The following is a 57,671-nucleotide window of genomic DNA, read 5'->3' as shown; positions in this document are numbered from 1 at the left end:
TATAATTTTCAGGTTTTGATAGCTAAAGATGGTATCGAGGGAATTTCTTTGTACGCTGTCCATAAACATGAAATTTCTGCAGTCTTAATTGATATGATGATGCCTTTGATGGATGGACCGACAGCAATTCGCACCTTGAAGCGAATGAATCCACACGTGAAAATTATTGCCATGAGTGGGTTAGCATCGATGGAAAGTCTCACACAAACTGCAGGAAGCGGAACTCAACAATTTCTGGCAAAGCCTTTCACTGCACAGGAATTATTGAATTCTCTAACATCGCTCTTATAGGGTTTTTCAAAGAGTTAAGGTACGGTGAATATTTTTATTTCTTCTCTGTTTCCGTTCCCTTTTTCTTGGTCTTGCGACTCTTTTCCACCTTATACCAAATCCGATTTTTAAAACCCCTTTATATTTTTTGGGATTTCCCCCCACACTTCCCACACCTCCCACACTTCCCTCTCTCATTTTAAAAAGGGGTAATTACCGGACTTAGTATTAGAGGGTAGCTGCGCCGGATTGCAACTTGCGTTGTTGCGGATCTAAGCACTGTTCCCTGTTCCCCGTTCCCTAAATAAAAAATCAATTCTTACCCGATTGAGAATAGCTATCTGAAAATTTTGCAATGAATGGTGATATTCCCTCCACAAATTCAGTAGTTGATTCGTAGGGTAAAACATTTCGACCTGGAAGTTTTATTCCAGTACCTTGTGGTAGGACAGCTAAGTATTGTGCTAACCATTCATCTGCTTGAACTGTTTTTCCTTCTTTACTAATGCTTGATATTTCTTCACCTACCACAACCAATGTGGGCTGTTCTATGGAGGAAATTCCATGCAGATAATTTTTGCGCCAAAATCCAGCCAGAAAAGAAAATACAGCGTGACGAGTTGCGGGATTTTCTGAACCAGTTCGTAATGTATTTAACCATTCTGCATCCACAGCATCATCTGAGCCAAATAGCTGCTTGACTGAAAAATTTTGTAAAAACTTTTCACGACGTGCATAGCGATAAAAAGCACCGCCTAGAGGAGAATTTAACAAATTCCAAATTATTTTTTGCTGTTGATTTGAAGTTTCTTGTGTTATGACTTTCCAGTTGGGAGGACAAGCCAGAACGAGTCCACTAATTAAATTTGAATACTTTTGAGCTAATTCAATCGCTACGGGAAATAACGCACCTTGAACAATCAAAATAGCTGGCTTCTTGACTACTTTCTGTAAAAAACATCGTAATTGTTCTGCCCAATCTTCAGGGTAATAAGCAACACGGGGTTTATCACTTTCTCCACATCCAAGCAAATCGGGATTATAAATTTGATTTGGTTTGTCTTGCTGATACCATTCTTGACAAAATCGGTGCCAAAATTTTCTGGACAGACCTACACCTATTGGATGTAATAAAACTATGGGAGTTACATCTGAATTAGAAGCATTAGGTTGATTATTTGGTTGGTAAACTTCGTAAGCACAGCGATAATTATTCCAGTTGTAAAACTGTATGCTAGAAGTTATTGTATTTAAGTTCATAATTAATTGAAATAAGTCATAAACTGTTAACTGATCACTCTAGCCCGTAAGGGCGTGGCGTTAGCCATAAACTGTTAACTGATAACTGAATAGATCAAAAAATAATCTGTGGATGAATTAACTTATAACCAGCAGCCTTTAATTTTTGATTGGAAACTCTAGCGTTAGAAGAACGACTACTTTCTAATGAGGAATCCCATTTAATTTTTTCTAAATTGTGCTCTGCACAAACTTTTTCTATAACTTCACGTCTAGTTAAATTTGCATCATCAACTACATTATAGATTCCTGCCAATCTACGACGGCTAGCAAAATCTATTGCTCCAACAATATCATCAAGATGAATCCAGTTTGCAGGTTCTTTTCCTCCTCCGGGAAGGGTTTTTCCTGCAAATCGACTATATATTTTTCTAATTTCTCTATTTGGTCCGTAAATTCCTGCCAGTCTTAAGACACAAATACTCAGTTCTTTATTGGAGGCTGAAAGTAAAATCTGTTCGGTTTCCCTCAAAGTTTTGCCAGATTCGGAAGTGGGTTGAATCTGTGTTTCTTCATCTACTATATTACCCCCAAAATTACCATACACAGAAGAGCTAGATGTATATATAATTTGTTTAACAGTAGGGTTATCTTTGACAGCCCGAACTAAGTTTTTTGCAGTTTGTAAATAAGTTTCTTGATAAGTACTACTACCAATTCTGGCAATACTCAGCAGAACTGTATCTTGATTTTGTAAGGCAGATTTCAGCCCTTCTACATCTTCACCTTTCAGAACAAGTGCTTGTTGAGCAACTTTTTGCAATTTAGATATTTTTTGCGGTGTTGTTGTTGTAGCTGTAACCACACAGGTTTTTTTCTGCTGTAAGTGTTCTGCTAAGGCATAACCGACATAGCCACAACCAATAATAATAAAATTCATGAAGAGTTGGGGGTTAATTGGTAATTGGAGATGGGTAATTCTAAAATTACTACTCAATAGGTACTAATCTATCTTTAATCGTGGACTGTACCATCTGGCATGATGGCTCCTTCCAAGTTAGCGCCAATTAATTTTACCAATAGGCGTTCCCCAGACCTAACTCTTGCACCTCTTAAATCAGCACCTCTCAAATCAGCACCACTTAAATCAGCTCCGATTAGGTTGCTCGAACGTAAATTCGCTTCCCGAAGATCTGCTAGGAGCAAATTAGCTCTAAATAAATTGGCTCCTGATAAATTCGCACCTCTGAGTACAACTTTATGCATAAAAGTATCGCTGAGATTTGCCCCACTCAAATTGGCGTAACTAAGATTTCTTCCGGATAAATCTTTATTGCTTAAATTTGCACTGCTGAAGTCCTTACCACTCAAATCTGAGTTTACTTTGGGTGGTGAGGGTTGTTTGGGTGGTGAGGGTTGTTTGGGTGGTGAGGATTGATAAGGTGCGGAGTTATTAGACTGTTTCTGAGGTGAAGCAGGTGGTTTATATGAAGCAGATGGTTTGTAATAATTAGGTTGCTTTGGTGGAGTAGATGAATTATTCAGACTCCTATGCTTTTTAGTTTTTAAAGACCGTAGTTTGTCTCTGGCTTCATTAATTTCTTTTAACTTTTTCAGGGCTTTTTGTTGTAAGCGCTGGTTATTTTGCGGCAAACGATCCGGATGCCAAACAAAAGCCAGATCTTTATGTGCCTGGTTGACCTCTTCTAATGTTGCTCCAGGTTGTAATTCTAAAACCCTATAATACCGCTCCAGCTCTCTCATAAGACGTTGTGCTTACAAATTACATAAATTATGAGTGATGCCGCTTTTTATCAGCTTAATTATCAAAGCAAATTTTTTTAACTTTTGGGCAATTACTCTTAAAAGTCAAGTTATTCTGGCAACAATTATTAGCATTCGAGCTATTAGAACTTCGTTCGGGGCAGAAATTGACATCATTACAATATCTTAATTCTTAAGTATTTTTTTTAATTCATCTTTTTAAGTTCATTTAGGATGAGTTCTCAACTAAAATTTTGATTTTAGATCTGCTTATAACCAATAAATAGTGTATCAAATAAGGCCGTGACTTATATTTTGCGATTTCTGTGGGCGAGAACAATTTGGTTAATATTCCTTATTGGTTAATATTCCTGATTATGTGATTATGATTATTTCACTTCTTTACTATTAATTATTAACTAGATTAACCAGTTATGGATAACTGGCTATGGGTAAACAAAGGTTAAAGCCAAATGCAGTTATTTTTTTATAACTGCGATTTAGTCACCTTTCTCAATTAAGTGGCAAGGTATAACAACCTTAATTGGGATTTAGTAGTCGCTGTTGCATTGCCCTAAAGTAAGATGCTACAGGTATTTGGTATATTTCTACAAATAACCAAATAATTACAGAAGAGTGGGAAAGAAAGGTTAAAAAAGCCCAAATACAAGGTACCCATGTAAATGGTTGCTCTGGTTGAGGAGGCAGACAGTAAGCAATTATGCCTGTCAATGTTGTAGGTAAAGCAATAAAAGCTAAGGCTCCTACTGTGTAACCCCAACCTAATTCAACTCCTTCTAAACGTGGTTGTTTCCAATTCATTCCATCCCAACGCCAAGTAAGTGGGGGTTGTCTTGAAGGTAAGATTAATTCTTGTTTTTCCAGATCTACAGTAAAAATTTGTTGGCAAAAATTACAAGACATTGCTTCCATTAAAGTCATGTTAGAGATATCCCCCGCCCTACATAGAGGACAGGGGTAAACTCCTTGGTAGTCAACAGCTTTATTCAATAACTTTGAACTGAATTTTGAACTTGGCATGACATTTAGAGGCTCTTGTTTACAAAGAATGAAATGAATTGCAAGGTAAGTCAGCTAACAAAATCTGTTACTTTCTATTTACAAATTGGCAAAGGTATTGAATTTAAATTCACACTTAACAACTCATATTTAATTCCAATCTAACTTCAATTGCGCCGTACAGTGGGAGTCTAGCGCAAATGACCTCGCGGGTAATGCAACAATACTCATGAATATTAGATTATCTCTCTAGAGAGTCCTTTCTTGAATTTATCTATTTTCTTATTAGATTTAAAGAGGTATTTGAATTAACTCTTAACATCGTGGAAATAAAAAATTAACAGTTAGCATAAATATTCAAAAATCAACATATTGTTATTTTTAGTTGTTCCTGATTTCTAAGGCTGCTAATGAGAATAAAAAACTCTAGATTAATTAAGTTTTTTATACATGACTACTTCAATCAGTAAAATATAATTTTTGTAGGTGCTAAGAGGTACTCATAGGTTTTCTAAGTGTTTCCCCAGTAAAGATAAATATGGCCGGTTTTAACCCGTTTTTTAAGGAAATTAGGGGGAATTAAGATAAAAGTTGATCTTTCAAATTTCCTCTAAAAAAGTTTATACGAAGCAAAAAATAATCATTCCATTAATTTATTAGTTTTGTAACTTAATATTATGATGCATTTATTTTTTCCACTGTGATGTAATGTGGATTACGATATATCATCACCATGCTGTTTAAAATATTTTTTGAACGAAAAAAACCGAAAAGCGATCTTTTTAGATAGAAGTCAAGGTAAATCTTCACGTAGATGGTTGTATACATGTATTATACCTTGCAGTTGTAGTATCAGTTTCTAAGCACTATTGACGCTGCTAAAAGTCTTTGATATCTTTGCAAGTAGTCAAACAAAATGTATTCCATTATTAAGTTCTGCGATCTATTTGTGATTTAACTTTTATGGTTAAATTTTTTAGGTCAGTTCTTTAATTAGGAATATCTAGAATTTAGAGTATTTATACTTATTTTCAAAAATATTATGAGCAGAAATACAAATTACTTTTATTTTTGGTTTAAGGTGGTTCACCGGGAGTGAGTCTAATTTCCTGATGGAAATCGCCCGGTGAACCGCAGAGTAAAATCTGCGGTTTTTTTATTGGTTAATTTTCACTTTCATTTCTTAAGCAATTTTTTCTGTTTTCCTACTCAAGACAAAAATGAACAACTTCAGTCAGCACAAAGTTACTAATTGGTTTTATGGATTTTATTTTTGGTTCGGAACAAGTTCCGGGTAATTTTTTGATGCTGAACGAAAGCTCACTACCCGGAACTCAAAAAGTTCCGGGTTTTTATTATGGCTAAAACATTTTAGTTTTCAGTTCCAGTATTTGAGTCTCGTTTACAAATCTAATATTTCAGCACTTAACTTCAGTTTTCAAGCTTATCAAGAGTACAAATTCTTAGAGGACTTCACAATGAAAGACGCTAAACTCGCATCTAAATCTGATTCTAAATCTCAAACACTTGTAAACCTTTCCGAGCAAGTCGTTGTTGGTGGTAAAGAACTGGTAATAATTGGTGGACCTTGTTCGGTAGAAAGTTTAGAACAAATGGAAACAGTAACTCAAAAATTGTCTGTTTCATCAGTACAAGCATTAAGGGGAGGAGTCTACAAACCACGCACCTCCCCTTACGCTTTTCAGGGTATGGGTAAAGCTGGGTTAGAAATCTTATCAGAAATGCGATCGCAATATAACATTCCAGTTGTTACGGAAGTAATGACGGTTTCTCAAATTGAATTAGTAGCTAATCATGCTGATATGCTCCAAGTTGGAAGTCGTAATATGCATAACTTTGACCTACTCAAAGCTTTGGGTAAAGTCAAAAAACCAATATTGCTCAAACGCGGTTTAGCTGCAACCATAGAAGAATTCGTCATGGCTGCAGAATATATTCTCAGTCATGGTAATCCCAATGTAGTTTTATGCGAACGGGGTATTCGTAGTTTTGATAACTACACCCGCAATGTTTTGGATTTGGGCGCGATCGCAGCACTCAAACAAATCACCCATTTACCGGCGATCGTAGATCCTTCCCATGCGGTAGGTAAACGGGAATTGATTGCACCTCTAGCTAAAGCAGCGATTGCTTGTGGTGCAGATGGTTTAATTATTGAGTGTCATCCCGAGCCGGAAAAATCAGTATCGGATGCTCGTCAAGCATTATCTTTAGAAGCGATGGCAGAACTAGTAAATAGCTTAAAACCGGTAGCTGCATCTGTAGGAAGAAGTATATCGGAAAACACAGGGGTAGGTTCAAAGCCTACCCCTTTCCATTGTTCATCTCAATTAAACGTGGCTTAAATTCAAGCTTATGAGGTAGGTGTGTTAGGCGCACGACAATAATATTGTTGTAGAGCAAAATTAATTTGCGCCAACCACCATCCAATTAATTACACCAATAGAGGTATTAGGCTGAACTCTAATATTTAATATTTACAGTGAAAATAAAAAATACCTAATTTCCAATCTCAATCGCCTCTTTACTTGACTTACTTTAATCACCCATAGAATTCTTATTACTAATTACTTAGTATTTTTAGGTGATTTAAATGACAAATACATCTAACATTAAAATCATGATTTCTTGGTCGGAAGATGGCTTAGAGGATAAAGAATTACAAGCACAAACTCAGAAGTTAATACCTGAAATCAAAGAAGTTGATGGGGTAGAAACAGTCAATTTGGTGACTGTAGCAGAAGCTCCCCTTGGTTCTAAAGTATTTGGACCTTTCTCTCTTGGAAGGTTAAAAACAATGGTTGATCCAGCCAAAATCAAAGTTTTATTTGAGTTTGTTGGCGATCGCATGAATGGAAAAGCTATCGAGTTGGATGTGGAAGCTAACTATAAAAAGCTTAAGCTCAAAGTTGAGAACGAAGAAGAATTGGTGACAGCAATTGAGACAGCACAGAAATTTATTGGTGAATAGTAGCAAATTATTTAGTTAGGGAAGGATAGTTTAAGTAAGTAGGCAAGAAAAAAGTAAACTATGTAAAGAAATATAAAATACTCGTATTTGGCTCGTAGTAGCGCTTTAGCGCTAAAGCGCTATTACAAACAAGTTATGATTTTTCTTACTAAACTACTTGGTAGTCAAAAAATTATCTAAGGAATAGGAATTAAGTGTAAATACTTTTTACTCCTAACTCCTGACTTCTGACTCCTGACTTCTGACTCCTGACTCCTGACTTCTGACTCCTGACTTCTGACTCCTGACTCCTGACTCCTGACTTCTGACTCCTGACTCCTGACTTTTACATTCTGACCCCTGAGTTCTTAATTCTGCTATTCTTAACTCCCAGTTTGATTTTGACTGCGAGATGGAAATTTACACTTCACTTCTATCTCTAAATTGCTTTGTGCTGTACCTTTCGTGATGTAAGGTATACCAGCCTTACCGCCAATTTTCATCCCAAACTTCAGGGTGACTTCCTCCACATTTGCAAACTTAAAGTCTTTATAAGCACCAAGTACATATACTACGTAGTCCTTATGCTGTTTTTCAAAATCCACAAACTGAAATAGAAAAACAAGCCTGCGAAATATGTCGTAAGTGGGTTTGGGAAAAATAAAATTCGATTTTAAAAAACTTACTTTTTGATTCAGTCTTCTAAGTCAATAATTCCAACAACAAATAAGTCATTTTTACGAGCAATTATTTCTATGAATAATTAGAAAAACTCTTCATGGTATTATGAATAGTTACTAAAATAATATTTGTAGCTGTTTTAAGATAATAAATAATTTGATATTCAGCATTTTTACCATTTTGAATGTCGCTATTTTTAACCCTCAGCTTAAAAATTGTATACCCAACTCCAGGAACGAGATATCCTGGTAAATCTCCTGACTCTAACTGTTTAATAACTGGCTCAATGTCGTTACGAATATTACGATTTTTATTTGCCAAAATACGTATATTACGTTGGAATTTAGTGGTTGCTTCCACATGAATGAAGGATGATTTATTCTGCATGGATTTCTTCCCAATCAATTCCTTCCCAATCAATCCCTTCCCATAATTGAGAAACAGGTATTGTGTTGCCGACGATCGCATCGTACCACCCCTGACGGAAACTTTCGCTGACAGTTTCGGATAGTTCCTCATCTCCGGAATAATGATTTGGAACGAGTACGATTACTCTAACGCGGCTACGATTGTTTAAGGTCAACGGTTTATCTAGAAAAAGTTGACCAAATTCATTGACAGTTGCCTTAACTTCAATAGCTTCCATTTTTGTTAATTTAAATACTAAGATAATTGTATGAAACAAAATTAGCTTACTAAAAATGATGTCTCTTTCTCAAGACAGGCTTAGACAATAATCAAGAATCCAGACATATTTTTTATATGTTTTCTGAGCGTTTTAATGTATTTAATATAAAGCAACCGTAAAACATTTCCAAATAACTCTCAGAATCACCTATGCAACTCTGGATACCTAATCAAAAATTACAAAATAGTAAATTCACAGTGCAAAAAGTCTTGGGTGGTGAAGGTGTACCTGAAATACTAGAAACTAAATACAAAAAGTATTACATTTCTGATTCCTGACTTCTAAATTCAGTGATAATTCAGCAACGTTAGTCATCAGACAAATATTTTGAGGAAAATCAAAAAAATAAATATACTCTTTATGTATTTTCCAGGCATTTTAATGTATCTAATATAAAGCAAGCATAAATTATGTTAAAAAAAAGCCCCTGTAAAAACCCATGCAAGTCTGGAAACCTAAGCAACAGCTGCAAAATGGTAAATTCACGATTCAAAAAGTTTTAGGTGGTGGTGGCTACGGTGTAACTTATAGCGCCATAGATAAAAATACAAATAATATTGTTGCAATTAAAACTCTTAACCCGATCCATCAAAGTCGAGCAAATTTTGAACAAATGCATGTCAAGTTTGTTCAAGAAGCTTTTCGTTTGGTACAGTGCAGCCATTCTCATATTGTCAAAGTCCATGAAGTAATTAATGAAGGTGGACTATGGGGAATGGTGATGGAATATGTCCAAGGTCAAGATTTGGCTATATGTATAAATGAACGAGGTAAATTACCTGAAGAAAAAGCCCTCAAGTATATCAAGCAGGTTGGAACAGCTTTAGAATATATCCACAAACAAGGATTATTACACCGAGATGTAAAACCAAATAATATAATGCTGCGTCAAAGTCAGGAAGAAGTGGTATTAATTGACTTTGGTTTAGCGCGGGAATTTAGTTTGAATCAAACGGGAAGCATGACAAATGCGATGACGGAAGGTTACGCACCGATTGAACAGTATGAAAGACGGGGTAAGTTTGGTGCTTATACAGATGTTTATGCTTTAGCAGCGACTTTGTATGCTTTGGTAACAGGAGATATTCCTTTACCTGCGAAATTTCGTAATACTGGTATTCCTTTACCGTTACCAAAACAGCGAAATCCTGAGATTAGCGACAGATTAAATAATGGGATTATCAAAGGTATGGAGTTGGAACCAGATAATAGACCGCAGACGGTGAGTAAATGGTTAGAATTGGTGATGCCAATTCAAAGTAAATCGGTCGTTACTATAGAAAAAAGAAAACTAGAAAAAAGAAAACTGCCTACAACAGTCTTAAATCCCCGACTTCCCGAAACACAACCTGCAAAAATCCCACAAGTCTCCAAAATCCATCAAAATAAACCTCCAACACCTCAGAAAATTCCTCAAGTTTCAGAAAAGAATGCATTTGGTAATATCCAAACTCGGAAGTTTGAATTTACATACGCCAAAGTAGATCAAAACTTCAAGATTAACTACTATCGCGGACAAGCAGAGGGTTTTACAGAAGATTTAGGTAATGGTGTAACTTTAGATATGATGGCAATTTCTGGTGGTAACTTTATTATGGGTGCGCCAGAGAATGAACGGGGTAGTAAACATTTTGAACGTCCCCAACATAAAGTTAATGTTCAAACCTTTTTCATGGGTAAATACCAAATTACCCAGGAACATTATCAGGTAATTATGGGGAAAAATCCTTCCCACATTAAAGGTAAAAAGCAACCCGTACAACGGGTAAATTGGTATGATGCGGTTGAATTTTGTAATAAATTATCCAAATTAACAGGAAAAAAATATCGATTACCCAGTGAAGCCGAGTGGGAATACGCTTGTCGTAGTGGAACTACCACCCCCTTTAACTTTGGCGAAACTATTACAACTGATTTAGCGAATTATTACGGTAACAGTACATATGGTGCAGCACCGAAGGGTGTATATCGCGGACAAACTACAGATGTAGGTACTTTTCCTGCCAATTTTTATGGACTATACGATATGCATGGTAATGTTTGGGAATGGTGTCTTGATGATGGGCACGAAAACTATAATGGTGCACCAATAGATGGAAGTGCTTGGATGGTTAAAAATAATAACCTTTACCAAGTAAAAGGTTGTGCCGTCTTGCGTGGTGGTTCTTGGACCAACGCACCTAAGAATTGCCGTTCTGCGTTCCGCTACATTGTCAATAGAGCCGAGCGTAACAGCATCAATGACGATATCGGTTTTCGTGTAGTTTGCACCTTCGGGAGGGTTAATTAACCTTTTTTACCTTTCCTTCCGTCATTAGGCGGTTGATTTTTTTGATGTTTTGAATGCGTGAATTGAAAAATTAAGTTAGCTGGCAACTTAAAGGCATTCTTGCTATCCGAATATAAGAATTAAAATAAAAACAATATAAATTAAAAACAATATAAGTTGCGTCTAATCTTATGACGACTGTAGTTGCTATAATTTCATCTTTTATACTTAGAAATATAATTGAAATTATATCGTTTTTGAGTTTATTTGCTTTAGCTCTCGTGTCTTTGGGTAGCTATTCTGCTTGGAAATACCCGATAGAATTATTAACTCATTTCCGAGTTCAGTATTTTATACTATCGCTAATTATTACTTTATTTTTATCTATACTATATTCTCAACGCTATCTCAAGAATAAATTGTTGATTTTATGCGCTTTAGTCCTAATAGGAGTAAATTTAATAGAAGTTGTTCCTTGGTATTTACCGCATCCACAACAAGTTTCGCAAAATGATTCTCAATCTTTTAGGGTTTTGCAATTTAATATAAATATTCAAAATAATCGTTACCAAGAAATTATAGAAACAGTGCGATTAGAGCGTCCTGATATTGCTTTATTTATTGAAGTTGATCAAAATGCAGTAAATCATTTAAAGACGGGGTTAAAAGATATTTTACCATTAAGTTTTAAAAGTCCTGGTGGTGGATTAGCTATATTAAGTAGCTTACCTATTCAAAATGCGCGAGGAGATGATTTAAACGCAGAAAATACAAATTTGATAGCAACTATATTAGTAAACAATCAACCTGTAGAATTTATTGGGACTCATCCTCTTATACCTGTCAAAGCTTCAACTTTTAATAGACGAAATCTACAATTAGCAGCGTTAAGCGACTATATTCAGAAAGTCAAAATCCCAGTGATTTTAGCTGGAGATTTTAATTTAACTCCTTGGTCACCTTATTATAAAATGTTCATCAGAAAAACTAATTTACATAATACCCGTTTGGGTTTTGGAATATTACCTACCTGGATACGAGCTACGTCATATTTAAAGTATCCTAAATGGTTAGTATTTATCATGGAACATTTTTTGAGTATTCCTATTGACCATTGCTTTATTAGTAACGAAATAAAAGTTACAGGGATTCATGTCGGTAATAATGCTAATTCCGATCATGCAACAGTTATCAGTGATTTGACCCTATAGATAAAAAGCAAACATAATCATGCTTTAACCTTAACTGAAGCGTATTAGCTCAAAAATTGAACTATGCTTTAGCTATAACTAAAAATCTAATAACTAAAAATCTCTAATTACTCAGCTATTCCATGTCAGCGAAAGTTACCCTCACCATCACCAAAGGTAAATTATCCGGGAAACAATATACTTGCAACTCCCGTACTAGCTGTATCATTGGCAGAGCATCTGACTGTAATATAAAACTACCAGACGATAAAAATCATTCTACAATTTCTCGCTACCACTGCTTATTAGATATAAATCCTCCCGATATCCGCATCCGGGATTTTGGAAGTAGAAATGGTACCTACGTCAATGGTGAAAAGATTGGACAGCGTAAAAGCGATCAAACTCCCGAAGAAGCAGCAAAAATCAAATTTCCCGAATACGATTTAAAATCTGGCGATCGCATAGAACTTGGCGATACTATCTTTGAAGTAGATATTAAAGCCGATCCAGAAGAAAATAGCGAAAAAGAAATTAGCTCCAAAAAAATTACAATATCTAACTTTGTCACGCTCGAAGTTAATAATCCCGCTCAACCAAACTTATTAGAACAGGTACTAAAAATATTTAAAGTTGCTAAAAATAGCAATGATAAGCATGACAACTTAGGGACAATTAAGGATTACAATATCATCAAAATTTTGGGTAAAGGTGGATTTGGTGAAGTTTACCTAGCCCAACACAGTTATTCCCAAGAGTATGTCGCACTCAAAGTAATGCTACCAGCTGTTGCTGCTAATAACTGGGCAGTGCAGATGTTCCTACGGGAAATGGCTAATACTAGAGCTTTGCAAAATCGTAATGTGGTGAAACTTCTGGATTACAGTTTTTCAGAAGGCTTATTTTTCTTCACCATGGATTTTTGTAATGCGGGAACTGCACAAGACTTATTAAAAAAACGAGGTGGTAAATTACCAGTCGATCTTGCTGTACCTATTATTTTGCAAGTTCTCGACGGTTTGGAATATACCCACAATGCAGAAATTCCTTATGTCAAATTAAATGATGGAGGATTTGGTAAAGGTAAGGGTTTAGTTCATCGCGATTTGAAACCGGGTAATATTTTCCTCACGCGAGCTAAGGACGAAATCATCGTCAAAGTTGGCGATTATGGTTTATCAAAAGCTTTTGATTTAGCAGGTTTGAGCGGTCATAGTATGACTGGAACCAAAGCTGGAACTCCGGTGTTTATTCCCCGACAGCAAGTACTAGAATTCAAATATGCTAAACCAGAAGTTGATGTTTGGGCTACTGCGGCTTCACTTTACTATATGCTCACAGGATATCTACCCCGTGATTTTTCCGGTAGTGATAGATTTTTAGCCGTATTGCGAAACGATCCAGTACCAATTCGCGATCGCGATCCAAATATTCCTAAAAAGTTAGCAGAAGTTGTTGATTTAGCTTTAGTTGAAAAACCAGAGATTTACTTTAAGAGTGCAAATCAATTTAAACAAGCATTATTGAGTGTATTGTGATGATAGAATTCTCACTAAAAAAGAAAAAAATAAACTATGTCAATTGGGATAAAGTTCGTAGTGGCGCTTTAGCACAATAATTATTTAGATTTATTTATTTGTACCTATATGCTTTAAAAAATATTGGCGCTAAAGCGCTACTACAAACCAAATAAATTTTATCCAACAGAATTTTCAGAAAGCTTATTAATGCGACGTTCTTGCCATTGTAAACCAATCAAAGCAGCCACAAATAACATGTAACCCGGTTCTTCCATTTGGGAGAAAATAAAACCGTGAACTAAAACATTGAGCATTAAAAACTTAGAAAGATTATCCTGACAAAGTCGACGCCAAACAATAGATGCAAGAGATAAATAAGTAGCTAAACCCAAAAACCCGATATTTCCCCAAATTCCAGCCCAGCCAAAAAATGGAGAAAACATACTAGAAGCACTTCCGATCCAACTTGCTTCTACTGCATCCCAAACCTGTTGACTGACAGGATGAATTGTTGCACCTAATGGATTGAGCAAATTTGCATATCCCGGAAGCATCCATCCCCCCAAACGTCCTACGGTATGTCCCGGTCCCAAACCCAAAATCCAGTTTAAGGGTGACTTAAAATATAAAACAATAAGCCGCATAGATGCGGTTTTTACTAAAGTTGCTTCACCATCGGGTCCGTAAATTTCTGGTCTTATCCAGGTGTTAAAAGCACGAAATAATTCTAAGTTTTGGATACACCAAACTAATATAAAAGCTGTGATAGTTGCAATAACAATATATTGAATTGTTTTTCTAATATCTTTAACGTTAAGTAAAATCAGCAGTAACCAGGATATTAAAGATACTAAAAGTACCTGCTTGGCATCTGCAAATAACAGTTGTAAAAAAGCTGCAAAAAATACTAGTCCTCTGATCCATAAAGGACTTTTTCTATTACTAACTAAATAATATAAACCAAAGGAAAGGGAAACTGAAGAACCAACTACGTGACCGCTACCCGACAAGTAAAAAACTCCTTGGACGTTATCTTCAGGGATTTTCATTGTAGTTACATGCATAATCCCAAGATCCAAAAGAAGCTTTTGGGTCAATGCTAGGAAGATATGAAAACAGGAAAATCCGACAATCCATTTTCTAAATCTTCTGAAACTTGCTTGAGTCATTGGGATACAAATTATCCCGAGTAAAAACATAAATGGTTCAGCAAGTAAGAAAAATCCCAAAATAATATTGATTGCTCCAGCACTATTGAGAAGAGCGCTAGCAGTCATAACTCCTAGTAATACAACTAGGGTGGACATCAATGCTTGGGAAATAGAAATTTGATTGCGATTTTTAGTTTTGGTTTGAAATATTGCAACCCCACAAGCAAAAGGAACAATAGCAAAGTGAGCAAAGTTGATTGGTGCTGGAGCTCCTACCGAATTCATTATGCGGGGAAAAAAGACGGTAGCGAAGGCGATAATTAATAATGTTGAACTTTTAAGAATATATTGTTTGTTATTATTTTTGAGATATAAAACTTGTTTGTTCATTCATTATTGCTTTGGTAATTGGTAATTGGTAATTGGTAATTGGTAATTGGTAATTGGTAATGGGTAATGGGTAATTGGTAATTGGTAATTGGTAATTTTTTACTCTTAATACCTGACTTCTGACTTCTGACTTCTGACTTTTTACTTTTTAATTTTGACTTTTCGATAGATTTCCATTAATCGCAAGTAGTTTGTCTCAGCCGTATATTTGGTTTCAAATTCCTTTCTTGCTTCTTGACGCATCTGTAGAATTTTTTGGGGATTTGTTAAAGCCCATTCTACTTTACTAGCTAAATCCTTTGCATCACCTGGTTGAAAGTGCAGTCCAGTACGACCAGAATCTACTACTTCTGCGATCGCACCGATATTAGCTGCGATCGCGGGTGTTCCCTTTGCAAATGCTTCGACTGCTACGCGACCAAAGGTTTCATACCATTTGGATGGGAAAATTAAAAATTTTGCTTCTCCCATTAGATAATGTACTTCCGACATTGGTTTACGTCCGAGCCATTCTACTCCGGGAAGTTCTGTTACTGCTTGCTTTACCTTATCAGCTAAGGGTCCATCACCAACAATTTTAAGGGAGATTTTCCCACCTAGTTTTTCCCAAGCTGTCAGCAGAGTATCGAGTCCTTTTTCCACAGACAATCGTCCGACAAATAATGCATAACCACCGTTTCCAGTTCCAACACCGGGGTCGGGATGAATAAAGTTGGGTTTAACTACAATTTTTTCCGGTGGAAACCCCGCACTAATAAATTTTTGTCGAGCAAATTCGGTAAGTGCAATATAAACATCCACCATTTTCATCCAGGTACCCAAAGCGCGGTGTACTGTAATCATGCTCGCGACAGCTGTAGTCGCTGCTCGATTTTCTCGATAGCAACTGTGAACTATACCAGGTATGGGTAGAAATTTTCCTAAACAGTCTTCACAAACTTGTCCGTCTCGAAAAAATAAAGCGTTGGGACAAAGCAAACGATAGTTTCTCAATGTTTGAACTACCGGTACACCTTCAGATGAAGCTGCATAATAAATTGACGGAGAAATTAAAGGGAAAAAATTTTGGACGTGGATGATGTCGTGAGTTTCCTTTCTCAGTCTTTGTTTGACAATGTCGTGGGATTCCTGAGACCAAACAGTGCGAGATGCGACATTTAAGGAATTCATCTGCGCAATGCGATCGTTATGTTCCTCATAAACTTCGACAGTGTGACCTTTTTCCCGCAGCAAATTTTCCTCAGCTTGACGAGATTCATCTTCACCCCCACGAATTTGATAGCGGTTGTGTACGCTTAGAATACGCATTATTGAGTAATGGGTAATGGGTAATGGGTAATGGGTAATGGGTAATCGATTGGTTACAACTGATAACTGTTAACTGTTAACTGTTAACTGATAACTGTTCCTTAACAATCAATGAATAAAGTTGGGCTAATGATTTACCTTTGGTTTCCCAACTATAAAAATCCCTGACTCTTTTCTGACCGGCTAAACCCATTTTTTCTCGTAAATTCTTGTCTTTAGCGAGTTTTACCATTGCGTCTGATAGGTCTTTTACTGCTTGCTCTGGGGTTTGAGCGGGAACTTTATAACCTGTTTCGCTGGTGACTTGGGTACCCGGTCCTCCCAAATCTAAACATAAAACCGGACGACCAACCGCCATTGCTTCAAGACATACCCAACCGCCAGAATCATGTAAACTGGGGTGAACTAAAGCTGTACACTGACTTAATTTTTCTAGGGTTTGATCGCGGGGTAATCTATTCCAAAACTTAACTCGTTGTGCAATTCCCAATTCTTTTACTAAAGATTCCAAACGTTTTCTTTCTGGTCCATCACCCAAAACCCAAAATTCACTGTTGGGTAAGTTTGCTTGTGCAAAAGCTCTCAACCCTAAATGAAATCCTTTCCAGTGTAAAAGTCTACCCATACTAATGAAGCGGATAGGTAAATCTTGATCGCTGGAATATTTACTCAAACTTGTTATCTCTTCCTGAGATAAACCAGTTTCTGAAAATATCTCTACTTTAGGTATGCCCATTTTACGCAATCTTCGGGCTGTATCTTCCGTAGTTACCCTTACGATGGTACTTTTGCGAGCAGTCATACCCACAAACGGATCCCGTTCTCCTAACCAACGCGCTCCATCACGGAGAAGTTCGTAAAATTTTCCGCGCAAACTAAAGTCTTTCCAGAACGGTTTGGGTGCAGATTCTCCACCTCCGACTGGTCCCCAAATAAAAGGTATGGGTAGAAGAGAAATAAAGCTAGGTGACCAATATTTAACGTAGGTTACATGATGGGCTAAATCAAAGGTAACTTCTTTATGTAGTTTACTAGCAGCAAAATAAGCAATTATTTGCCAAATATAATAGTGTAACTGTACTCCCTTTTGTTTATAGTTCCACCATAAAGCCCAGGAGGGTAAATCGCAGTAGACAAAATGCAATCCAGGGTATTTGTTGCTGGCTAATTCTGCTTCAATTGACTGACGATTATCAGCACGGGTTAGCACCCATACATCACAGTACTGCACCAGTTGTTGAATTATATTCCAACCTACTCCCGGTTCGGAACCCATGTCGGGTCTACAAGCGTAAGCGGAAATTAAAACTTTTAAACGCTGTACTTTATTGTTATCTTTATTTTTGCTAGTTTGAGTCGCAATCATAATTTGTCTCCATCATTTATATCCTCCATAAATCAATACATTGCAGTTAATGTTGATTAGTGGTAATTTTGGGCCTATAGAGACGTAGCATGCTACGTCTCTACAATTGTTTTGTTGACAACATTAGCGTAAATCTCAGTGACTTGTTCCGCTGTTTTTTCCCAAGTGAATTTTTTTGCTCTTGCTAATCCTTTATCTATTAAGCTTTGACGTAATTCAGGTTCTTCATGGAGACGACATACAGCTTCTACTATCTGTTGAATATTTAGGGGATCGACCAAAATCGCTGCATCACCAGCAACTTCAGGTAAGGAAGAAACATTAGAAGCGATCGCTGGGGTTCCACAACTCATTGCTTCTAAAATTGTCATCCCAAATCCTTCATATAGTGAAGGTGCAAGCAAAATATCGGCGGAATTATAAATCTTAACTAAAGTATCTTTATCTGGTTTTCCTAAATAAGTAATATTTTGATTTAAGTTGCGATCGTCAATAAAAGTTTTTAACTCCTGTGTCCATTGTTCGCCGGTTTTGAAAAAATGTACCGGTAATCCCTTTTCGATTAGTTTTTCAAGTACTTTCAAAATAGTTAAAACGTTTTTACGTGGATGGTTGGAACCCACATTTAAAATACAAACCGTTTCTGGAGAAATATTATATTGTGTCCTAAAATCATCTATTTCTACTTGTGAAATGGGACGAAATATTCCTTCAACTGCATTGGGAACCACTGTTAGTTTTTGAAATTTAATATCTAAGATTGTTTCTACATCTTTAGCGGTGTGTTCGGAGACAGTAATAATCCGATCTGCTTCGCATATACCTTCGACAGAAAACTTCCAAACTGGCATACTAATTGCGGGAATCAGCGCTCGATTATGTCCATTCTCTGGCTGAACAAAGTTAATTAAATCGTGACAGGTTACTACAACCGGTTTACCAGTTTTCTTTAACCAGCGACAAAGATGACCGTCACTGTGGTCAATAACATGAAAAATATCTACTTTTTGTTTTTTTAAATCTTGAGGATATTGCCAATAACGTTGATGATACTTGTTTAGACCATTTAATAACGAGCTAAATTGTAAAGTTCTAGTTTGATTCTGAGGAATATTGGGAGTTAATTCGATGATTTCCCAATCTGGTCGAATAGCTTTTAAACCACTAACCAAACCATCAGCATAAACGTCCATACTGAAAGAAGCTCTCGGGGCTCTGCGAACAATAGCTACACGCATTAATTGACTCCGTTAATCAACCTTACAATCGTTCTTTATTCATCTTGAAGTTCCCAAATTGAATTTCTCAGAGGATGTTTATAAATCTAATGTTTATAAATCTAACGTTTATAAATCTAACGTTTATAAAGTCTAAAGTAGGATGTGCAATGGCAAAATAAAGATTTAATTTTGGAACTATTCAAAATTTGCCGTAAAACACCACATAATATCGGTGCGTTAGCTCTATTCAAGTTACCATTGAAAGTTAAGTATATGAATACATTTAACACACCCTACAATAGTTGTATTTCTATTTACAAACACCTTGTCAAGCTGAACTTTAAAAATTTTCAAATATGAATTTAAATCTAACTCATAGGGTTTATTCTCAAGCTGTAAAATCCTCGAACTATTGACTAGATTGTATAAGGAATATTTGGGAAATATCCTTTAGATATTGATGAAGAAGTCGACGGAAGGGACCGCTCATAGAAATCCTCCCGTACATGCTCTGTTGGTTTACTATTATCATCATTGTGATCGTCATTTTTCCCATCACAGGAGAGAACATTGCGCCATAATTCAATCAACCTTTGAGCTATTCGTTCGTGACTATAATGTTGACGTACTCTTTCTAGACTGTAGTCTGCAACTTCTGCATACCAAGATGGTTGGGAAATTAGACGCATTAAAATAGCAGCTAATTCTTGAGCATTCCCCTCAGGAAACACTAAATCTTTGCGACCAATGACATTAGGAATTTCTCCACAAGTAGATCCGACAACTGGAATTCCCGTAGCCATTGCTTCGATTAAAACATGACCAAATTGCTCTTTCCAAGTTTCTACAGTACGCGATGGTAAAACCAAAACATCAAACCTACAAATTTCCATGGGAACTTCATCGTGACGGACTCCATCTTGCCAGATTATAAATTTATCTAATCCTAATTTTTGCACCTGTTCCACAAATTTTGGTTTATCAGAACCAGTTCCACACAATCTAATTTGAAATTCGTAATCTTCATCTCCTAGTAAACGAGCTGCATCTATGAGAATGTCAATTCCTTTGTGATAAGATATTCGACCCAGGAAACCAATACAAAATTTAGAGTTTTTCTTGCTAGATTTTTTTCGCTGAGAAGTTTTAGCTTGAGAATCATTTCGGTTAGAATCCTCTCTTACTAAACTATCTAGCTTAGGATTTTTTAATTTAGAATTATTTGCTTTAGAATAATCTAGTCTGTCTCTTCGTGGTGTAAACAATTGAGTATCTACACCCATTTGAGGCATAACTTCAACAGCTCCACAATAACCCCATCTTTTTACTAATTCAGCCCCTTCACAGTTTCCTGCAATAATAGATTTCGTTGTATTTAAAATAAATTTGCGTATCCAGCGACGAAACCAAGATAGTTTTCGATCCATGTTTTCCCAACCAAAGAAAACTACCGGTTTATTAAGCAAACGGGAACATAGAGCAACTTCAAATCCCGAAAGAGAAAATACTTCCTGCTCTACCTGAATAATATCTGGACGAAAATCAAGAATTGCTCTGAAAATTGCTAAAGGTGAATATAGATAAGCACCAGCTTTACCTGAAAATAATACCCTATTTGGATAAAGTTGAATTCGGGGATAGGGATTTTCAATTTCTAATATTTTGTCCCACTGAACAGCTTTCCAGTATTTGGGAGCAAGTAAGCTGACTTCTACTTCATTTTGTGATGCGATCGCATCCAACTTTCCCTGATTTATACCAACAACGTAAGTGTGACTAACAAACAACACGCGCAGACAAGACTTATCTTTTGCTGTTGCTGCGAATTTATCAGCATCAGTATTACTAGTCGAAGCGATCATCAATTTTCCCCCTTATACTGACTTGTTCCGAAGTTAGATCTAAAAAAAGTAGATAAAACACCTGGAATTAGATGCAGTAGGGTGTACTTCTTACCGAGAAACTGTTATTCAATTAGCTCACAATTGCTCGCACTCTAGTCAAGGTCCATTTAATGAATTTAGGACGAAAATGCGGAGCATAAAACCAACTAATTGCTAGTTTTGCTAGGGGAAGAGGTAACAATCCCACCCAGATAAACCACAAAGTATAAATCAATCGTTTTTTTAAATTGAATTCCGAATATTTCCATAGCGAACGAATTCCCTTATATACCAAAGAAATTGGACTATCTGAGGGAACTGGATGAGTTTGAGGACCCAATCTTAAAGAAGCCATCCGGGACCACAAGCGTCCCAAGGAACGTTCTTCCAAGTCTCGCGGAACTTCGTAACCGAGTTCCTTAGCTTTGTGCACCAAAAGCTGGTAATTTTGCAAATCGTGGCGTACAAATCGATGAAAGCGATCGCCACTCACAGTATTTAAAGCCCACTGATTACTAGTATGAATCCGATAAGCTGCAAGGGGTTCTTCAATAGCGACTACTTCCCCATAAAAAGGAATTAAAGTTGATAAATAATCATCAGCAGTAAGCTTATATTCATCGGAAATTGGAAAAACTTCTGCTAAAGCTTTGCGATTAATAGCGTTACCAGTAGTCGGTGTCCCTGGATAACCACCAACCTCTAATAAAGCTCGCCAAACTTCCCCACTAGCTAGGGGTTTAGTACCTTGAGGATAAGAATAACCTAAAGGTTTCTTAAAGGTATCCACTACTTGCAAGCGGTAATGTACCTTGGCTAAGTCTGGCTTCCAAACTGTGATAATTCTTTCAACTGCGTTTGGGAACAAATAATCGTCCGAGTCTAAGAAGATAATTATATCACCTTTACTCCTAGCAAATCCACTGTTAAAAGCAGCAGCTTGCTTGCCATTTTCTTGATGAAATATGGGAATTACTTTGTCACCATAACCAGCAACAATTTCACGGGAGTTATCAGTGGAGCAGTCGTCAACAACAATGACTTCAATGTTCTGATAAGTTTGAGATAAAGCGCTGTCAATTGCATCTGAAATAAAGCGCTCGTAATTATAGTTATTAATGATAATACTAACTAGTTGATTCGCCTGATTATTCATTGAATTTGACCTATCCAGAAGCATCGATCGTGCGCACAAAAAAACCAACCAGAAAATAGTAAACTAAATTCTAGTTTTGATTTTTATTTCAATTAAACTAAATCTACAGATATTAACCTTATCCAGTAGTACAGAGTTTTACAAGCAATTTCAAATTTTTCGATTAAATAAGTGTTACACATGTATTGTTTGATAGTATATTCGTAATGACTTTCATTACTTTTAAGTTTTAAATAAGTTGCTAACCCCTTAGAAAATAATTTCTTACTGAGTTTAGAAAACGTAGGAAATTTGAGTCTCATATAATAAGCACTCAGTATATGTATTTCCGCGAAAAGTTTTCTTTTTTTCACTACTCCCTCAGTTGAGTAGATATTATTATTATGTAGTCTAAAAATACCTAAATTTTTTGTGGATGCATAACCTATACCCAAGCCTACTGCTAAATACTTGATATATAAATCTGTAATTGCGATACCCGAATATTCTTCAACTTCAGGTAACGGAAATATTTTTTTTAAAATTCTTCTAGTAAAACAGAGATTAGATGTAGATGGCGTAAAATTAGGTAGTTCCGCATTGAGAATATTAACCCTAAAATCAATTTTACTTGGTAATACTTCAGAAGAAGTGTGAGAAATTTTTTGGAATACTGCTTCTAAATCTGTATTACATAAATCTTCGGATGAAATGGGAGCAGATTCATTAAAAACCCAGTCAATACTGGGATTACACATAAATAAATCAACTACCTCAGTTACTTTATTTGGCAAAAATATATCATCAGCATCTAGTAGAAAAATAATCTCACCTTGACTGACAGAGAAAGCAGCATTTAATGCAGAAGTCTGCCCTCCATTATCCTTAAAAACTGGAATAATTTTATTCCCATAATCTTCAATTACTTCCCGAGAATTATCTGTAGAACCATCATCTACTACGACAATTTCAGTATTTTTATAAGTTTGACCCAATGCACTATCTATTGCTTGACCTAAAAAGTCTGCATAGTTATAGTTCGTAATTAAAATACTAACTAAAGGTTGATTTACATCAAGTGTTCCCATATTTTAATTTGAATAAAGATCCAAAGTTAATAGTTATATTAAGCTTGCACAATAAATTTTATTTTTGTTTTATATCCAGATATGATTTTGTTGCCAGATATAATTAATTCAATCCAATTCAATTAATTTTATTTCATTTAAGCTCTTTTAGAATTACCTCCTAAATACAGGCGTAACTTTTCTGAAATTGTTGCATATCGAACAAAAAACATAACTAAATTAAACTGAATTTTTTGTTTAAAAGTATGTAAATTTTCATTTGTCCAAATTCTATAGAAACTTCTGAATGGTGGTTTAAAAGTCTCTAATAAATCAATCACTATTTCGACAGAAGAGACATCTTTACTCATCATGCGATCGTGACGACCGCCAACAATGCGTGCAATTCGCCTGTAAAGTTGGGAAAATGAGTACCTTGCAGGATGTGCAATACAAGCATCATCCGCATAAATTTGCTCGTAACCAGCTGCAAAAACCCTTTGTCCCCACTCCACATCACCACCAGACTTAAGATTAGAGTTAAAATTACCTACCTTATTTACTACATGTTTGAATGTAAATAAATTTGCTGTGACCCCAAAATGGTCTGTTTCCAAACTTTCTTTCTGGGGAAAGCCCATTGCAATACTTTCATAAAGCTCTACTGCTGTTGGTCGCTGGGGATTTTGAAAGAACAGGTCTATCCTACCAGCAACTAATCCACAGTCAGGAACACTTTGCAGGGTAGCAACACCTTTTTCAATCCAATCTGAAGCGGGAATACAGTCAGAATCAGTAAAGGCTATAATCTTACCTTGAGCAATGGAAATTCCTTTGTTGCGAGCAGCATAAGAGCCAGCTTGGCTTTCGTAAGTGTACTTTGCTTGACTAAATTGACTAACTATACTCTTAATGTCTTCTTCTGAGGCATTATCTACGACAATTATTTCATATAAATTCTTTAAATAAGTTTGATTTTCTAATACTTGCAGACAAAGCTTTAGACGCTCGGAGTCATTATAGACTGGAATTACTATGGATACAAAAGGATACGAAATTTCATGCATTTGCTAATTATCCTCTAGATTTAACTGAAACAATAATCATAAGTTAATAAATCCATCTTCACCAACTACTCATTAAGATGATTAAAATTTATTTTTCTATTAAAAAAAGCTCAATTAATCATAATTATAAATTTGACATTTGATTATAAATATAGTCTTACTTTCTTTCTTGCTCTAATATGTTTAATAGATATAACTAAAATCATGAGTTTAATCTTTTGTATAAATTCCGAAGAATATTGATTATGAAATACTTGATTTATCTCTTTAAATGGCGATTTTAAATCGCGAAGTATTTCTAAGATAAAATTTGCTAAGGACTGGCGCTCTTTTCCTTGTCTGTACAATCCTTCAGTAATTCTAAGTGCTTTTTTGCTTATATCTTCCCAACTATATCTTGCAGGATGTGTAACCAGTACATTATCTGCATACACTTGTGTATATCCTGCTGAAAATACTCTTTTTCCCCATTCACTATCACCTCCTGATTTCAGTTCATGATTGAATAAACCTACTACCTCAAAAATATTTTTGAATGTAAAAATATTAGCTGTAGCTCCAAATTTATAATTATCAATATAGTATTTTTGTCGTAGGAAATTCATCCGGTCATAAATTTCAAAAACCGTGGGTTGTTCGGGATTTTTGAAGAAAATTTGTACTTCTCCAGCAACTAATCCACAATTAGGTATTTGCAGAAGCTTTTCTACTCCTTTTTCTATCCAATCAGTATTAGGGATACAGTCTGAATCTGTAAAACCAAAAATATTACCTTTGGCTACAGAAATGCCTTGATTTCTTGCAGCATAAGAACCCTGACGACTCTCATGAGTAATCTGAGCTTGCTTGAATTGATTTACTATCTTTTTTATATCTTCTTCAGAATTATTATCAACTACAATTACTTCATATAAATCCTTAGGATATGTTTGGAATTCTAATTTCTCTAAGCAATTAGTAAGTCGTTTCGAGTCATTGTATACTGGAATAATTATAGAGACAAAAGGAAATTTTTGATTCATAGGAATGATTTATCATTTAATAATTGATAATCAATTTTTTTCAGAGAAGCAACTTTTGTATTTAACTTTATTTCGATAATACTGGGATGTAATAAACACGGTACAAAAATTTAGAACAAAGTTAAGATAAATTAACTTCTAGATTAGATAAGCGGGTTGCCTCGTAAATTCGGGCTGCATATGTTGTAGTATCTTCAGTATTGATATTCATCATATTTTGCTCAAAATCATAACTTCGACGAAATTGTTCTGCAAGCCACTTTTCTTGTTGCGAAATTCGATCTGGATAAAATATATCTAAGGCAAAAGCTGTCTCGAATCCTGGGGGATTATATGGATAACCATACTTACTATCTTTAATCCCATTCCAATATCCTTCCGACTGTGCATAAGCTAAAGCTTTTTTTATTTTATTGTTATTCCAAAAAGAATTGTTGGGGTATTGTTTTTTTATTAAGGCAAATGCATAAAGATTGAAACTATGATAGCCAATTTCCTTTTGAGTCATATATTTGCGGTGCTTGGCAATTTCTGACATCTGCATCAAGTTAGTTAATATTTTCAACTTTTCACGACTCAACTTAATTCGTAAGTTAAATATATTCCTTTTAATAAATAGCTTCATACTAATTAGATGTTTAATTAAACCCGAAGTATGAACTTCTAAGTGTTTATCTAAGTGTTCCATAAAATAGCATACTTGTGACTCAACTTCACCTTTTGTATGACGTGCTAATAAGCTTCCAGCAGCTGCAAACCATAATTGATGGTTGAAAGTAACGTCATATCCTAAGTAAGTTCCATCTACACTAACTCGTTCCCATAAAGCATTATTTTCATGGAAAGGATGCAGTAGAAATACTTCTTCAGCCAAAGCTATTAATTCTGGCATTTCTAGTTCAGCTGCTGCAATTACTAAAGCTTCAATCGTCCAAGCTTGACCAATTAAACCGTTGCATAAATCTTTTTTCTGATTCTTGCGATGCCAAAAAGCCGCTTTCATCGGACGAACTTCTTCACTACACAAATACTTCACTATTTTGTAAGCAGCATTTCTAAATTTTTGTTCCTTAGAAATTGAATAGGCTTTCAAAAATGTTATGAGCCAATGAGAAGTATTTCTTACAGGAGTTTCTGGATCGTAATAAGGACCATTATGTCCTGAGGGCATACTACCTGTTTCTGGATCTAGAAGTGGTAAAGCAGAATTGGCACTTTGTAAAATAATCTCGTATAGTTTCATTATTTTGATGTAATTGTTCTTTTTAAAATATTATTTAGTCGTCCTAAATTAGTTGTTGTTTCACACAACCAAGCAATTAATAGCATTGACATAAACTTACCCCGTATCTCCTCAATATCCGTCTGAGAAGTTAACTTCCAAAATTTCCTCGCTGAGGGAGGACGAAAAGATTTTAGACAATTAATGAATATCTGTTTTAAGCTTTGTCCTTCTTCCAGCCAAATATCAGGTTGTCCTCCGCCTACACGATACTGTTTTTTCATGAGTGGAATAAGTCTTCGTGCTGGATGAAACACTTCAGCACTAGGAGAATATACCAATTTAAAATTTGCGTCAGTTGCTTTTTTAGTCCAAATAACATCTCCACCTGATTTGAGATGACTGGGGAATAAGCCTACTGAATCAAATACATCTTTTCTCACAAATAAGTTAGCAGTTTTGCTGACTTTCCTATTTTCTATATTTTTTTTAATTTGCATATTAGTTATAGAATCGTATAACTCAGCCAAAGATTTTTGAGGTGAAAATGTAAATTTTACGTTACCTCCAACTAAGTCTGCTGATTGCGATTCTAAAGTGTTAACACCGCTTTCAATCCACTGCGGCACAGGTATACAATCAGAGTCAATAAATGCGAATACTTCACCTTTGGCTAGAGCAATTCCTTGGTTACGAGCAGCGTATGAACCTCTGTTAGCTTCAAAACCTAGTTTTACTTGTTGGAATTGGGAAGTAACAGATTTAATATTTTCTGAAGAATTATTATCGACGACTATGACTTCATATAATTCCTTAGGATAACTTTGATTTTCTAGAGACTGCAAACATTTATTTAATCGTTTGGAGTCATTGTAAACTGGGATAATTACTGAGACATATAAAACACGACAATCATTCATAAGACCAAATTGATATGTGATTTATTTCTGATATTTTTGTTTTTAACTCAACTGATCGTGGGTGGATAAATTTAGTTTTTGGTAAATTTTATCAACTTCAACAGATTTTAATTGATTGATGATATATTTTCTTTGTTGTTCATCAAATAATTCATTAAATTTTTGAGATTGCTTCTTTTGAAGAACACCACCAACAGATTCTTTCCAGTGTTCGCTATTTCGGATTATTTTTTTCGCAGCAGCAGTGCGATTTTCTAACATGCTTTCTTCGAACGGTATATCTATAAAATTACAAATTTTTTCAAGTATTGTTTGTGGGTTTTCTATAAGTGAATCGTAACTAATTAATAAATGATTACGCTTGTGAGAATATTGACTACTAATTTGTAAATCATTTATCCATCGTTGTACACACTTATCCATATTCCAAGCTCCATGCCATATTTCTGGATATTTATGACTCACGTCGTACAGTGAAGCAACTACATCTTGCCCATGTCTAATGATGTGGATGAATTTACTATCAGGCACCAATTTCTCTATGTATTCAATGCGCTGTATATGGGCGGGAGTTTTTTCTAGCCAACAGTTCTTACCCTCCTGTATTGTTAATGTATCCAAAAGTCTTACAAAACTTCTTGTATATTGGCGTATGAATAATGTGTAGGCAGGGAAAATATTTTGCATTTCTTCACGATCAATATCATGAAGAAATTGTTTTAAGTTAGATTTTGCTCTTTTTGAAGCAATTCCTAACCTGGTGCGCATAGAGCCAGGATAAATTAGTCTTTGAAAAAATTTAGACTCTGGGAAAGAAGCGACTTGTGAATGAGCTGCCAAAAAACTTTGTAGTAAAGTGGTACCGGAACGCGGACATCCTATTAAAAAAATTCGTTCTTTTATTTGATTATTGTGCATTTTTAGTATCTAATAATATATTCACAGTATGTAATTTTGTTATTTAATTAGGGTTTTAGCTTTTCTTCTTTTTGATTTCTCTGAGCATTTTTAAAATTTCTAGTAAAGTAACTTTGCCATTAGGAAGAATTATCCATGTTGCAATATAAAGCAAACCATATAACACAATATCTACAAGCAGACCAATCCCAACACTAATTCCATTTAGAAATAACTGGTTTATACCAATAAGTAAAATAGCTGAACCTATCGAGGCAAAAGCTGGTCTATATAGTGTTTTTAATAATTGAATGATTTGAAGTGGTGTTCCCCTATAGCAGTAGGTTATTATTGGTAGCCAGATAATTGGTCTGGACAAACCATAAGCTGCTGCTACACCGATAGCACCCCACCGGACACTAATTAAGAAAATGATTGAATTTAAAGTAGCAGTAATAATTCCTACACGGAATTGACGGTCAGTTCTTCCCAGAGATTGATATACCCATCCACTAGCGACACTAAATGTCCCCATGAAAGCAGCTGGCATCAAAAATTGGAATAGGGGAACTACACCCAGCCATTGTTGTCCTAACATCAAGAGTATTACCTTGTCAGCAGAAGCAAACATAAATCCGACAATTGGCATACCCAGAGTAGTGATCAATAAAACAGCTTTGTAATAATATCTGCAGTACTTTTCTGGTTCATTCTGTAAACTGCTTAATGCTGGAAGAGCAACGCTATTAACTGGATTATTGATTTGCTGTATCGGTAAAAGTACTAATTGGTAAGCTTTAGCGTAAAGTCCTAATTCTTGGGAGCCCCAGTAGCGACCAATCAACACATTGTCTAAATTACGTGAAAAATAGTTAAAAACACGAAAACCAGTTAAATTTCCACCAAAAGCTAGCATCGAGCCAACTCCAGAATCTTTAATTGGTGCTCCAGGACGCCAGCCACAAGCAATCCAAACCCCAACAGCATTAGTAATTGCCGATGCTATTTGCATCAGAACTAATGCCCAGTAACTCAATCCATACCAAGCAGCGATAACACCAGTCACTAAACCAATCAGCATGGAAATAACATCAATCTTGGCAAGTGTGGTGAATTGCATTTGCCTTGTTAATAAGGCTTGATGTTGTATAGTTAGACCACTAAAAACAAAACTACTTGCCAGCGCTAAGGTAATTTCAGTTAAGCGTGGTTCATTGTAAAACCAGGTAACTGCAGGAGCAGATACTGCGACGAATAGACCAACAATACAACTAATAGCGAGGTTGATCCAAAATAAGGTGCTAACCTGTTTGTGGTTAATTTCAGATTTTTGAATTGTCGCTGCTGATAGACCTAAATCTTTAAATAAATTGACGAAACCAATAATTACAGTTGCCATACCAATCAAACCGTAGTCTTCAGGCGCAAGTAAGCGCGCTAAGAATACAGTTGAACCCATTCGCAAAACAAATTTACTACCCTGGGCAGCAATTGTAATTGCACCTCCACGCACAGAGCGACCTTTTAGATCTTTTTTGAGATGGTCGGTGCGAAAATATATATCATTTTTGTCCTCAGATGAGATACTTTTCATCAACTAACCTAAATTTCAACCTTAGCCCACCAATCAGTCTAAATTAATTGATTAATTAATCGATTATAAGTTTTCAAATCGTATAATAAATCAACAAGTAAATCACAGTTTTTATACACAAAAATATGAACGGTACCAATCGACAAAATATTTTAAACCTACATCAATTGATGTATTAGGTTTAAAACCTGTATCTCGCATTAAATCATCAATATCGGCATAGGTTTCCTCTACTTCTCCTGCTTGTAAAGGTAGTAATTCTTTTGTCGCCTTGATACCAATTTGCTCTTCTAAAATTTCAATAAAATCAATCAGGTTTACTGGCTGATTATTGCCAATGTTATAAATTTTGTAGGGCAAATATTTATTATTTTCAGTTGAAATATTTTGGGGCTTTTTATTAATTAATAGGATTATTCCTTCTACAATGTCATCAATGTAAGTAAAGTCACGACGCATGTTGCCATGGTTAAAAATTTTAATTGGTTTCCCATCTAAAATTGACCGAGTAAATGAGAAATATGCCATGTCAGGTCTACCCCAAGGACCATAGACCGTAAAAAATCTTAGACCTGTTGTTGGAATTCCATATAAATGGCTGTATGTATATGCCATTAATTCATTTGCTCTTTTGGTTGCCGCATATAAGCTCACCGGGCAATCAACTCGATCGCTCACAGTAAAGGGTATTTTGGTATTTGCGCCGTAAACAGAACTAGAAGAGGCATAAACTAAGTGTTCTACCCCTGTATGGCGACATCCTTCCAAAATATTTGTGAATCCCACTAAGTTACTATCAACGTATGTATGGGGATGAGTCAGTGAATGGCGAACACCTGCCTGAGCCGCAAGGTTGATAACTAAGTTTGGTTGACAATTAGCAAATAACTCAGCAATCTTATCCCGATTTGCTATATCTAATTCGAAGAACTGGAAATTACTACTATTAAATAGTTGCTCCAAACGTGCTTGCTTCAGACTAACATCATAATAATTGTTTAAGTTATCTACACCAATGATACTCTCACCATTTGCAAGCAACTTTTGACTTAAATGAAAACCAATAAAACCTGCTGCGCCTGTAATTAATATTTTCCCCATAATCTACTAGAGTAATTTTTAGGATTTGTTCAATTCATAAATTTTGTAGTTGATTCTAGCTAACAAAAACTATCTACAAAATATTTAAAAGCTCAAGCTTGAACTTGAATTATATATCTTTATTTGAGACAAAATTGACAAATATTACCGAAACAATTAAATATCTTGTATTTCGCTAGTTCTTCTAAATACGCATATTTTCAGCAAACATTATAGTAACAATTTAAACTTATTAACTGAAGTTTCCTAAAATTGTTTCACAACTTCCCAACTTCTTGCTTGATAATATAAACACTGAGACATAAGTTCTTTACCTTCTACAGTAAATCTGAAAGATTTAACGCAATCAAACATATTAAGATTATCTTTTCCGAGCAAAATTTTTATAGTATATGAACCGGGTCTTAAACCAAGATTGGGTAAAGCGACTTGTACTTCATATTTTCCGGGTAATACTTTTAGAACTGCTCGGTCGTTAAAACTACTTAAAGATAAAATCGTTTCACCTTCTCCAGTTACCTCTTGAATTGTAAGACTAAGACCTAGGTTTTCATCTTTGATCCGAGATTGGTATCCAACGCAAAAAAAACATTTTTCGCCAGTTACAGGAGATTTCACTTTATCCAATTGACTATTCCTGAAACAAAGATAAGTGATATCTATTCCTGAACTTTTAACTTTGGTATTTTCTGGGATAGCTATTGCTCCTTGTGCCGGTTGTTTGCGACCAGAAAAGATATCTTTCTCGTAAATCCTCATAACCTCATCTGTATGACCTGATGTAATTAATTGACCCTTACGCAAATAGACAGAAAAATCACAGATATCCAGGATCGCTTGAGGATTATGGCTAACTAAAATGACAGAAATACCCTTTTGCCGTAGTTGATATAATCTGAGATGGCATTTTGATCTAAATTTGATATCTCCTACGGCTAGCACTTCATCAATCAACAAAATTTCTGGTTCTGTATGAAGCGCACTTGAAAAACCCAACCTTGCAGCCATCCGAGAACTATAACTCCATACCGGCGCATCAATCGCATCCCCAATTTCTGCAAACTCTACGACTTCATCGAAACGTTCATCAATTTCCTTGTTTGACAAACCTAAAATTGACATATTTGCATAGACGTTTTCTCGCCCTGTTAAAATAGGGTTGAATCCAGCACCAAGTGCAATTAAAGGCGCGACTCTACCATTTATTTCTACAAGACCAGTATCTGGTTTAATTAAACCAGCAATAATGCGTAGCAGTGTCGACTTTCCACTACCATTTTTTCCTACTAAACCTAGTGCTTCTCCTCTACGCAGTTCGAAACTAACATTATCTAAAGTCCAAAATTCTTTAGCCCGCAATTTATCACTTTTTTCTCTTAATCCCAGTACCTCAGCAGCAATGTCTTGAATGCCATATAACAGGGAACGCTTTAAGTCTCGACAAAACTTTTTGGAAACGCCATTAACTGAGAGAACAACTTCAGCATTGTCGCTACTACTAGTATTCAACCACCCTAAAGTTTCTTGCTCATTAATGCTAACCATAGTTATGAATTTATCCTCTCAACGACATAGGGAATTGCTAAGTGATAGATAATCCAAGCTACAAGTAATCCTAAAACCGCAAACACACTTGCGACCCAAAATCCTAGGGGGTTTGACATAGTACCTGTTGTCGCTAATTCCCGCGTTGTTACTAACAAAGGTGTTACAGGATTAAACTTAACGATGTTACCAAATAAACCTTCACTAGGAACCGAATAGACAACCGGCGTAAGAAACAACCAAAAGCTAGTAGCTAAAGTTAAACCCATTGAAAAGTCTTGATAAATCGCACCGATTGGAGCTAGGAGAACTCCGAAAAAAGTGCCTAGCAACACCATATGAATCAGGGCAACTGGAGCTACAATTACACTTAAGGTGATTGGTATTTTAAACCAAATAAATAAACCAATAATCAGAATTAACTTAATGCCAAAGTTGAAAAATACTTCCCCGAGTTTGGCAATAATCAATGCTTCGCGAGGGAAATTAATCCTAGCTAACATTGATTTTGCCGCAGCTACAGCTTGAACGGGTCCATTGAGAGATTCTACAAAAGTTTGCCACAGTGTCATGCTGAACATGACGTAAGCGGGGTAAGGAATACTTGTATTGCCTACATTCACCACCCCAGCACTTTTAGCAAGAGTGAAGCTTGCTGCCATCACGACTGGAGGAATGATTGCCCAAAAAAGTCCCAGAAATGATTGGCGATATTTAGCACTAATATCCCTAATCATAAGCCGCCAAGCCAGTTCCCACGATGCAAGCAAGTCTCGCCACATTTCTTTGAATAGCTGCAGTGGTTTTCTCATTCTACTTTCCGGTCGGTGAATGACCCTCAGAGAAGAGTATGATCGCTTCCTACTATAACTAGAAAATGTATGCGACTTTGAATTACGGTGGCTATTGTGCATTTATTTGTGAAACTTTTGATTTAATCAAGTCTTGAATTTAAGTATTTTTCCCTAATGTTAAAAGGGATGTTCAAACTACTCGACATTATCAGTTGTTTGCAAGCTAGCCAAATAAAAGGGGGAATAGTTGTTGCATAGCGACGATAGAGGCGACGCGGCTCCTGCAATAATCTGTAAAACCATTCAAAACCTAAATTTCGCATTAAACGGGGGGCTCTTTTTTGAATCCCAGCATAAACGGGAAACGCACCACCTAAGCCAATCATGACAGCATTAATTTTCTCCTTGTGTTGGGCTATCCACTTTTCTTGTTTGGGACATCCCAAGGAAACAAAAACTAAGCCTGCACCACTTTGATTAATTTTTTGAATCAGAGCTTTATCTTCTGTATCTGTCAAAGGACGAAAAGGTAGAGGTTCCATCGCTGCAATTTCAAGCTTGGGGAACTCTTTACTCAATCTTTTCCTCATTAGAGATAGTATTTCTCTTTGGGACCCAACAAAAAATAAGCTAACCTCTAGCTGCTGTGCAAGCTCGCAGACTGCGATCAAAAGATCTAATCCAGCCACACGCTCTTGAGAAATTTCTCCTAACCTCCTCATCATCCAAACTAATGGCATTCCATCTGGAGTTACGAGATCTGCATTTTTCAGTACATTACCAAAATCTGGATTCCAGTATGCCTCCATTAACATGTGAACATTCGCAACACAGACAGTTTTACTTTGACGTTCGTCAGCCCATTTAATAATAGTTTGTACTTGCTCTTCAAGAGGTAAAGCTGTAATCGGAAACTCTAACACGTTTCGAGTCGGAAGAGAAGCAGACTCTACCATAAGCCAATCCTTAAGTCGCACACAACTCAATACGAAGGTTTAAACATCTTTAGTATCAATCACAAATGATTACTTCAAATGCGATTGATTTTAAATATTAAAGCATTACCGAAACTTTCTCGGGTAAATTTCTTATATTCCCTGGTATCAATTCCATCTTTGCCGCCTGTATCCTATCCTACTTTTAGCCAAATTCCCAATTTTTGGATTAAATTTACGGTTTCTTAATAATTGCTTTTTGTTTTTTTCATAAATACTACAAAGACAATATCAAAAAATATTAAATATCGAACTTGACCAAGATACAAATTCATCCAGGTCAAAATATTTATAAGTATTATTATTTATTTATTTCAATTGTTATTCAGTATGCTTGATTTTTCCTTACCTGTATGCAAATAATTTGTTAATCAAAACAAAATTTGAGCATTTTAATTTTTGGGAAAAACTTAAACGCTGTAATTATTTATAAGATAATTACTTGGCTATACCTTATAAAAATTTGGTGTGATGCATGTAGATTTATATTATTTTATAGATGTATCCTGAGTCAATAAAATTTGCGAATAATATTAGTTATTTGTTTTTAAAATAGTTAAATAATTCCTCATCTTTTGTTGTCAGAATATTCGACAATATCTTATTAACTGCAAAAAAAAGTATGTAAGCAAATATATAATAGTAAATAGTAGCGACTGATTACTTGTCACTAAGTAATAAAAATAATTTATTCTGCATCTTTTAAAATAATCCATGCTTATTTTTTAGCATTGGGTTATTTGAATTATTTTATAATACTTCTGCTAACTAGATAAAAATAACTAATTTAAGAATACTTGATAATATTTTTGTTAATAGTAAAACATCATAAAAGCTTATTACAGTATAGCTTTCGTCCGCTTTTTTTTGTTTTTATTTTTGAATAATACAATAATTGTTATTTTATTATGTATTTTTTATATACAGAAAAAATATTATTTTCCAATAATTTAATTAGACTTATATATTGAATATTTTTTTAAAATTTTGTTTTAACTGTTGTAAAAGTATTTATATGTACCCCAAGGAATCAATATAATTTATAATTTTTAATTATGATTAATTCTAATTTTTAATCAAAAGTAATTTTTTATTTTCAAATGATTCTAATTTTATTAGATATGTATCCATTAATTTTATATTTTAATTCCAGTAATTTAATTTTAATGAGATCAATAACATTCTACTTATAGGATTAATCACAAAGGCTCGTGCAAGATATAAAGATATATAACTTACTTAGCAAGCATAACAATATTCACTTTTATCGATACTTGAATAAGAAGTCAGTACCAATTTGCATCAGTAGAAAATCTTTTTAATCAATAAAAGTTGTTGTATAAATGTCAATCACACATATTTACGTTCACTAAGTATATTTTGTTTTACTTGTATCGTATTAGTACTTACATTTTCTAGTATTAATTCCAATATCCGGACAGCTTAGAATTAAAAATATCTGATTTATGGCTAGGAAAACTAGATAAAAATAGCTTCGGATGCGAAATAATTTGTATTCTACAGGAGAAAAAATAAATATATTACATCTTTTATTTTGATTTAGGATCCTAGAATACAAATAAAAAATTAGAATATGATTTATCAATCTCAGTCTCTTAGTACACATATCAATTACACATATATATATAATTAATATGTCTCTAAAAAAGATTAAATTACCCAGGTGAACATCAATTTAATCGCATCAAATATCTCATATCGACATGAAAAGAGAGTACATATATATTCTTCGGTACAAGAAAAATATTTATTTATTTAATTGAGAGTGATTATCTTCAAAATCTATGATTAGCTTTTAGCTGGACACAACAAAAAATTATAAGTCAATACTTGTAATCTAACCCGCATACAGACATGAGATTTGAGTTTGATCGCAACGGTAGAATAACCTAACAGCTTTAGAGGGTTGGGAGGTTTAATTGACTAACCTATCAGCACAACACTAAGTTTTTGGATGAGGATATTTACCTTACTTTATTTTCTTGCTTTCTGTATTACTCAAGTCTCTCTTTAAGTAAATGACAATTTCACACTATATGGTGCTGGGTAATAGGGTTAGGACATTTTTAAATCCTATTTGTCCTACGGAAATGCGCTTAACCTGTGGCGTCGGCGTTTGAACGCATTAAGTACGGATATGAGGGAGGAGCACATGAACGGCTACGCCGCGTACAAACACCGCAGGTGGCTCAGCCTCTAGCTATAACTGCGCTACCTATAGCTGCGCTACCTACGGATCCGGAGCCGCTACCTTACGGATCCGCTAACGTCGTCAGACGCGTGCTATCCCCTAATGACTTGAGTGTGGCACTATACCCTTAATTCCATCCAGTTACTTTAAATATGGATTCTGTTGAAAAAATAATTAGGCTTACCTTGTCAGTACTAAGGTAAGCCTAATTAATATCCATAATGGATTTATCTTTTTTGAATGGGCGGAGAGAGACTCGAACTCTCACGCCTTTATAGGGCGGCAGATTTTGAGTCTGCTGCGTCTACCAATTTCGCCACCCGCCCGTGGAAGCAACTTGGTTATTATAACCCCCAACCTTGTGATTTTGCAACAACTTTTGATATTCTTTGCTGCTTGCCCACCGATCTATTTCCCGCGCCCGTAGTACTGGCACCGGATGAGTTAACTGAGCGGTACGTGCAGCCTTAACTAATTCACCTAGTTCGTTTTTACTAATTTCATCATAAGCACGGGCTTGGGCGATAAAAGCATCAAGATTTAGCTGGGATGATAATTTAGGTGACCCACCTGCCAATTTCATTAATACTGACATAACTACCTTGGGGTTTTGGGTAGCCAGTAAAGCTGCGCGATCGCAAGTAAATTCTGCACAGCGGATCCATTCTAAAAGTTGGGCTTGAATTGTTTGAGCAATAACTACACCTACGGTAGGTAGGTTTGCAGCAGCCAATATTAATAAATTTACAGGAGTCAAATAAAGACTGTGATCGCACTTAAGATGACCCAACTCATGAGCAATTACAGCCTGAATTTCCTCTGGCGTGAGAATATCTATCAGTGAAGTATGCAGCATAACAAAGGGTTGCTTGCCGCGCATTGCAAAAGTATAAGCGTTGGGAGCCGGATGCTGTCTTACGTACAATTGTGGTGCTTCAATATCTAGAGTTTGACAAGCATCTAGCAATAAATTGTGTAGCTCTGGTAATTGGTCTTTACCAACTAAAATACTAGAGGCGATATTTTCTACGTAAAAAACCTGCTCTGCTACGGGTCCTAAAAGATTCCTAACGATTAAATCTATACCTGGTATTTGCTTGAGTGCTTTTGTTGCCTCTAAGTCTAATGGATGACGAAAGGAATCGGCTCTTAAACCAACCAATTGAGTGTTTAAAGGGTTCATCGCGAAACAAGCTCCCAGTCATGGAATGTGTCTGAATAATAATCTGCCCAATATATTTAGGGAGAAATTAGATACTTCTTGTGAATCAACTACAAGTAGTATATGCATTTTTATTTAGTTTAACTAAATTCCGCAATTCATCATGGAAGATGTATGGCGCTACGCTAACAAAGCAGATCGCGCCGGAGGCGTTAGTATAACGGGGCGTAAGCACAGCAAAAGCTTATAAACCATAGCTTTTGGGATTTGCCAATGCCCTAATCTTATTACGTAGTGCTATATATAACTCCAGAACAAATGAAAGAGGCAAAAATTGAAGTCAAAGCACGCCAATAGTCTGACCTCAATAACTTGCCCCTACATTTCTTGACAATTAATTACTAATAGCTTGTGAATGTTAAGCGGATGTTTTAGAGTTACCGTTAACGCTAGCAGTAAATTCTGGTTCTGTCCCAGTTAAATTTAAACGCTTAACTTTCGCACCCAATTTATTTAGCTTTTCATCTATCAGTTCATAACCACGATCTAAGTGGCTTAATCCTTGAATAGTACTTTTTCCTTCCGCTGCTAGCGCTGCTATTACCAATGCGGCAGTTGCGCGTAAATCGGTACCTAATACTGGTGCACCTGATAAGGTGTTTACTCCGTGGATTAGAGCAGTATTACCTTTAACGCGAATATCTGCACCCAAGCGATTTAGTTCGGAAGCATGACGTAGGCGGTTTTCAAAGACATTTTCTTTGATAATGCTTTCACCCTCAGCCAATGCAAGTAAAGACATAAATGGCGCTTGCATATCAGTAGGAAAACCAGGATGGGGTGAAGTTTCAATGTTTGTAGCTTGGAATTTATCTACCGGCAGAATGCGTAAACTATTCGCCATTTCCTCTACGACAGAAATTCCCATTTCTTGTAGTTTCGCAGTCACTGGAATTAGATGCTCTGGTACTACTGGGGACAAAATAAGTTCTGAGCGAGTAATAGCTCCGGCAACTAAAAAAGTTCCTGCTTCGATGCGATCGGGAATAATTGTGTAATCCAGAGAATGTAGCTCAGCAACACCATCGATGACGATTTTGCTGGTTCCAGCCCCAGATATTTTAGCTCCCATTGCATTACAGAAGTTTGCTAAATCAACAACCTCTGGTTCGCGAGCAGCATTTTCAATAATGGTTTCGCCCTCAGCTAGGGTAGCTGCCATCATTAAAGTTTCTGTAGCACCAACACTGGGACTATCCAAATAAATCTTTGCCCCTTGAAGTCGACGGCGGTTTCCAGGAATGTGAGCATTACAGATACCATGTTCGATTTGAACTTCGGCACCCATCGCTTGTAATCCCCTTACATGGAGATCTACTGGTCTTGCACCAATTGCACAACCCCCAGGTAAAGGCATTTGTGCCACTCCTAGGCGAGCTAAAATTGCACCAATCGCAAAAAAACTAGCCCTCAGTTGAGTTACTAATTCATAAGGAGCTTTGGATGTGGAAAAATCTCTGGCATTAATGTCTAAAACATTACCATTAAGTTTTAAGTCTACACCTAAAGCTGATATGACCTGCATCATTCGCTTTACGTCCGCTAGTAAAGGGACGTTGCGAATGCGACAATCTCCCGAACAGAGCAAAGCTCCAGCCATAATTACTAATGCGGAGTTTTTAGCTCCGTTAATTGTGACTTGACCTTGCAAAGAATGCCCACCCCAAATTTCCAAGACTGAGGAGTCTTCTGGTACTGAAGATTTAGCATCTGGTAAGCTGCGAGAAGAATTAATCTGCCTACCCTCCAAAAATACTTAATTTTACATCTTTCAAGTTGGTTTTGATTCTACAGTAAAGATTTTATTTGTCCACATTTTTCCATTACATATTCCTGTATTTGAATGATTTCAAGTTTCTATTTTGGTTCCATAGAACTTAAAAACACCTGAATAATCAAGCTTTCGCCTGTATCATTACTTCTCAGCATTCAAGGTTTTTTTCTTGTTAAGGTTTGGCAAAATTTTAGGTTATATTTTTGTGCGTTATGAAAAGGAAAAATATCCCGTTCCTATAGAATTTTTGAGTTTAATACAAAATGTAACCAACCATAATTCATATTTAACCTAGCCAATTCTATAGAAGACAACTCCTGAGGTAGAATTTACTAGTCACAATATAGTCTATTGTTAATAAGTCTTAGGTTTAATTAAGAACTCAATAAAACTCGTGATTAAGTACTTCCCGATCCGAGATGGCATGCTTTACTTTTACGTCCTCCTCAAAAAACATACTGATAAGAACAAAAGTGTTTGAGCTTGACAAAAATCGATTTTTTTAGTAAAAATAGAAAATTATCGAATAATAATAAAAATTTGTTTCTAAATCTACTACTGGTGCTTCAGTAAGTGATTTGATTCTGAATTAAGGTTATTTATTGTATTTCGCGGGACTGGCGGAATTGGTAGACGCGCTAGATTCAGGTTCTAGTGCCCGTTTAGGGCTTCCGGGTTCAAGTCCCGGGTTCCGCACTAAGTAAGAAAAAGTAAAGTAATTTACCATTATACGAGCATCTAAGGTTGAGTTTAGTCATTTATTTCGTTAATTGGCACCGCTCATAACATTACATCTGTAGCTTTACATTCAAGAGTTTTAGATTCTTAGAGTTTTTTGGGGAATTACAAATCTGTATTTTACCTGCAAGTATTTTTTAGATTTTTGTAAAATATTGTGATGTATCTCTAAATTAAAATCTTTATTTCTTTTTGTACCTATTTTACTCGCAGGTTCTACTAAATATTCTTGTGTTAACTAGTTTCAAAAATCCTCTGGTCAAACAAGTTCGAAAGCTGCATTCAGTAAAAGATAGACATAAACAGCAATTATTTCTTCTAGAAGGAACCCATCTTCTAGAGGAAGCTTGTGCTATGAATTATCCTTTAGTCGCAGTATGTTGTACCCCACAATGGCAAAAAGAACATTTACATTTGTGGGACTTAGCTTCCAGTCAGTCCGAGCGCGCTGAAGTTGTCAGTGAAGAAGTTTTAAAAACGATGACGACAACAGTACAGCCTGATGGGGTCGTAGCAACTGCTAGACGAGGTTTGCGTTCGCAAGAAGTACCTTTTACTGGTTTATTGCTTGCCTTAGAAACTATTCAAAATCCTGGTAATCTAGGAACGATGATCCGGACAGCTGCAGCTGCTGGTGCATCAGGGCTATTACTCAGTGAAAATAGCGTTGATTTAGATAATCCAAAAGTCTTGCGTGCAAGTGCTGGTCAGTGGTTCCGTTTACCAATGAAAACAACTTCTAATTTAGAAGCCACGATCCTAAAAGCTAAGCAGGCTGATATGCAAGTGGTGGCGACTCTACCTAGCTCATCTTTAAGCTATTGGGATGTAGATTGGTGTAAACCAAGTTTAATCTTATTGGGAAATGAGGGAGCAGGTCTATCAGATAATTTAGTTGCTGTTTCAGATATGCAAGTCAAAATTCCTTTGGCTTTGGGGGTTGAATCATTAAATGTGGCGATTGCAGCTGCTTTAATGCTGTACGAAGCACAAAGGCAGAGAACACATAACCTCAAGGAATAACATTGCCTCAGGGAGTAAATTAAAGTATTTTTTGCGCCTTAGTTAATAAAAATACAAAAATATTATTATTTCAGAGGCGTTGCATTATAACGCCTCTGGCTTTTAAGAGTAATCCTCATTTGATGATTCTCATTCATTTGAGTAGGTCAAACCAAAATCATTTATGGTATTTGGTTTGCAGCTAACACTTATATTTTTCAACTGCTCATATATTAGATATCCACACACAAAGGAATCTGACCAAAAATGTTAACCATCATTGGTTGTGGAAACCTTAACCGCAGTGATGACGCAGTAGGCGTAATCATTGCCCAACGCTTACAAAAATTTCTGATTGAATACCCCTACCCTCAAGTACAAATATATGATTGTGGTACCGCAGGTATGGAAGTTATGTTCCAAGCCAAAGGTAGCAAACAGTTAATTGTTATTGATGCAAGCTCAACCGGTTCCGAAGGAGGTACCATATTTAAAGTCCCAGGTTCAGAACTGGAAGCTTTACCGGAACCAACTTATAACTTGCATGATTTTCGTTGGCACAATGCTTTAGCAGCCGGAAGGAAAATATTTCAAAATAATTTTCCCGAACAGGTCGCGGTTTACTTGATTGAAGCAGTAAATCTTAGTTTTGGTTGGGAATTAAGTTCTGCTGTACAAAATGCAGCTGACTTAGTATTTGAGGAGCTAACCGCAACCATTGAAAAAACGTGTGAAAGCTATGAGTTACAGTTTTAAAGCCTCTGCATTACCAGTAACGATATACCGAAACCTCATCAACTCCAATCTCATGAGGGGTAATTTTACTATCTGGCGGACAGATACGAATTTTAGCACTGCTTGTCATATTTTTCAGCAAAGATGCCATTGGCGCAACTTTTTCTAAAATCAACCAGTTTGTATTGTGGTTGGGGCATTCAATAACCAAAGTCATCGCGTTAGCATTATTTTTCATATACCACCGACAACTAGATAGTAAATCTTTGACGGTATCGTCACATTTCTCAAAAAAGAATTTGCCAAGGGAAGACTCTAACTGTTGGCGCAGAACTATATCTGCTGAAGAAAGCTGTGAAGGACACTCATCTTCGTTTTGCCAAAAGTAATTTTGCCAAGTCATTGTCGCTAATATCTCCTTAGTAGTGGTTAATTACAATGGTGTAAAGGACATGTTTACAGGTCCTAAAAATTTTCAACTTCGTAATCCTAGCATGCACTCGGCTATATGCTGAATCCAAAAAATATCTGCCAATAAAAATTCTTCACTGAGCGAGTGAAATGATTATTTGTTTAGCAGTTGGAAACTTTTTCTAGACCGGTGCACAAAATTCTAGTTTGGTGCAGAAAATAAAGTTATAGCACTATTTTTAGCCTCTGGAATCATTCTAAACACTAAAAAATTTGTTAGTTAATAAAAATTAACCTCCGGGACTCAAGATTTACGCCTGCTTAGGCTTGGCCAATTTTTCAATTTTTAGCTCAGACCAAATACACTTCAGCCTGCTAATCCAGCAAATTTCTCACTGCTACTGACTGGTATAGTGCAGTCATAGAATAACAGCAGAGTGATTCCCAGTTTAAGAAGCTGGTGAAATCTTCAAACCAAGCATGAATAAAACTTGCGTGGTGGAATATTTTATTACTAAGCTCTGAGCAACTAAACTCTAAATTTCGTAGAAAGCTTGGTAATACAACTTTCTTATTATAATCACCTATAATACATTCATTTTGTTCGATACGATCGATCCCATATCTTAAATCTAAGTCTTTGTTTAAATTTTTATTGTATTTAACGCTAATTTTTATGAAATTTGTATGAGTTTCGCAGCAAATATATTGACTTTTATTAAATAATTGTCTTTTTGTATCTAATGAATAATATAGGACCCATAAGTATAGCTGATAGCTAGTTATATTTTTAAGCATTTATATCAGTAAAATTTCAAAGTTATTGGTGATATCAATTCATAGAATGTCGTTTAATTTTGTAATTTATTTTAAACAATCAATTGACCTATAATTCCGTGTGTATTTTCACCATAAGTTTATGTAATATTTAATTTAGTAGTTGTTATAATTTTCTTAACAATTATAAAATCATGATTTGCAATTAGACTGTCTTCGAGTAGCTGTAATAGATTAATTTCTTGTGATTCACGCGGAGCATAATTTATGTAATTTATTTTCATAACTCATTTATTTTGAAAAAACTTATAGATCTATCTCATATGTGTATAGCTAATTTTTTAGAGTTAGAAATTTGTGCTTCCTCTCCCTATTCCCTTTTCATAAGGTTGGGATGTCCTAACTTATAATCTTGATTCTATAACTTCCCTAAAAATTTAAAATATTGATTCATATTTTAAATCTCAATGTAAATGTAAGCGGAGAAGATTTAGTAAATATAAACCGTGAGTGAATATAAACCGTGGAGGAAAAAATAATTATACAGGTAATGATGGAGTATGGGAGTTATTTCAGTTCAAAAGCTATGTTACTCAAAAACTATTCAATAATTACCGGTGGTGAAGAATTTCGTGTTTCTTTTCTGAGGAAATTTTGAAATATACCCAATATTCAGTATTTTTAAATCCAAAATCCTTACAGATTCATATAAGAATCTGGTTTTTACGTAACATCTACCCTTAAAATTTGCAAGCGAAAATAAACTGAAGTAACTAGAGATAAAACTCTATGTAAATTTATCTGCATATTCCTTGTGATGAGAGCTAAGAATTATTACTCATTTCTTGCGAAATAGCAATATTCACCTTTAAACTTCTCATCTATTTGAAACAGTGAGAATGGCAATTAGGATACTTTTTGTTATTTTATTATTACAAAATTGAGTAGTCTAGAGCAACAGATTACATTATCCATAGAATAATGCTTATTAATATAAATAAATTTTTGTTATGCCAGTTTTATAAGTTTTTTCTTTATCGCGTATTGCTTATATCTGGGAAATAAACTAACTGTATTTTATTTAACTTTTTATCTTACTAATTGAAGATGATTTGTTTGGATAGTAGATAATATATTCATTACATGTAAGTTATCAAGTAAGTAAAATTATCTATTATTATTTATCTCTCCAATTTTGATAGATACAATTTTGATAGATACAAATATGGCTATATTCTATATATTTAGAAAAATGAGATGAAATCTTTGATGCAAGTATATTCCCAAAAAAGATGTGAAATATGTACAAATGCAATAATTATGTAAATATCACGTGCAAAATATATCATATGCCGAACATACCCTGATTTTTGATGATTAAGCAGCTTTTAGAATAAAACAGCAGTACAAAAATGTTGCTTAAACTAAAGTAAAATCTCCTTTTGATTTAAGCAACATTTATAAAAATTATTTTTGGGACAATAAGGAATTTAAACCTCTCTCCAATCAACTCAATTTATTTTGAGGAGGAGAAAATCTAATTTGTTTTTACTAGTTCTCGTTCCTTTTCTTGCTGGAATTTATTTCTAGCTGATATTTCAGGTTTTGGTGCTCCATGGAAACATGCTTCAGCTTGGATCTCATCTACTAAATCCCAAGCTTCGATAGCTTCTTTTGACTCTATTCCTTTGCTGGTAGCAGTTGAACGAGCTTTCAAGATAGCTTTTTCTAGTTCTGCTAGTAAGTGAGTTAATTTTGGTTTTTCAAAAATATTGCTCTTGGTAATGATATCGGTTATGGAGACGACTCCTTGTATTTCACCTTGAATCACTGGTGCGCGCCAAATTCCAGTACTTGCGAAAAGACGTGCTACGTATTCCACCTCTAAATCTGGGTTAACAACAATGCAAGGTTTAGACATAATTTCATAAATGTGTACTTCCTTGGGGTCTTTCCCAAGACCAATCACTTTAGAACCAATATCAGTTTCGGTAACTATACCGTAAGCATCATCAGAAGTTCTAGGTTCAACAATTAAGGATCTTAATTGTTTGAGTCTCATTAATTTAACTGCTTCTGCTACAGTCGCAGAAGAACGAACTGTAGCAACATTTAAAGTCATAATATCTTTAGCTTTCATAGTTTTGACCCCCTAATTCTTGGACAGCAAGTAAGGAAATTAATTAAAGCTAAAAAGTTATGATTTATCTAAATTTACTCATGAGATATATACATTATTTTGAGTATTTCGCTGAACCAATCAATATATAATTAATCCGAACATTACAAATAGATTAACCACGTGTATTTACAAATATTTTATTCTTCTCAATTTAGTGAGATGTAAATACACTAATTAGTAAATCAAATTGTAACTCATCCATAATGTATATATTCAATACCCCTGCAAACTATTTATTCTTAAATTACAAATCACAACATTTCAGCGCAAATACATATTAGCATCGATGAAATGTCCAACATATCAAACGTTTATGTTTTCTTCCAAAGCTATACAATATGTGACGAAAACATTAAAAAAATTACTATTTAAAGATTAATAAGGTATTAGATATAAAAAATATTCCCTTGATATTAAATTATAAATAATAGATTTTTTTCATAATAAAAAACCTCAAAAATACATAATTTTTTTATTTACAAGTGAGTAATTAATTGAGTAATTAATAGTAAAAAAAATCATAGCCTATTGCAAGCCATGACTAAGAAATATTTTCAGGAAAACTTCAGAAAGATTCTAGAAAAATTCCAGAAAAAATAAAGTTAATTTTTTATAACCTCGGAGTGCAAGACTCACTTAGATGAGATAAGGCTCTTGATGAGTCTTAACTGTACAGTTAGAACGAGGATATGTAACGCATAGAAGAGCAAATCCTTTTTCTACCTGTTCATCATCAAGAAAAATTTGATCGGACTGATCGATTTCACCTTCGACTACTTTACCTACACAACTAGAACAAGAGCCAGAATGACAAGAGAAGGGTAATTCAATACCACTTTCTTCTGCTGCATCTAGGATGGTAGTTTCTTCATCAACTTCAATGGTGGTGTCAAGGTCTTCTTTTTTGTTGATTAATCTAACTTGGTAAGTAGCCATTGATGGGTTCTCCTCGAACTAGATAGTGTTTGCTTGAATAGATTTAGGAAAGTAAGGTCACTATTTCCAATAGTGTTAATTAATCTTGTTTCTCTTTTTCGCTTTGATTGCAGCGAGCGCACATATAGCTGTGATGTACTATCAAAAAGAATTGTGAGGAGTAATTGTGCTCGTCGCGATTGACTTTTCCTAGTACAGTAAAGCTAATTATTGAATAGTCTAAATAGACACTCAATCTTTGTATTTTGGGAGTACTACTTTAATTGTAGAGAAATAGCTTTAGCTACAAGGTACTCCGTTAGAAGAACAGTTTCCTGTTTTAAATGATTTTCCACAGCCGCAGGTATCGCTTGCATTTGGGTTGGTAAATTTAAAACCACCTTCCATCACCCCATCTACAAAATCGATGATTACTCCTTCTAATAACGGTGCACTTTTTGCATCAACATAAATTACTACCTGTCCTTGCTGAACAACCAAATCTTCTGGTTGAGGAGAGTTAGTAACTTCCATTTGATATTCATAGCCACTACAACCGCCATTATTCACCCAAACACGGATACCCTTCGATGCTGGGTTAGTGGTTTTAGAAGTTTGCAGAAATGATTGCAAACGCGATTGTGCTTTTTCAGTCAGAGTAACAGTCATTGGATATTTACCACTTCAAGGATAAGGATTATAAATTACAATCGCAGGTACAGATTTTGATTTCGTATTTGGGGAGATGTTAGCAATTGTTTGCAACCAAACTTAAAAGTAAACCTTATTTCAACTAATTCACTCCAACTATTTCTACTTCATTGCTTCAACTTAGTGACTTTGTGTAACTATTTCTATTTAATTACTTCAGTCCAGTTAATTCAGTGCAATAAATTCAGTGTAATAACTTCAAACTGGTTGAGGCTCTTTGTAAGTTAAGTTGGAACAACACAACAAATATATTTATTTAAGTACACTTGCTGGTGCTTTCTTCCTCAGAATGTAAATATCTCCAAGGCGCATTATTACCGCATACCTGACAGGAGCGATCGCGATAAGAACGACGCTTAGCAAATTCCATCCGAGATAAGTCAATGGTGAGTAATTGTGATAATAAAGGTTGGGAAAAACCAGTTATAAGTTTGATTGCTTCCAAAGCTGTCAGACAGGCTAAAGTTCCAGATACTGCGCCAATCACTGAAAAAGCGCGTCTATCCCAATCAGGCTTTTCTGGAAACAGACAAGACAAACAAGGAGTTACACCAGGAATAATTGTGGTTAAGTAAGCTTCCATACTGTCCATTGCTGCTTCTACCATCGGTTTTCGCCAACGCACACAAGCTTCATTTAATAGATTTCGCTCGGTAAAGTTGTGAGCGCAGTCGAGAGCCATATCAGCAGATTGCACCAAAGAATCTACATTTTCTGGGGTGATGTAGTCAAAAACTGCTTCTATTTGGACATCGGGATTAATGGCTTGTAAAGTTTCTTTCGCTTTGCTAACTCTTGGTTTACCAACCCAATCGTCACTCATCAAAATTTGACGATTCATGTCATCTAAGCGTAAGTCGCCACCCCGGACCAAAACCAGCTTTCCAACACCTGCTACCGCAAGATAAAGTGCTGCGGTTCCACCCAATCCTCCCACACCTGTTACCAGAACTGTTGCTGATTTCAAGCGCTTTTGTGCTAGTTCGCCAAAGTTAGGGAGTGTCATTTGGCGACGATAACGTTCTAACTCGGTAGGCGTTAAGTCTACCACTTTGTACCTCCTAATCAGAAGACAGTTCTGTCAGCGTGATTACATTTTTTGGCTTTTGCTTAAACACTTTGAACAGCTTTTGTTCAAGAGGTGTTGACTCTAGAAATATTTGATATGCCTGTTCTAGGGCATCACGATATATACTTAGTTTTTCCGAATTACTAAGTTCGGGATTATTCTCATCAATTTGTTGAATAAATTCTGAGAACTTTTTCAAAATATGCAAACGATTTACATTAATTACTTTTTGATCGTAAGGGAGTTGAAAAAATTCAAAATACTCCTCTGCATCAGAAAGCTGAACAAACTTTTCGTAATCCCAACTCATTTACTTTTCTCCAATTGTTTGAGTTGTTGCTTGAGTTCGGCTAACTGGCAGTATATTTTATATGTAGCTTCAGCAACACCCATTAATTTATCGTTATCTGTTGGTAATCCTTCTGCTATATCGTGCAAGTCCATTTTCATTTGACCTGCTTTGCTATTGAGGCGTTTTATTTTTGTTTTTAACTCCTCAATATTTGTTGGTTCTCCGGCTTTAGTCATAGGCGTCTTAGTTAACAGATTTTAGACTCAAATATTTGGAGTTTAAATATTTGGGGTTCGAGTACTTTGACTTCAATTTAAATGTTTTTAAATAAAACAATTTAAATTGATTTATTTTTAGATTCAGTAAGTTGTAATATTGAGTTTGGGCTTATAATATTTGAGTCATAATCTTTGAATTATAAGCTTTCAATTATGAGCTTTCAATTGTTAACTAATTATTCTTACGTAAATAATGATTAATTAATAGTTCAAAACTCATAATCTATAACTCATTACTTGCAACTTACAATATGTAAATTACGATTCTTCACTCATTATTTGTAATCGATCAAATTGAGTGTAAAATCTACAATTTATAAAGTATAAATACTTATACTTTTCCTACCTCTGGAAATTTTTGTGCTAATTCAATACCTTTTGTGACTAGTTTTTCTCCTTCTTCTGATAGTTTTTCCAAAGATTCAAATCCAAATCTATGGGCATCGCGTAATGTTTTGACAACTAATAAAAGTCGACCAGCAAATACTAATGCCCAACCAAATCCTTCATGACTCAAGTCAACTACAACTTGAGATAATAAACCTGTTTCTTGTTCGATTCTAGCCGCAACAGCTCGGTAAAAAGCGATAATTCTTCCCTGAGTTATTGGGTCAACCTGATCTTGTACAGAAATTTCTCGTTTTTTCTGTTTGCTAACAATAAAAGGTTTAAGCACTAATTCATCTGACCAATTTCGGTAAACACCATAGGCATCTTGACCGCGAATTTGTTGCACTATTGCCTGAAGAAAAGGACTATTAATAACTTGGTTTTGAGCAGTCCCATTAGTGCTATTCACAGAACTCATAAAGTTGCTTCCTCTTCTAGTTCTTCTTCAATATTGCGTTTTGTTTTTTTTAGTGCTTTACGCAACCAAGGCGGAGGATTTCCTTTTAGGGTTTCAACTAACCTATTAAGTATTTCTTGAATTTCTTCATCATCTGAGCGTGCTTTAACGGGAGTTACACCTTTTTTAATTAGACGAGCAGCAGCACTCCCACCGATGGCGGAAACATAGAGGATAGTACAATCAACAAGTGCATCTAACTTGGGTACTAATTTATCTTCATTTCCATCTTGTTTGAGATTTCCCTCAAACTTTAATGTTTCTAGAAATGAATATCCCTCATCAGATATTTCGTAAACATCAATCATTTTTGCCCAACCAAAGTGAGCATTAACATGCACCCGATCGCTGGTAGTAAAAGCTATTTTCACTTTCTTCCTCCATCCTGTTTGGGAGTTTTTAACAGTTACCATTGACGATTTACCATTTAGTAGCTAACTGTTTTTTTACCCATTTAAATAATTGCTTTTGGCTTCCTCTTCTTTTAAAAAGAGATTACCAATTTCAAATAAAATTTGCATTGTTCCGAAATAACCAACTTTGGTATATTGACCAACACCTAAGCGGTCATAAATTGGGAGACCTTGACGATATAAAGGAATTTCTAAATTTTTTGCAATATTAGCTGCATGGGAATTAGAAACTAATAAATCCGAACCAACAGCTGATTTTTCAAAATCTTCAAAGTCGCCGACAATAACTTGCTCTGTAGATATTTTTTCTAGTAAGGGAGAGCGTGTTGTTGTTACTGCTGAATGAATTTCTGCTCCCATAGACTGGAAAAAACAGGCTGTTGACCATAGTAAATCTGGTTCCAAAGCTAGAGCAACTCGCTTACGACCAAAGAAAAAGTGAGTATCTAGCATTGCATCTTGGAGTTGACGACGTTGACGCCGATATTTTTCTGGAACGGGATTACCGCTAATATCAACTAATGCTTGGAGAAAATTATCTACTGCTTCGAGTCCTGTTAATTCTGTAAATACCTCATAAGGTATTGCAAAAGCTTCTTCTAAAATCTCTGCTCCACCCCTCATGCTTTCACCCAAAGCTAGAGTAAAAGCAGAACTCCCGATTTTTCGTAGTTGCGTTAATGTGGTTCCACCACCTGTGATTGGACTGTAGGATTCATCGAGATGACCGTCAAGTGAAGCGGAAAGGTCAGGTACGACGACTGGTATCAGTCCAAAAGCAGAGACGATTTCTTTGATTTGCTGTATATCCCCTGGAGTAAATGCCGAACTCACTAATATTGTAATTTGAGATGGGCGAGTTTCTCCAGCAACTGGAAGTTCTTTCAAGGTACTTTCAACTGCTGCAGCATAACCATCTTGTAATGCACCTTTAAAATCCGGTGAAGAAACTAGGATGATTGGTAATTCTTTCAGTTCGGGATGGGACTTACGAAAATCTTTGAGGATACCATCCATATCGTCTCCTCTAGTTTCTGTCAGTCCTGTGGTACACAAACCAATAATTTCTGGTTCTACTTTCTCCACTAAAGTCAAAATGGCTTGCTCGACATTATCTTCCCCACCCAAAATTGTGGTGACTTCTGTCATCGCTGTGGTGGAAAGAGGAATTGCTTCGCGAAAATGTCGTACGAGTATAACTTTTGCAAAAGCTGTACAGCCTTGGGAACCATGTAATAACGGTATCATGCCTTTTAAACCCAAGAAGGCTAAAACTGCACCCAAAGTTTGGCTTTGTTTGAGGGGATTGACAATAACTGCTTTATTAGGAGTGACGACGGTAGCCATTTTTATTTCTTGAAATGAGTGAGTGAGGGGAGATGGTGAGATAAGGGAAAGGTGGGAGATAGGGAAGATGGGAAAGTAAATTAATTACTGAACTGAAATTCTAGTTTCTAACTTCTGTTAGCAAAGTAGTGCACTACCACGCACAATTCTTACTTCTGACTTCTGACTTCTGACTTCTTTTTCCTTAAACTATTTCTACATCCCAGGGCGCGGGTTTACGTACTTGTTCCCATATGGGGCTATAGAGAGCCTCGTCTATTTCCCGCGCCATTTCGATCATACCTTGATATCCTGCATAAGCATGATGTCTTTCTTGGTTAATATCTAAAAATGGAATTCTGGCTTTAAGAGCTGTGTATTGATTTCGACCACCAGCAATTAGCATATCAGCTTGAGTTTCGCGAATGATGCGGAGAATTTCTTGGGGATTACCTTTTTCTAGAGTAATACCATCTTTGCCTAGTAATTCTTTGATTCTTGCTTTGTCTTCTTCTGTGCTTTTCTTGGTACTAGTAGCAACTACCTCCATTCCCAAGTCTTTTGCAGCAGAAACAATTGACCAACTCTTAACACCACCAGTGTAAAGAACAACTCGCTTACCCTTGAGGCGATCGCGATAAGGAGCTAATTCAATATCCAATTTAGCAGCTTCTTCGGCAATTAGTTGTTCAGTACGCTCTTGTAATTCAGAATCACCCAACTTCGCTGCAATATTACGCAAGCATCTATTTATATCTTCAATACCATAAAAAGATTCTTCTATATAAGGAATACCGTAGAGTTCCTCCATTTTTCTCGCCACATTTACCAAGGCTTTAGAGCAAATCATCACATTCAATTTTGCTCGGTGAGCTTGACAAATTTCTTTATAGCGAGCATCACCTGTCATTTTTGCTAAAACTCGAATACCAAGTTTTTCAAATAAGGGTAAAACATTCCACATCTCACCAGCGATATTGTATTCACCGATGAGATTAATATCATAAGGTGTAGTAAATTCCGGTTCTGCAGTACCGATTACATGCTGCAATAAAGCTTCACCACCCAAACGGTTCCCTAAGTTTTTGCTACCAACAAAACCAGGTGAATTCACTGGAATAATTGGAATACCAATTTTTTTTGTCGCGACCTTACAAACAGCATCTAAATCCTCACCAATTAATGCTGTTACACAGGTAGAGTAAACAAAGATAGCAGCTGGATTATAGTTTTTATGAATTTCGTGAATTGCTTTATAAAGCTTTTTTTCTCCCCCAAAGATTACATCATTTTCACTTAAATCTGTGGTAAAGCCTTTTTTATAAAGCATGGGACCAGAAGAAAGACTACCGCGACTTCCCCAGGAATTCCCTGCACAGGCGATGGGTCCGTGAACTAGGTGAGCCACATCGGTAATTGGTACCAAGGTAATCATGGAACCATCAAAGGAACAACCTCCTTGAGCAGCACCTGGTTGGGCTTGTTGCTTACAAGCTTTATTTTTTTGTTGTTCGTTTTTGTGATGATTGTGTTCGCATCCTGGCTCATTGAGCAGCTCGTTGATTTTAATTTGGGTAGTGTTCATTTCTTTATAAAAGTGCTCGATGGAAGTTGTTCGCCGTTAAATAATATAGTCACAATTTAATCGTTTTTTTACTGTTAGCAGTTAACTAAAATAAGGCAGTTGTCTACTCTGCCTTAAGATTAGAAAAAAGGAGAAAGGAAAAAGGATTTTGCAAATAAATTTTTAATTTTTGTTGGTCTTAATTTTTATTTGCTACCTTTTCCTTTTCCTCAAACGACACGCCGCGAGTAGGAGTTAACTTAATTCCTAACGAATTAAGTCGAAAGAAATATCGGTCTTAGAAGGAATGTTGGTGTTGCGGTCAATTTCTTCGAAGATCGCGTTAACAACCCAGGTCAGGAGGTTAATTGTACCCTGATAACCGATAGTGGAATAACGATGTAAGTTGTGACGATCCATGATTGGATAACCAATTCTGATTAGAGGAATCTTAGTATCGCGCTCTAAGTACTTACCGTAGGAGTTACCAATCATGAAGTCTACGGGTTCGGTGAACAGCAAGGAGCGCATGTGCCACAAGTCTTTTCCACCCCAGATGGTTCCACCCTTACCGTATTCGGTAGAATCGAGCAACCCTTGCATGTCTTTTTCAAATTCTTTACTGCTGTTATGAACCAATATATGTACCGGTTCAGCACCCAACTCCATTAAGAAACTAGTTACACCGTATACTAAATCGGGGTCACCGTAGATAGCAAAGCGCTTACCATGGAGCCATGCATGGGAGTCAGTCATCGCATCAACAGCCCGACCGCGTTCTTCTTCTAATTCTGCGGGGATGGGTTTACCACTTAATTCGCTGAGTTGCATTAAGAACTCATCAGTACCACGAATACCCCAAGGGCTAGAAAGTGTAACTTCTTGCTTCCATGTCTTATTAATGAAATCGCAGGTTTTCAAAGTGGAGTGTTTTTGCAAGGAAATGGTAGCTTTTGCATTACAAGCATCAGCAGCATCTTCTAACTTTGTACCTTTTTGGTACATATTGAAATGACCATCGTTGGGTGAATCAACGTAGTCAGAGTTATCTGCTAATAGGGTGTAGTCAACACCCATCAATTCAGCAATGCGTTTGATTTCCCGTAAGTTACCAACGTAAGTATCAAAACCTGGAATCAAGTTAATCTTACCGTTGCTCTTACCTTTCTTACCTTCACTGAGGTTAGCAAGAATGCTCTTAAGCATGTTGTCATATCCAGTGATATGGGAACCAACAAAGCTAGGAGTATGAGCAAAAGGTACAGGAAAATCTTCAGGAATTGCACCAGCATTCTTAGCGTTACCGATGAACGCACCCAAGTCATCACCAATAACCTCAGCCATACAGGTGGTGGAAACAGCAATCATTTTGGGCTTGTACAAGCTATAAGCGTTGGTCAAGCCATCAATCATGTTGTTAAGACCGCCGAAAACCGCTGCGTCTTCAGTCATGGAAGAAGATACTGCAGAGAATGGTTCTTTGAAGTGACGGGTAAGGTGGGTACGGAAGTAAGCCACACAACCTTGAGAACCTTGAACAAAAGGTAAAGTACCTTCAAATCCAGCAGCAGCATAGATTGCACCTAAAGGCTGACAACCTTTAGCGGGGTTAACTGTTAAAGTTTCGCGAGCAAAGTTCTTTTCACGATATTCCCAAGACTTTGTCCATTCAGCAACCCGATCAATTTCTTCTTGGCTATGTCCTTTTTCAAATTCTCTCTTTCTTTCGAATAGCTCTTTATACTCAGGTTGGTGAAATAGTTCTACGTGGTCTTGAATCTTTTCTGGATTCTGAGGCATTTTGTGTCTCCCGTGGCTTAATGAGTAATGGGTAAGTAATCTGTGAAGCGAGGTAAAGAGAGAAGAAAGACAAGGAAATTCAAAACCCAAAATTTAAAATTCAAAACTTTACACTCCTGAATTATGAATTTTGAATTCCATTATTCCTTGTCCTCCCTCTCTGATTTAACTAATCAAACTAATTTGTTGGTAGAGTTTGTACTCTATTTATTAAGCAGCTTTAGCAGCAACTTTTTCTTTCTTCCAAGGAGCACCAATCAATTTCCAAGATGGGTTGTTGATTGCTAGATCCATGTCACGAGCAAAGATAGCGAAACCATCATAACCGTGATAAGGACCGGAGTATTTCTTTTTGTGGTTTAATGATTTTTATCGGCTAAGTGTTTGCTTTAAGCATTGTAGGTCATAAACATTGTTTGCCGATAACACAATTATTTTTAGGCTAAATATAGGCTAATACTAACCGTAATGCATAACCAGGGTTCAGACAAATATCAACAAGCTTTTGCAGATATGGAGCCTCTTCCATCTACCGACGGCAGTTTTCTCGGCTCATGTCTGCAATCACAGCAGCAAAAGGAACACATGAGAGCGAAAGTATTAGAGGAATTAGAACAGGTAAATTTACGTTTGAAGTCGGCAAAAACAAAGGTGACTATTCGGGAATCAAATGGAAGTTTACAATTAAGAGCTACTTTACCAATTAAACCGGGAGACAAGGATATAAAGGGTACTGGGAGAAAGCAATATAATCTGAGTTTAAATATTCCTGAAAATTTGGATGGTTTAAAAACAGCCGAGGAAGAAGCTTATGAATTAGGAAAGTTAATTGCTCGAAAAAGTTTTGTTTGGAATGATAAATATTTAGGTAATGAAGCAATTAAAAAAAATTTACACACAATTGGTGAATTACTGGAGAAATTTGAAGAGGAATATTTTAAGACTCATAAGCGTACAACGAAAAGCGAGCATACTTTTTTTTATTATTTTTCTCGTACCAAGCGATTTACTAATCCTCAAGATTTAGCAACAGCAGAAAATTTAATTAGTGCTATTGAAAGAATAGATAAAGAATGGTCGAGATATAATGCGGCAAGAGCAATATCTGCATTTTGCACTACATTTAAAATCAAAATAGATTTATCTGACTATTCTAAAAAGCCCGAGAGTAATTCTCGGAATATACCCTCTGATGCAGAGATATTAGCAGGATTTATCAAATTCACCGATTACCTCCAAACTAGAGGTAAACAAGTTAATCAAAATGTTCGGGATAGTTGGAAATTATGGCGATGGGCTTATGGTATGTTAGCAGTTTTTGGCTTGCGTCCCCGAGAATTATTTATTAATCCCAATATTGACTGGTGGTTAAGTGACGAAAATGCAGACTTGACATGGAAAGTAGATAAACATTGTAAAACAGGAGCAAGGCAAGCATTACCCTTACATCAAAAATGGATTATAGATTTTGATTTAAGAAATCCTGAATATTTAGAGATGCTAGCGATCGCCAGTAAAGATAAAAATAACCATGCAGAGATAACCGGTTTAACTCAAAGAATTAGTTGGTGGTTCCGAAAAATTGGACTAGATTTTAAACCCTACGATTTGCGTCATGCTTGGGCGATTCGAGCCCATGTTTTGGGAGTTCCAATTAAAGCTGCAGCAGATAATTTGGGACATAGTGTACAGGTTCATACCCAAACTTATCAGCGTTGGTTTTCTCTAGATATGCGGAAATTAGCGATTAATCAAGCTTTGAGTAAGAAAAGTGAGATTGATGAGATTAAGGAGGAAAATACAAAATTGAAGATAGAAAACGAAAGGTTGAGGCTTGAAGTTGAGAACTTAAAAATTGAGAATCAGAGAAGTTTTAAATTAGAAGAGATTAAACTACATAAGTACACAAGTTGATATTGCTCACCACTACGAAAAACCGCAATCATACGAAAACACAATAAGGATGTATATCTAAACGGCTATCCTCTTTCTCTGAGCACTGACGGTATATTGCTTTGTTCCGATATAATGTGAAATCGATCATTTTGATGGAACTTTGTTTATTGACATATTAATAAAAGAGGTTGAAGTTTTCTTTTAAGATATTACTCCAACCTTAAAAATCTAAGAAACCGAACTTAAAGGTTTAACTTGCCTTAATTCCCGTTGTTTCTGCAAAGTTTCTTTCCATCTGAGCACTCGATCCCATCTTTGTGCAGGCGAACTCAATTCCCTGGAGAGAATTTTATCAATAATTTCGCTGAAAATGTCTTTTCCAATTTCATCTTTGAGATCGAGAGGATTTTTCCCGTAAATAGAAGGTATAAAAGGTATTTTGCCAATTATATTGTCATAGTTTTGGGACTCAAAAGCTTGAACTTCTGGAAACTGATTTAGACATTTGTTCAACACATAAACTACGGGAATCTGCAATTCTTCGTCAATCGCCCGGATATCCTCAGAAATTGCTACAGAATCAGGAGTCGCCTCAACTACTACAACTACCACATGGGCACCTATAGGTAAACCAAATCTACCAGCGTCTTCTCCTCCCCCACAGTCAACAACCACAACCCCATTTGTACATAACGCTAACCAAGATTTTAGTGGGTTGAGTGTCCCATGGGAGCAACGACTAGAATACAGTTCTTCCTTGCGCAATGCAGTAGTCCCAACTGACATTAGACCTAGCCCATCAGTCACATATCTTACGTATTTTTGGGTGAAGGAGTCAGCAGGGAATGGCACTAAGAAAAGCCACAAGCTATGCAAAATAAGCACTATAGCTTTTCAAGCAATTTAATAATTAAAGGATAGTTTAGGAGGTTGTTCTTGATGCAATATCTTCACTTGGGGCCACGAATGGACAGCATGGAGCGATTGATCTGCAGGTTTCCGCTGTGCTAACGCTCCGCTACGCTACGCACCTACGATAAGCGGGGTTATCCATGCCGCAGGCACACTGTAGCGAATGGATGAAACAAGTATGTAAGGACGATGTAAAATTTGTTGTGGGTAGAAAAGCTTACTCGTTCATGAAATACTTTCTTTGATACGAGCAAGCCAACAGATAAATACTACTGTGACACTACGAGTACAAATCCTCAAGAATAA

At 35.8% G+C, this 57,671-nt stretch carries 50 protein-coding genes, 2 tRNA genes and 1 pseudogene (1 of these 53 running past the window's edge); 11 read left to right on the top strand and 42 right to left on the bottom strand.

All coding sequences use genetic code 11. The annotated features are described in order from the left end of the window. Nucleotides 1–291, top strand: the final stretch of a protein-coding gene (locus tag BC008_RS32585; protein WP_058184220.1) for a PAS domain S-box protein. It extends 2,766 nt beyond the left edge of the window; 291 of the gene's 3,057 nt are visible here — the last part of the coding sequence; its start codon lies off the left edge, out of view; its stop codon occupies nt 289–291. Nucleotides 292–297: 6 nt separating this feature from the next. On the opposite strand, the gene BC008_RS49840 is transcribed toward BC008_RS32585, so the two are convergent. From BC008_RS49840 to BC008_RS32565, 5 genes are all read right to left on the bottom strand, one after another. Beyond that, nucleotides 298–468 carry a hypothetical protein gene (locus tag BC008_RS49840; RefSeq protein WP_161938190.1) on the bottom strand — a complete coding sequence of 57 codons (171 nt, stop codon included), beginning with the start codon at nt 466–468 and terminating at the stop codon, nt 298–300. A gap of 114 nt (nt 469–582) precedes the next feature. Then, nucleotides 583–1,530, bottom strand: coding sequence for an alpha/beta fold hydrolase (locus BC008_RS32580; RefSeq protein ID WP_036268063.1), 948 nt, complete (start codon nt 1,528–1,530; stop codon nt 583–585). A 94-nt stretch (nt 1,531–1,624) separates the two neighbouring features. Then, complete coding sequence (locus tag BC008_RS32575) at nt 1,625–2,449, bottom strand: SDR family oxidoreductase (protein WP_027846128.1); 825 nt, start codon at nt 2,447–2,449, stop codon at nt 1,625–1,627. A 74-nt stretch (nt 2,450–2,523) separates the two neighbouring features. After that, a complete protein-coding gene (locus tag BC008_RS32570) occupies nt 2,524–3,273 on the bottom strand; it encodes a pentapeptide repeat-containing protein (protein ID WP_027846127.1) in 750 nt (249 codons plus the stop codon). Between the two features lie 540 nt (nt 3,274–3,813). Continuing rightward, nucleotides 3,814–4,314, bottom strand: coding sequence for a hypothetical protein (locus BC008_RS32565; RefSeq protein WP_058184219.1), 501 nt, complete (start codon nt 4,312–4,314; stop codon nt 3,814–3,816). 1,457 nt (nt 4,315–5,771) lie between these two features. Here BC008_RS32565 and aroF point away from each other — a divergent pair. Further along, the gene (gene aroF, locus BC008_RS32560) at nt 5,772–6,659 is read left to right on the top strand and encodes a 3-deoxy-7-phosphoheptulonate synthase (RefSeq protein WP_027846126.1); all 888 of its coding nucleotides are present in this window, start codon (nt 5,772–5,774) and stop codon (nt 6,657–6,659) included. Nucleotides 6,660–6,907: 248 nt separating this feature from the next. Continuing rightward, entirely contained in the window at nt 6,908–7,285 is a 378-nt protein-coding gene (locus tag BC008_RS32555) for a hypothetical protein (protein WP_027846125.1), read from the top strand. Nucleotides 7,286–7,647: 362 nt separating this feature from the next. Here BC008_RS32555 and BC008_RS32550 read toward each other — a convergent pair whose 3' ends face one another. The 3 genes from BC008_RS32550 to BC008_RS32540 all read right to left on the bottom strand — a co-directional run bounded on the left by BC008_RS32550 (nt 7,648) and on the right by BC008_RS32540 (nt 8,591). Further along, complete coding sequence (locus tag BC008_RS32550; RefSeq protein WP_201026200.1) at nt 7,648–7,869, bottom strand: CU044_2847 family protein; 222 nt, start codon at nt 7,867–7,869, stop codon at nt 7,648–7,650. A gap of 148 nt (nt 7,870–8,017) precedes the next feature. After that, entirely contained in the window at nt 8,018–8,332 is a 315-nt protein-coding gene (locus tag BC008_RS32545) for a hypothetical protein (protein ID WP_036267792.1), read from the bottom strand. Next, nucleotides 8,322–8,591 (bottom strand): type II toxin-antitoxin system RelN family antitoxin, encoded by a 270-nt coding sequence (locus BC008_RS32540; protein ID WP_027845954.1) that lies wholly within the window; start codon nt 8,589–8,591, stop codon nt 8,322–8,324. Before BC008_RS32540 ends, BC008_RS32545 begins: the two co-directional genes overlap by 11 nt. 191 nt (nt 8,592–8,782) lie before the next feature. Between BC008_RS32540 and BC008_RS52255 the strand changes: the two genes are divergently transcribed. The 4 genes from BC008_RS52255 (at nt 8,783) to BC008_RS32525 (ending at nt 13,630) form a co-directional block, all read left to right on the top strand. Then, the gene (locus BC008_RS52255; protein ID WP_268768264.1) at nt 8,783–8,911 is read left to right on the top strand and encodes a hypothetical protein; all 129 of its coding nucleotides are present in this window, start codon (nt 8,783–8,785) and stop codon (nt 8,909–8,911) included. Nucleotides 8,912–9,072: 161 nt separating this feature from the next. Further along, nucleotides 9,073–10,923 carry a bifunctional serine/threonine-protein kinase/formylglycine-generating enzyme family protein gene (locus BC008_RS51730; RefSeq protein ID WP_036267789.1) on the top strand — a complete coding sequence of 617 codons (1,851 nt, stop codon included), beginning with the start codon at nt 9,073–9,075 and terminating at the stop codon, nt 10,921–10,923. A 512-nt stretch (nt 10,924–11,435) separates the two neighbouring features. Beyond that, nucleotides 11,436–12,113 (top strand): endonuclease/exonuclease/phosphatase family protein, encoded by a 678-nt coding sequence (locus tag BC008_RS32530; protein WP_235595971.1) that lies wholly within the window; start codon nt 11,436–11,438, stop codon nt 12,111–12,113. Between the two features lie 122 nt (nt 12,114–12,235). Then, nucleotides 12,236–13,630, top strand: coding sequence for a protein kinase domain-containing protein (locus BC008_RS32525; protein WP_027845951.1), 1,395 nt, complete (start codon nt 12,236–12,238; stop codon nt 13,628–13,630). A 158-nt stretch (nt 13,631–13,788) separates the two neighbouring features. Here the strand turns inward: BC008_RS32525 and BC008_RS32520 are convergent, their stop codons facing one another. From BC008_RS32520 to murA, 20 genes are all read right to left on the bottom strand, one after another. Further along, nucleotides 13,789–15,153, bottom strand: coding sequence for a hypothetical protein (locus tag BC008_RS32520; RefSeq protein ID WP_027845950.1), 1,365 nt, complete (start codon nt 15,151–15,153; stop codon nt 13,789–13,791). Between the two features lie 141 nt (nt 15,154–15,294). Further along, complete coding sequence (locus BC008_RS32515) at nt 15,295–16,461, bottom strand: glycosyltransferase family 4 protein (protein WP_027847079.1); 1,167 nt, start codon at nt 16,459–16,461, stop codon at nt 15,295–15,297. A 76-nt stretch (nt 16,462–16,537) separates the two neighbouring features. Then, the gene (locus tag BC008_RS32510; RefSeq protein ID WP_058184218.1) at nt 16,538–17,827 is read right to left on the bottom strand and encodes a glycosyltransferase family 4 protein; all 1,290 of its coding nucleotides are present in this window, start codon (nt 17,825–17,827) and stop codon (nt 16,538–16,540) included. A gap of 92 nt (nt 17,828–17,919) precedes the next feature. Further along, entirely contained in the window at nt 17,920–19,065 is a 1,146-nt protein-coding gene (locus BC008_RS32505; protein ID WP_027842136.1) for a glycosyltransferase family 4 protein, read from the bottom strand. Between the two features lie 398 nt (nt 19,066–19,463). Beyond that, complete coding sequence (locus BC008_RS32500; RefSeq protein ID WP_063800841.1) at nt 19,464–20,909, bottom strand: glycosyltransferase; 1,446 nt, start codon at nt 20,907–20,909, stop codon at nt 19,464–19,466. A 112-nt stretch (nt 20,910–21,021) separates the two neighbouring features. Continuing rightward, nucleotides 21,022–22,086 carry a glycosyltransferase gene (locus tag BC008_RS32495; RefSeq protein ID WP_027842137.1) on the bottom strand — a complete coding sequence of 355 codons (1,065 nt, stop codon included), beginning with the start codon at nt 22,084–22,086 and terminating at the stop codon, nt 21,022–21,024. A gap of 92 nt (nt 22,087–22,178) precedes the next feature. Next, the gene (locus tag BC008_RS32490; protein WP_027842138.1) at nt 22,179–23,153 is read right to left on the bottom strand and encodes a glycosyltransferase family 2 protein; all 975 of its coding nucleotides are present in this window, start codon (nt 23,151–23,153) and stop codon (nt 22,179–22,181) included. Nucleotides 23,154–23,290: 137 nt separating this feature from the next. Then, nucleotides 23,291–24,199, bottom strand: coding sequence for a glycosyltransferase (locus BC008_RS32485; protein WP_027842139.1), 909 nt, complete (start codon nt 24,197–24,199; stop codon nt 23,291–23,293). A gap of 143 nt (nt 24,200–24,342) precedes the next feature. Next, nucleotides 24,343–25,221 carry a glycosyltransferase gene (locus tag BC008_RS32480; protein ID WP_027842140.1) on the bottom strand — a complete coding sequence of 293 codons (879 nt, stop codon included), beginning with the start codon at nt 25,219–25,221 and terminating at the stop codon, nt 24,343–24,345. 121 nt (nt 25,222–25,342) lie between these two features. Next, complete coding sequence (locus BC008_RS32475; protein ID WP_036264974.1) at nt 25,343–26,464, bottom strand: hypothetical protein; 1,122 nt, start codon at nt 26,462–26,464, stop codon at nt 25,343–25,345. Continuing rightward, the gene (locus tag BC008_RS32470) at nt 26,464–27,363 is read right to left on the bottom strand and encodes a glycosyltransferase (RefSeq protein ID WP_027842142.1); all 900 of its coding nucleotides are present in this window, start codon (nt 27,361–27,363) and stop codon (nt 26,464–26,466) included. Before BC008_RS32470 ends, BC008_RS32475 begins: the two co-directional genes overlap by 1 nt. Nucleotides 27,364–27,405: 42 nt before the next feature. Continuing rightward, the gene (locus tag BC008_RS32465) at nt 27,406–28,281 is read right to left on the bottom strand and encodes a sulfotransferase family protein (RefSeq protein WP_027842143.1); all 876 of its coding nucleotides are present in this window, start codon (nt 28,279–28,281) and stop codon (nt 27,406–27,408) included. Nucleotides 28,282–28,336: 55 nt separating this feature from the next. After that, nucleotides 28,337–29,854 carry a lipopolysaccharide biosynthesis protein gene (locus BC008_RS32460; protein WP_036264975.1) on the bottom strand — a complete coding sequence of 506 codons (1,518 nt, stop codon included), beginning with the start codon at nt 29,852–29,854 and terminating at the stop codon, nt 28,337–28,339. A 111-nt stretch (nt 29,855–29,965) separates the two neighbouring features. After that, nucleotides 29,966–30,955 carry an NAD-dependent epimerase gene (locus BC008_RS32455; protein ID WP_027842145.1) on the bottom strand — a complete coding sequence of 330 codons (990 nt, stop codon included), beginning with the start codon at nt 30,953–30,955 and terminating at the stop codon, nt 29,966–29,968. A gap of 246 nt (nt 30,956–31,201) precedes the next feature. Beyond that, nucleotides 31,202–32,500 carry an ABC transporter ATP-binding protein gene (locus BC008_RS32450; protein WP_027842146.1) on the bottom strand — a complete coding sequence of 433 codons (1,299 nt, stop codon included), beginning with the start codon at nt 32,498–32,500 and terminating at the stop codon, nt 31,202–31,204. Nucleotides 32,501–32,502: 2 nt separating this feature from the next. Further along, complete coding sequence (locus BC008_RS32445; RefSeq protein ID WP_235595970.1) at nt 32,503–33,312, bottom strand: ABC transporter permease; 810 nt, start codon at nt 33,310–33,312, stop codon at nt 32,503–32,505. A 122-nt stretch (nt 33,313–33,434) separates the two neighbouring features. Beyond that, nucleotides 33,435–34,250: a WecB/TagA/CpsF family glycosyltransferase gene (locus tag BC008_RS32440; protein ID WP_027842148.1), complete on the bottom strand. Its 816-nt coding sequence runs from the start codon at nt 34,248–34,250 to the stop codon at nt 33,435–33,437. Nucleotides 34,251–36,742: 2,492 nt separating this feature from the next. Further along, nucleotides 36,743–36,827: transfer RNA gene (locus BC008_RS32435), tRNA-Leu, on the bottom strand. Next, nucleotides 36,806–37,684 carry a M48 family metallopeptidase gene (locus tag BC008_RS46965; protein WP_027842149.1) on the bottom strand — a complete coding sequence of 293 codons (879 nt, stop codon included), beginning with the start codon at nt 37,682–37,684 and terminating at the stop codon, nt 36,806–36,808. The genes BC008_RS32435 and BC008_RS46965 overlap by 22 nt, the downstream gene beginning before the upstream one ends. Before the next feature lie 397 nt (nt 37,685–38,081). Beyond that, nucleotides 38,082–39,473, bottom strand: coding sequence for a UDP-N-acetylglucosamine 1-carboxyvinyltransferase (gene murA / locus BC008_RS32430; protein ID WP_027842150.1), 1,392 nt, complete (start codon nt 39,471–39,473; stop codon nt 38,082–38,084). A gap of 635 nt (nt 39,474–40,108) precedes the next feature. Here murA and BC008_RS32425 point away from each other — a divergent pair. The 3 genes from BC008_RS32425 (at nt 40,109) to BC008_RS32415 (ending at nt 41,993) form a co-directional block, all read left to right on the top strand. Beyond that, a tRNA-Leu gene (locus tag BC008_RS32425) sits at nt 40,109–40,193 on the top strand. 273 nt (nt 40,194–40,466) lie between these two features. Next, complete coding sequence (locus tag BC008_RS32420; RefSeq protein WP_027842151.1) at nt 40,467–41,258, top strand: TrmH family RNA methyltransferase; 792 nt, start codon at nt 40,467–40,469, stop codon at nt 41,256–41,258. A gap of 246 nt (nt 41,259–41,504) precedes the next feature. Continuing rightward, nucleotides 41,505–41,993 carry a hydrogenase maturation protease gene (locus tag BC008_RS32415; protein WP_027842152.1) on the top strand — a complete coding sequence of 163 codons (489 nt, stop codon included), beginning with the start codon at nt 41,505–41,507 and terminating at the stop codon, nt 41,991–41,993. A 10-nt stretch (nt 41,994–42,003) separates the two neighbouring features. Here BC008_RS32415 and BC008_RS32410 read toward each other — a convergent pair whose 3' ends face one another. From BC008_RS32410 to BC008_RS51725, 13 genes and pseudogenes are all read right to left on the bottom strand, one after another. Continuing rightward, entirely contained in the window at nt 42,004–42,375 is a 372-nt protein-coding gene (locus BC008_RS32410) for a hypothetical protein (RefSeq protein WP_027842153.1), read from the bottom strand. A gap of 2,322 nt (nt 42,376–44,697) precedes the next feature. Beyond that, nucleotides 44,698–45,300: a CBS domain-containing protein gene (locus BC008_RS32400; RefSeq protein ID WP_027842154.1), complete on the bottom strand. Its 603-nt coding sequence runs from the start codon at nt 45,298–45,300 to the stop codon at nt 44,698–44,700. Nucleotides 45,301–45,978: 678 nt separating this feature from the next. After that, entirely contained in the window at nt 45,979–46,278 is a 300-nt protein-coding gene (locus tag BC008_RS32395; RefSeq protein ID WP_027842155.1) for a 2Fe-2S iron-sulfur cluster-binding protein, read from the bottom strand. A gap of 279 nt (nt 46,279–46,557) precedes the next feature. Continuing rightward, a complete protein-coding gene (locus tag BC008_RS32390; protein WP_058184215.1) occupies nt 46,558–46,926 on the bottom strand; it encodes a HesB/IscA family protein in 369 nt (122 codons plus the stop codon). Nucleotides 46,927–47,224: 298 nt separating this feature from the next. Next, nucleotides 47,225–48,019, bottom strand: a complete 795-nt coding sequence (locus tag BC008_RS32385) for a HesA/MoeB/ThiF family protein (RefSeq protein WP_027842156.1) — start codon at nt 48,017–48,019, stop codon at nt 47,225–47,227. A gap of 10 nt (nt 48,020–48,029) precedes the next feature. Then, nucleotides 48,030–48,347, bottom strand: a complete 318-nt coding sequence (gene nifW / locus BC008_RS32380) for a nitrogenase-stabilizing/protective protein NifW (protein WP_027842157.1) — start codon at nt 48,345–48,347, stop codon at nt 48,030–48,032. After that, nucleotides 48,344–48,565, bottom strand: coding sequence for a CCE_0567 family metalloprotein (locus BC008_RS32375; RefSeq protein WP_027842158.1), 222 nt, complete (start codon nt 48,563–48,565; stop codon nt 48,344–48,346). The genes nifW and BC008_RS32375 overlap by 4 nt, the downstream gene beginning before the upstream one ends. 373 nt (nt 48,566–48,938) lie before the next feature. Further along, nucleotides 48,939–49,415: a NifX-associated nitrogen fixation protein gene (locus BC008_RS32370; protein WP_027842159.1), complete on the bottom strand. Its 477-nt coding sequence runs from the start codon at nt 49,413–49,415 to the stop codon at nt 48,939–48,941. Continuing rightward, nucleotides 49,412–49,825, bottom strand: a complete 414-nt coding sequence (gene nifX / locus BC008_RS32365) for a nitrogen fixation protein NifX (RefSeq protein ID WP_027842160.1) — start codon at nt 49,823–49,825, stop codon at nt 49,412–49,414. The genes BC008_RS32370 and nifX overlap by 4 nt, the downstream gene beginning before the upstream one ends. Nucleotides 49,826–49,900: 75 nt before the next feature. Further along, on the bottom strand, nt 49,901–51,214 hold the full coding sequence (gene nifN / locus BC008_RS32360; protein ID WP_027842161.1) for a nitrogenase iron-molybdenum cofactor biosynthesis protein NifN: 1,314 nt from the start codon (nt 51,212–51,214) through the stop codon (nt 49,901–49,903). 184 nt (nt 51,215–51,398) lie between these two features. Beyond that, entirely contained in the window at nt 51,399–52,778 is a 1,380-nt protein-coding gene (nifE, locus tag BC008_RS32355; RefSeq protein WP_027846728.1) for a nitrogenase iron-molybdenum cofactor biosynthesis protein NifE, read from the bottom strand. Between the two features lie 246 nt (nt 52,779–53,024). Continuing rightward, nucleotides 53,025–54,557 carry a nitrogenase molybdenum-iron protein subunit beta gene (nifK, locus tag BC008_RS32350; RefSeq protein WP_027846727.1) on the bottom strand — a complete coding sequence of 511 codons (1,533 nt, stop codon included), beginning with the start codon at nt 54,555–54,557 and terminating at the stop codon, nt 53,025–53,027. A gap of 210 nt (nt 54,558–54,767) precedes the next feature. Continuing rightward, nucleotides 54,768–54,914 (bottom strand): annotated as a pseudogene (locus BC008_RS51725) (nitrogenase molybdenum-iron protein subunit alpha); the annotation flags it as partial. 111 nt (nt 54,915–55,025) lie between these two features. On the opposite strand from BC008_RS51725, the gene BC008_RS32345 reads away from it, so the two are divergent. Further along, a complete protein-coding gene (locus tag BC008_RS32345; RefSeq protein WP_058184213.1) occupies nt 55,026–56,471 on the top strand; it encodes a hypothetical protein in 1,446 nt (481 codons plus the stop codon). A 210-nt stretch (nt 56,472–56,681) separates the two neighbouring features. On the opposite strand, the gene BC008_RS32340 is transcribed toward BC008_RS32345, so the two are convergent. Further along, the gene (locus tag BC008_RS32340; RefSeq protein WP_235595969.1) at nt 56,682–57,239 is read right to left on the bottom strand and encodes an ATP-binding protein; all 558 of its coding nucleotides are present in this window, start codon (nt 57,237–57,239) and stop codon (nt 56,682–56,684) included. Between the last annotated feature and the right edge of the window lie 432 nt (nt 57,240–57,671).

The sequence above is a fragment of the Mastigocoleus testarum BC008 genome (genome assembly GCF_001456025.1).
Lineage (GTDB): Bacteria > Cyanobacteriota > Cyanobacteriia > Cyanobacteriales > Nostocaceae > Mastigocoleus > Mastigocoleus testarum.
Note: the sequence above shows the minus strand (reverse complement) of the source record. Positions and strands in the feature narration are given on the sequence as shown.

Excerpts from the sequence above, each read along its gene's own strand:
- BC008_RS49840 (WP_161938190.1), bottom strand. The coding sequence starts at position 468 with ATGAGAGAGGGAAGTGTGGGAGGTGTGGGAAGTGTGGGGGGAAATCCC.
- BC008_RS32580 (WP_036268063.1), bottom strand. The coding sequence starts at position 1,530 with ATGAACTTAAATACAATAACTTCTAGCATACAGTTTTACAACTGGAAT.
- BC008_RS32575 (WP_027846128.1), bottom strand. The coding sequence starts at position 2,449 with ATGAATTTTATTATTATTGGTTGTGGCTATGTCGGTTATGCCTTAGCA.
- BC008_RS32570 (WP_027846127.1), bottom strand. The coding sequence starts at position 3,273 with ATGAGAGAGCTGGAGCGGTATTATAGGGTTTTAGAATTACAACCTGGA.
- BC008_RS32565 (WP_058184219.1), bottom strand. The coding sequence starts at position 4,314 with ATGCCAAGTTCAAAATTCAGTTCAAAGTTATTGAATAAAGCTGTTGAC.
- aroF (WP_027846126.1), top strand. The coding sequence starts at position 5,772 with ATGAAAGACGCTAAACTCGCATCTAAATCTGATTCTAAATCTCAAACA.
- BC008_RS32555 (WP_027846125.1), top strand. The coding sequence starts at position 6,908 with ATGACAAATACATCTAACATTAAAATCATGATTTCTTGGTCGGAAGAT.
- BC008_RS32545 (WP_036267792.1), bottom strand. The coding sequence starts at position 8,332 with ATGCAGAATAAATCATCCTTCATTCATGTGGAAGCAACCACTAAATTC.
- BC008_RS32540 (WP_027845954.1), bottom strand. The coding sequence starts at position 8,591 with ATGGAAGCTATTGAAGTTAAGGCAACTGTCAATGAATTTGGTCAACTT.
- BC008_RS52255 (WP_268768264.1), top strand. The coding sequence starts at position 8,783 with ATGCAACTCTGGATACCTAATCAAAAATTACAAAATAGTAAATTCACA.
- BC008_RS51730 (WP_036267789.1), top strand. The coding sequence starts at position 9,073 with ATGCAAGTCTGGAAACCTAAGCAACAGCTGCAAAATGGTAAATTCACG.
- BC008_RS32525 (WP_027845951.1), top strand. The coding sequence starts at position 12,236 with ATGTCAGCGAAAGTTACCCTCACCATCACCAAAGGTAAATTATCCGGG.
- BC008_RS32520 (WP_027845950.1), bottom strand. The coding sequence starts at position 15,153 with ATGAACAAACAAGTTTTATATCTCAAAAATAATAACAAACAATATATT.
- BC008_RS32515 (WP_027847079.1), bottom strand. The coding sequence starts at position 16,461 with ATGCGTATTCTAAGCGTACACAACCGCTATCAAATTCGTGGGGGTGAA.
- BC008_RS32510 (WP_058184218.1), bottom strand. The coding sequence starts at position 17,827 with ATGATTGCGACTCAAACTAGCAAAAATAAAGATAACAATAAAGTACAG.
- BC008_RS32505 (WP_027842136.1), bottom strand. The coding sequence starts at position 19,065 with ATGCGTGTAGCTATTGTTCGCAGAGCCCCGAGAGCTTCTTTCAGTATG.
- BC008_RS32500 (WP_063800841.1), bottom strand. The coding sequence starts at position 20,909 with ATGATCGCTTCGACTAGTAATACTGATGCTGATAAATTCGCAGCAACA.
- BC008_RS32495 (WP_027842137.1), bottom strand. The coding sequence starts at position 22,086 with ATGAATAATCAGGCGAATCAACTAGTTAGTATTATCATTAATAACTAT.
- BC008_RS32490 (WP_027842138.1), bottom strand. The coding sequence starts at position 23,153 with ATGGGAACACTTGATGTAAATCAACCTTTAGTTAGTATTTTAATTACG.
- BC008_RS32485 (WP_027842139.1), bottom strand. The coding sequence starts at position 24,199 with ATGCATGAAATTTCGTATCCTTTTGTATCCATAGTAATTCCAGTCTAT.
- BC008_RS32480 (WP_027842140.1), bottom strand. The coding sequence starts at position 25,221 with ATGAATCAAAAATTTCCTTTTGTCTCTATAATTATTCCAGTATACAAT.
- BC008_RS32475 (WP_036264974.1), bottom strand. The coding sequence starts at position 26,464 with ATGAAACTATACGAGATTATTTTACAAAGTGCCAATTCTGCTTTACCA.
- BC008_RS32470 (WP_027842142.1), bottom strand. The coding sequence starts at position 27,363 with ATGAATGATTGTCGTGTTTTATATGTCTCAGTAATTATCCCAGTTTAC.
- BC008_RS32465 (WP_027842143.1), bottom strand. The coding sequence starts at position 28,281 with ATGCACAATAATCAAATAAAAGAACGAATTTTTTTAATAGGATGTCCG.
- BC008_RS32460 (WP_036264975.1), bottom strand. The coding sequence starts at position 29,854 with ATGAAAAGTATCTCATCTGAGGACAAAAATGATATATATTTTCGCACC.
- BC008_RS32455 (WP_027842145.1), bottom strand. The coding sequence starts at position 30,955 with ATGGGGAAAATATTAATTACAGGCGCAGCAGGTTTTATTGGTTTTCAT.
- BC008_RS32450 (WP_027842146.1), bottom strand. The coding sequence starts at position 32,500 with ATGGTTAGCATTAATGAGCAAGAAACTTTAGGGTGGTTGAATACTAGT.
- BC008_RS32445 (WP_235595970.1), bottom strand. The coding sequence starts at position 33,312 with ATGAGAAAACCACTGCAGCTATTCAAAGAAATGTGGCGAGACTTGCTT.
- BC008_RS32440 (WP_027842148.1), bottom strand. The coding sequence starts at position 34,250 with ATGGTAGAGTCTGCTTCTCTTCCGACTCGAAACGTGTTAGAGTTTCCG.
- BC008_RS46965 (WP_027842149.1), bottom strand. The coding sequence starts at position 37,684 with ATGAACCCTTTAAACACTCAATTGGTTGGTTTAAGAGCCGATTCCTTT.
- BC008_RS32415 (WP_027842152.1), top strand. The coding sequence starts at position 41,505 with ATGTTAACCATCATTGGTTGTGGAAACCTTAACCGCAGTGATGACGCA.
- BC008_RS32410 (WP_027842153.1), bottom strand. The coding sequence starts at position 42,375 with ATGACTTGGCAAAATTACTTTTGGCAAAACGAAGATGAGTGTCCTTCA.
- BC008_RS32400 (WP_027842154.1), bottom strand. The coding sequence starts at position 45,300 with ATGAAAGCTAAAGATATTATGACTTTAAATGTTGCTACAGTTCGTTCT.
- BC008_RS32395 (WP_027842155.1), bottom strand. The coding sequence starts at position 46,278 with ATGGCTACTTACCAAGTTAGATTAATCAACAAAAAAGAAGACCTTGAC.
- BC008_RS32390 (WP_058184215.1), bottom strand. The coding sequence starts at position 46,926 with ATGACTGTTACTCTGACTGAAAAAGCACAATCGCGTTTGCAATCATTT.
- nifW (WP_027842157.1), bottom strand. The coding sequence starts at position 48,347 with ATGAGTTGGGATTACGAAAAGTTTGTTCAGCTTTCTGATGCAGAGGAG.
- BC008_RS32375 (WP_027842158.1), bottom strand. The coding sequence starts at position 48,565 with ATGACTAAAGCCGGAGAACCAACAAATATTGAGGAGTTAAAAACAAAA.
- BC008_RS32370 (WP_027842159.1), bottom strand. The coding sequence starts at position 49,415 with ATGAGTTCTGTGAATAGCACTAATGGGACTGCTCAAAACCAAGTTATT.
- nifN (WP_027842161.1), bottom strand. The coding sequence starts at position 51,214 with ATGGCTACCGTCGTCACTCCTAATAAAGCAGTTATTGTCAATCCCCTC.
- nifE (WP_027846728.1), bottom strand. The coding sequence starts at position 52,778 with ATGAACACTACCCAAATTAAAATCAACGAGCTGCTCAATGAGCCAGGA.
- nifK (WP_027846727.1), bottom strand. The coding sequence starts at position 54,557 with ATGCCTCAGAATCCAGAAAAGATTCAAGACCACGTAGAACTATTTCAC.
- BC008_RS32345 (WP_058184213.1), top strand. The coding sequence starts at position 55,026 with ATGCATAACCAGGGTTCAGACAAATATCAACAAGCTTTTGCAGATATG.
- BC008_RS32340 (WP_235595969.1), bottom strand. The coding sequence starts at position 57,239 with ATGTCAGTTGGGACTACTGCATTGCGCAAGGAAGAACTGTATTCTAGT.